Source organism: Bradyrhizobium australiense, assembly GCF_013114825.1.
GTDB lineage: Bacteria > Pseudomonadota > Alphaproteobacteria > Rhizobiales > Xanthobacteraceae > Bradyrhizobium > Bradyrhizobium australiense.
The window spans coordinates 554,236-610,976 of record NZ_JAAVLX010000004.1 but is presented as its reverse complement, the minus strand read 5'-3'; the positions used below and the strand labels follow the sequence as shown (position 1 = coordinate 610,976).

Genomic DNA, 56,741 nt, shown 5'->3' with positions numbered 1-56,741 from the left:
ACGAATGACATATACGACGTACTCGGAGACGGGGCATGCCGCGATGGTTGGAAAGTCCTGATCAATGCATTGCTGTTCGCAGACGGCAGTCTGGGCAACTGGCCTGAGGAAACGCGCGGGAGCTTTCCGGAGGGCATAAAGCTGCGCGAGGCGGTCCGGATGATCGAGGCCAAGCACGCGCCGATCGCGCACCTGTTCGGCACAGGGCTCGGCTACAAGCTGATGCGGCACGAAAGCGATATTCTGATCTCCGTCATCACCAACCTATACAAGACCGGAGTTCCCGCGCTGCCGCTTCACGATGCGGTCTTGGTGCGCCGGTCTGATGTCGAGGCCGCGAAGGTTGCCATGGAATACGAATTGGAGCTCCGGACGGGGCACGGCCGCGGGAGTGTTAAAATTTGATTTTGGGCCCAATTGACGGGCACTTCTTCGCTTACGCCTCTGCTAATGGAGAGTGAGTCTCAGGGGGGAGCCTAAAGCACTGCCGGTGTTGAGGGGCTTCGGTCAAGGTCTGATTGGGGAGGTGGGAACGGTAGTAATCCCCCCATCGTCACCCGGCCTTGTGGGTAATGGAGTAGGATGGTGATCAAGTAGGTCACTCCTTAGACTTAGCCTCGAAGTGACCGGGAAGCAGCTCCTGTCACCGGGCCAACTTCACGTCTCACCATATTGCCGTCTCCACGTCCCACCTTCATGCCCGATGAGGGATTGGTGGTCTAAATCTAACCAAGCGGCAGTGCATGATGGGGGAGGAGACTCAAAGCCTCTACCCAGGGCAGCGTTATGCCTTTCCCTTCTTGCCGGACACTAGCAACCTGTCTGGGGTAGTCTTCAAGGCTTTCGCAATGCGAGCCAAAACGACAATTGTCACGTTTCGCTTCCCGCGCTCCACTTGGGAGATATAGGTCCGATCAACGCCTGCTTCTAACGCCAAGTCCTCCTGGGACAGGCCAGCCGCCTTCCTGGCTCTGCGAACCGTCTCCGCCACCACCCTGATGATGCCAGTCCCATCTTCCATGGTCGGAAGAGGGGCGTGATGGTGACTTTTGGTCTACGGACTTTGAGTCCCATTTTGAGATAGAACGTTGCGGGACTTATAGTCTACATTTGCTTCGCCAACGCTGACGGGGAAAGCAAATGGATAGTTCGAGGAAACCTCAAAGAAGCGCCGGGGAGGAGTGGTGGGACTTGGTCATTCGAGCGGTAGCAGTTTGGGGGACGGCCTTGATGATCGCCGAACTGGCCAACCACGTATTGACTGGATTGCTGCCACACCCCGCGCGGGTGGGTATTTGGCTGATTCTGGTCCTCTTGTTAGTGGGAGGATTCTTCTGGGGCGGCGAAAAGTGGCCGCGCCTCAGAGAGAGCTTCTTTGCCTGGCGATACCCGATAGCAATGCTGCTGGCCGCCTATGTCGGCTACCAGTGGCACGCGCACGACTATGCCCGTTCAGAGGAAGCAAGGCTCAACGAAGCGGCGCGATTGGCCTGCGCAAAGAGCTCATTATGTCGAAAGACGGCCGTAGACTACTTGGCCGGTAAAGAGCTTGACTAGGCCGGGTACACACACAACGTCCGCCTGACAAATGTCCGCTTGCCCCCCAAGAGCGGCGCCAGAACGGACATTCCGTAATCGCCGCTTTGGGCTACAAATGGATCTCCGTAGAGACTAGCCGCATCTCGGTTGAAGCGGTCGAGCTTCGCAAATGATCAGCTTCGCTTGCGACCCGTGACCTAATCCGCCTTGCCAGCTGCCGCTTCAGAAGTTTTGTCATCGACATACATGTTCAGGAAAGGATCGAACCGCCGCCCCTGTCTATCTGTGTAATCCACATGTACATGGTTGGGAACACCTTTGTACTCGTCTGCCTTTGACAGGTCTGCAGCAGTTCCGATTTTGGTTTCTCCGGCTATAACCTTGGCGCCCTTTTTCAACGAAGGATCGAGGTCAACATACAGGATGCGCGACTTCGTGCCGTCGATAGCTTCTATGGTCACCATTGGAAAATTCGTTTCTGTGTGGCCATCAATTCGTGTGACAGTCCCGGTCATCGTTGCGTAAATCTCCGTGCCTGGCTTCACCAAATAGTCCGTAGCAGCATGGAGTCTTCGCGCATTTCCTTTGCCGTATAGGCTGTCCGCATCTTTCGTCAAACCGGATCGTGGAGACGTGAACACGCCGCCTGCGGGATCAGCTGCAGTAGGCACTCGAGGTTTCGCGCTGGGTGATGGATAGGAAAACTGCAGCAGGGCATCAGCCCATTCGTCCGACAACGACTTGAAGGAAACCTTCGGAATTGCGTTCGCCATGCCCTCAGGGCTCGGATAATCTTTCACAGAATAGTACTTTGGATACGTTTTGGTGGGAGCAAGGAGATCTTTGTCTGATCCCTTTGCCGTGTTTTCCGAAGGGCGCGAGGTAGTATCGGTGCTGTTTTGAGGTGGGCCGCCGGATTTCCTATTCTGAGATGGGCCGCCGGATTGGCCGAACTCGTACGCAACTAGCGGAATAGCTACAGCGCCGCCCGACGCACCGACCGTGGCGCCATCGAGTACTATGCCTGCGACAAAAGCGCAGCCGTCGATGCACGCGGCCCAGCCGACAACTACGACGGCGGCTACAACTCCAATCGCTTCCCACGTTTTAGCATCGACTTTATCGATACTTAAAGTGCCGCCCTTACTAAACGGCTTGTCGATGCTGAGAGTGCCCCCCTTATCTAAGGGCTTGTCGATGCTGAGAGTGCCCCCCTTATCTAAGGGCTTGTCGATGCTCAGAGTGCCCCCCGTATCTAAGGGCTTGTCGATGCTCAGAGTGCCCCCCTTATCTAAGGGCTTGTCGATGCTCAGAGTGCCCCCCTTGTCTAAGGGCTTGTCGATGCTCAGAGTGCCCCCCTTATCTAAGGGCTTGTCGATGCTCAGAGCGCCCCCCTTATCGAAGGGCTTGTCGATGCTCAGAGCGCCCCCCCTATCGAACGGTTTATCGAAGAGGCCCCCCGCATAAACCGGGGTGACGGACAGGGCGCCGAGCACAGCCACGCCCACCACAGAGCATTTGCGTGACATCATCATCTCCCCTTCTTGATTTATGTGTCGTGCTATTTCCTTTTATGTGTGCGTCGCTACGCAAGCCGATTGGCAATCACAGAAATTTGTTCCAGAGAAGCTAGCTCACATGCTGCTACGCAAGGCGGCGGGGAACCGGTAAGTTTTTGCCACGGGTGACTACCGCTTTGGGTCCAAAAAGGCGAAGTTTTCGAGGGTATGAGCACACGTCTGCTGCAGCGCCCAGAGCTGACATCTGGTCTTGTGATTGCACCCTTAGAAGCCGGCCATCTGCCGGGCTTTGTGCGTAAAGGTAAGCGGTAGCACCTCGCGCTGTCGCGCCCTCTTGGGCGTTTCTCTCTAGGCCGCTGCCTGGGCTCCATATGACAGCGGCGCGTTCTTAGAGAGAGAAATCACCTGGTGCGGCAGACTCGCACGCGCTTAACAACCCGGCGCCCGTGGTACCCTCGCTTGATCACGGTTCGCGTGGTGCACACTCTGTGCGGACGATAGCGATATTGGACGTTCTCGATTTGGGAGCTCACAGCTGCTCCGAGCGGCTGCTGAGTCCCCCAGCCAATATTTGTAGTCGCTTAAGTGAATCCACCATGAATGACCCCGGGTCCGCCGCTCAGTCAACTTCATCATGCGATTCGGCAGCTCGTAGCGCCGCCTGCCGCAGGGCTTCGCGATGATCAGCCGCCGCGTCGCAAAAGATGGCGATAACCTTGCTCGGTCATCCATCTGGCACGCGAGAGGTGGCTTTCGAACGCTCGCCGCGCCCGATCCGCCTCGGTGTCTGGGTCGATGCGCAACACGATCCGAGAGACATCACGCCAGTCGGCGCCTTGTTGATCAGCATCCAGCACGCGCATGTACGTGATCGTGTGCTTCTCGTCATATTCAGTGAGAGCTGGTCCGGCTGGCGCTACGTCAGCGATATGTGGATCGTGTGGCGGGGTTTTCATAGGCATCTTGCGCGAGGAGAGTGCGGTGAAATTCGACGCTCTGGGTTAAATGTACGGCAATGAAGCCTAATGCCTTGGCTCTAGTACGTCAGTCATCAGAGTTTCGGTCCTAAGCGACCCACGGTGTGGCGTTTTCTAGGAGAGCTATCTATATCTCGGATCCTTGTGGTTACTGCTCTCCGAGAAGGCTATCGTTCCCCGCTCATTGCCCCAAATCTTTTTTCCCGCTCGTTTTGGATGCTCGCGAAAGTACGCATTACGTTCTGAGAAATATCTGTCGATCGCTCGCTTGGCTTCTCCCGCAGATGAATAGTCGCTGTTGTGAAGAATAGCTCGCGCCATTCCGCTGAAGACTGCTTCAACGACATTCAAGAATTGCGCGCCCGCGGGCAACGGTGCAGTTTCGACGCGGGTCGAGCCCGTCACCTCCGCCATGACATTGTTAGATGCGATACGATGCGTGAGCTGTTTGGATATGTGCCACGAAGCCGCATCCCAAGACAGGTACAGCCGCGACAAATGACGATTTTGATCGAGCAGTAAGTCTAGCAGCTTGATTATTTCTGCTGTGTTTTTCTTGTCTGAGTAGAAGTGGGTAACTTGATTAGTGGAGAGTTCTAGGGCGGCGGTGATGATCACAACTCCCTTCGATTTTTGCCACTGAGGCACGGTCGCATTCTCGTTAGGGGCTATGAGCTTGCGTCCACCACGTTTCAAGACCGCGACTGGGCCAAATTCATCAATCGAGAAGAACCCCTCGTCCTCCCTCAAGCCTTGAAGGATGGACTTCACACTATCGAGCTTGGTTCGATATTCGGGGTCTCTGCTTGTTAGGACCTGTTTGGCTTTCATCCATCTATACCCAGCCGCCTTAAAGATGGATTGAATGTCCCGCTTGCTCAGCATGACCCCTGTCGTTTTCAGGGTTTGCTGGAGGTCAGCACGCCTCCATGTTGCTCGATTGAATCCAAAATCGGATGGCGGAGAATGTAATACTTTAAAAAGGGCCTCTTTTGCATGAGATGCTTCAGCTTCTGACTTCTGCCGATTTTTCGGGCCACGTCGTCGCGGGAACAGATCAGTTGCCAGCCCGCTCGCCCGATAGCGGTTATAATACTTTCGGAAGGTCTGCGAGCATGTCCCGTGGTACACATAAAAATCGCGCACACTACGGAATGCTGTGGATCTTCCCCTCTTGACGGCCTCGTACTCTGCAATGAGCGTGCGCCATTGGCGAAGATGATTTCTTTCAACCGTTCGATCGGCTCTCATATGCGCTCCTCATTCAAATCAGAGGAGGAAGCCGAGCCCCGCAGCTTTGCAGATCGTTCGCATAAGACGAGGCTGAGGGCTACAATCGAGGACTACCGCTCCTCATCAGGATGCACCCATTTGTACGGCGTAATCTCCCGCTGCTCGGTCAACTTGATCATCCGAACCGGCGGCTTGTAACGGCGCGTGCCGCAGGACCGGCATCGGAAGGACGGTTCTAGCTTCCAGATCGGCGTATCACGAGCCCTGCGGATAGCATCCAACGGCAAGCTTGCCCTTGTCTTGCATCGGCAGCATTCGATCTCCAGCCAGCCGTAGCCTCCGTTCAGGCATTGGCATATCGTTGGTGACGGCTGGGCCGGGCCGCCGTAGCCTTCCATGCGGACCGACCACGCTTCTGCCTCGGCTCGGTCTGCCGCACGGGCCGCCTTCCTAGCGTTTTGGCGGGCCATTTCGGCGCGCATATCCGCACCCATGATCCGACCGCCCCAGATCACTTCGCGCTTCTTGGTGCTCATCGGTGGCAATTACAGCGCCATCAAAGCCCCTGCGCAATCCACGAGACCTAGCTGCTTATTGGGCCTGTGCCGCTTTAGCTTGGTCAAGCGCTACGCTGCGCTTCTTACCAGCGGTAAATTGGGAGGGCGCACAACACTAGATCGGTGTTGCCTTTGGGTAACCCGTGCTCTGCTCACAAGCGATAAGCTCAGTCGTTTTGGGAGACAGGCATATGGATGTGTATTTGAACACCAGACGTGATCTGCTCGTTGTGAGGAAGGGATCTCCGATACCGTCTATTGCGCTGCCGGGAAAATGGCGCAAGAGCAAGAAACGGGTTATCAAAGTCAGCGAGGAGATTAGGTCATCGCTTCAAAGGCAGGGCTACTACATGCGGAAGCTGAAAGACTTGCATGGTAGCGGAGACTAGCGGAGCGGCGGCTCTCGATAAATGTGCAATCTCTACAGCATCACCACAAACCAGGAAGCCATCCGCGCGCTATTCCGCGTGATGAACCGCTATGTTGGTAATCTGCCGCCGATGCCGGGCGTGTTTCCCGATTATCTTGCACCGGTCGTGCGCAAGGTCGGGGCCGAGCGCGAACTCGTCCTGATGCGCTGGGGCATGCCGCCACCGCCGCGGACGGGCGGACCGCCGGTGACCAATATCCGCAACACCTCCTCGCCGCATTGGAGGGGCTGGCTGAAGCCGGAAAACCGTTGCCTCGTGCCGTTCAACAGCTTCGCGGAGTATGCGCCCGAGCCGAACCCCGAGACTAAGAAAAAGGACGTCGTCTGGTTCGCAATCAATGACGATCGCCCACTAACCTGCTTCGCTGGCATCTGGACCGAGTTCAAGGGCGATCGTGGTACCAAATCGAAGCCGGTCCCCGGTCCGCATAACGTCTACGGATTTCTTACGACATCGCCGAACGCCATTGTCGAACCGATCCATCCGAAAGCTATGCCGGTGATCCTGTTGAGCGTCGAGGAGCGCGACGTCTGGATGCGCGCGTCCTGGGATGAGGCTAAGGCTCTCCAGCGGCCATTGTCCGATGACGCCATTAGGATCGTCGCCCGCGGTGCTGATAAGGAAGACAAGGCCGCCGCATGAATACGCCACGAGCAATTATTTCTAGCGTTGCGGCTCTGGATGATCCTCGCTTGTCTCAAGCACCAACGTTGACGCGTACAGAAGTCAGGTCCGCTTTGGAGGCAATTAACGGACATCTGCCAGACAGTACGGTACGTCGGCTGAGGGCCAGAAGCAGACACGTAACGCTTCGAGCGAGCGGTCAGCGTTCTTCAGTGGCCATGTCGACGACGGCGCCGCCGAAATATCGAAATAAATTGCAAGACGCTTCTGGGAGAAGGGTTGTTAAACTTTAGCGTTTGTTCGAATGAATCTTTGTAGAAATCACTCGCGCAAAACCAATGCATCATTTGATGCGTTTCTATAGATAATCTGTAAACGTTCGGACCGAATTTTTCGCCTGTGCTCCCCACCGATGACTGGACGGCGGAGCTGGATGGGTGCCACTTTTTCCTGACAAGTGTGGTCCGCACACCTTCATCCCAAGACCGGTGGCGAGCGGAATCAAGAGAGGCGTTTGAAGTTGCTGCGTTAGTGTCACGGGGGATCGCGATGATGAGACGAGCAATCCTGGCTTTTGCAGCATTGATTGCGCTCAGCCAGACTGCCACGGCTGGTGTCTCCTGCGCCGTTGTACGTTTCTATGTCGCCATACTCGGAAGCAGCCGCTGAGAAGTGGGCACGAAGTCACGGCGCCAGCGATGCCGAAATCGAAACGGCGCGTCGTTGTCTGCATCCCAGGCCTAACGTGCAGACTGCAAGCTCGGTCGCGAGGTCACAGGTGCCCGCTCCTGTAACCCAGCAGGAGCGCGCCCGGCCCGAACCAGATGAACGCAATCCAGTTCAGGAGGCGTCACACATCGTATCTGTGCAGGATCAGCGCGGCGAACCAGAGAGGGATAGTCATAACAACGAACCACGCGCTGATGGCATCGTCCGCCCGAAGGATATCGAGGATCCCCCCGTCGTGCATGTGAGCCAAGAGGTTAAGGATCTCGTTCCCTCCGTTAGAAAGACCAGCACGTTGCGTCCACGCTATGTGCGCTCTACGCATCGCGCCCACAGTAGGGGAGTGGCGGTCCATTTGGCATGGTTCAAACGACTCTGGGATCACGTAGCTGGGCGGCGCCGATCCAGTATCGCTTTTTTTTCATTACCTCGATCGGGATCGTACAAGTTGCGGCGTCATCTCAGCGGGACCTTACCGGGCCACAGGGCAGGGTGAACTGCATCGCCGGATGTTTCCGGTTCCTCCCTTGACCCAATGCCTTTAAAGTGGACAGGGTCCGTCATTTTCAACGACCTTGGTCGGTGCGGTTGGCATGCCCGCTTCGGGTCAAACTCTGCCCTCGTGTACGCGGATTGCCCCACTTCCGGTGTCCGTCTGACAGCCGACGCTCGAATTGTCGTGCGATTGGACGGCTCAGGGCCAACACCAGACAACAGCTAATTGCGGTGTAAGTGGCTTGATTACCCATCGCGATTAGGTTTTGGACCGGCCATGCGCAAAAGCCGGAAGTTTCAAGGGTTACTTAGCGGCATCACGCCAGGGCGATTGCCGCGGCCCGCTCCGGCTTTTGAGCGCGTGGCCGTGCTTGAACTCAACATGGTCTCCATACAAAGTGTTTGAGGCGTTTTCTCCGTTTATTGCGGATTTCAAATGGACGAACAAAAAATACGGCAAGCCCTTGCAATGTTCCCAGGAGCCCGCCGGGCCGCCGATGGCGTAATTCTTGATGGTGAGGATGGATCTTTTTACATAACCGACTTCGGTCCGAAAGATGAGGACCTCAGTTTTGAAGAAGGACTCTTCGTGCCTTTTTGTTCGAAGACCGAGATTTTGAGGCTGCGAGCACTCAAGAGCGCTAATGATTGTTTGCTTCGCGTTAGAGCAAATGCCATCGCCGATTCAGCGCGCATGACCAGGGTGATGTCTGCACGCCGAAAGCTATTCGAGGCTGGTGGTCGTGAATGGACCCTTACGAGTTACTATCATCGCTTTAATGCACCGGCCAAACGTTACATCCGTTTACTCCCGCGTCGCGACCGCCATATCGCGATGTCGGTCCCATTTGGGTTCGCGCCAGTTGACGAAGCAAACGCCATTTGCGTCAGAACACTCTTAGGTGACGTAATCATCCTGTCAGAAGCACTGAGAGAGTTCTATTATTTCATGACAATTTGCATTCACGGGGAGAAGCATGGCATTGAACTCAGTGATCAGATCCTAGCCGGATGCATTGCAGTTCGCATCATGAACGGAAGCGAGGCGCTCGACTTTGATATCGATCCTCGAGGATTTCTCCCTCCTCGAACGGAAGCTCGTATCCGTCAGTTTGTAGACGCAATGATCGAGTTCACATTCGGCCACGAGCTAGCGCACCTTCTGCTGGGACACCTTGCTTCCAATTCTCCGAGTGCCTCGGTTCAAGATGCAGAGTTTCGGACATATGCTCACGAGGAAGAGTACGCGGCTGACTTACATGCCATCAAGAATGTAACCTCCAAGAAACAACGCGAGGCCCTAGCGGTAGCTGCTTTTAACGTGTTTGCTTATTTACATTTTTTTGAGCTTGTGGGGGCGGCTCGATCTGAGGTCAAGATGTTCTCAGTTTCCAGCACCCATCCGTCCCCTATCAAACGTCTTGAGAATCTCAAGTCTCAGATGCCGACTAGATTGGACACACCTGATCAAGTAACAGACGTACTGACGCAATATCGAGACGTTCTGCTGCAATTTCTCTCACGTAGCGGCCGGCAGGATCTTTTGACGTTTTACGGCTCTCTATACCTCCCTGGTCTGCGCGGCGAGGTAAGACAAGATAGAATAGACTTCTGAGCAGCGGGATCAGGTGCGACACTGTTCGTTGCCGCCAAGCCAAGCTCCGCAACCAATCCGAGAGCCAATGATCCGGTGCAGAAAACGGATCGTGGTCTCTGGGGTCAACGGGTCCGATATGGGTCAAAGGCGAAGTCGTGGGCTGGTCTGCGCCACTTCCGCTGGACATTCAAAAGGCGACATTAATGGCGCGTTGGCGGGGCTTCGATAACTTGACTGATGTCGGGCTCCTCAAGCCCGTCAGCACTGACGCACTCGCACGGCATGCCCGCCCCACACTGGCAACCCAGCTCGTCGCTCCAAGCCCGCTTGGGATGATTTTCGCATACCCATCCCAATCCGAAACAGGTGAGGCAATCAGGATTGATCTTTCCGAGAAAGTCCTTTGAACGAACTGGCACGCAGTAAGCCTTCCGATGTGATGTCTCGGTACTCAACGTCGGCAAAGAATTTCGGTTCTACCCATGTCGCCTTCGGCTTCCTGATCGATCTAGTAAGTTTCGACTTCGGGCTAACCACCGTGTCGAGTTGCTTCCTGATCTGGCTTGATACAGTGCGCGACCAGCCTGTCCCGACCTTGCCAAGGTAAACTAGTTCGTTGCCTTCCTTCTTGCCGAGATAGAGCGCCGCGACGCCGCTAGGGTCTTTGACGAACCCGATGACCGGAAACTTGCCCTTGTGAACCGCCTTGATCTTCAGCCAGTTCTCATTTCGCTCCGACCGATACGGGGCGTCCGCCCGCTTAGAGATAATGCCCTCCCAATTCAGCTTCGCGGCATGCTCAAACATCTTCTGACCGTCTCCGACGAGATGTTCGGAAAACAGTACGGGCAGTTCGATGTCATTTTCGCCGAGCAGGTCTAACAAGAGTTGTTTGCGTTCGATCTGCGGCAGCCCTCGAAGGTCTCCGTTGCGCCAGAGAAGATCGAATGCGTAGAAAACCAGTCGATCCTGTCTGCCTGCGGCCAGTTCGGCTTGAAGTTCGGAAAAGTTGGCGCGGCCCTCGTGGACTACAACCACTTCTCCATCGATGATTGCTTGGCCGGGAATGTCGAGAGCGCCAGCGATTGTGGAGAAGCGCTTAGTCCAGTCCAGCCCGGTGCGGGTGTACACCTTCTTCTGACCGCTGTTTACGTGAACTTGCAAGCGGTAGCCGTCGAACTTGATTTCATGAAGCCATTGGTCGCCCTTTGGCGCCTTGGGCTTCGGGGTGGCAAGCTGGGGCTTAATGAACCCCGGCATCTCGGTCCGCTTTGACACTCGGGAAACTCACAAAATAAAGGCCCGCCGCACCTTGGAGGGCGACGGCGAGCATTTTACTTACTTCCTGAAATTCCCGAACAATCAGGGGACGTGATCACTCATGTCACTACCGCTACTATAAAAATGGCTTCGGAAGGACATCGACCATCCACTCTGGGGGCGTTCTAGCGCACAACCGGTAAGGCTCCGAATCGAGCTTATGATTTCTGCTTCGCGTCCAAAAACCGACATACGCGTCAATGAGTACGCGCCAGTGATCCACGAAGCGAATTGACTCGATTTCTTTCGCTTCCACTAATGCAAGCTCCAGGTCGCCCTAAAGCACTAACCGGTAGAGCCCCGGCTTAGAGTACTGATACAGACGTTGATGCTTCTCCCCACTCATCCTCAATTGCCCAAGGGCGAAGGCTAGGCTGCCAGCAGGGACCACTTGCCCCTAGTGCTCCAAGTGACCTAGAAGCCCGATCACCTCACACCGGATCAACTACAAGGGTTACGCGGGCAAAAGGGCTAGGTCAGGGCTCAATGCCTCACCCTGATCTTTCTTGCCTCACATTAGGGCTCGATGGACCATCGCAAGCATCACCACCATTGCAATCCACAGATACCTCGTGCCGTGGTCTAGCGCTGGCGACCTAGAGGCGAGGGACAGGAAGCAGTAACTTGATGCCCAGCCATCAAGCCCTGTGATGATGTTGGTGGTCGATAACCTGTCCAAGGGTGTTACCTTACAAAGCTCAGGAAGGAACATTTGGCAGGGACAAACCCTCGAAGCCGCCAAAGCCGAGGTCAAATATCGAGGGCCGAACGGGGAAACCTGATCTGGTGTTGGCGCCATGGCTCAATGGCCATTACGGCTCTTCGAGAGAAACGTCTCCATCGAAGGCTAGAGCTAGTCCAATTCCACCCATCTCACTGGACGCGCCATCGTCGCGAGGCCAAGGCTCCGAGCGTCGTTCTGCCACATCGTGACCTTAAGCTGCCGCCACAAGAAGGGCGTACGTCGTCGATCGCCATTCGCGTCAGTAGAAAGCTTTAAGATGTTCAGGGAGTGGCGAAGCCCGCGTCGGAAAGTTTGTATCAATAAAAAGCCCGCATGAAGCGGGCGAGTCGTCAGCATATTGCAAGTGTCTGGTTAAGGCGACCTTCCAAAGTCATACACGCCGATATACCTCGTTGCTGCTGCTACCGAGAGATTCGCACTGGTAAAACATTTTATGCCTTTGGTTTATCCTGCACGACATAATCGTATACTGCATCTGATTTCAGAAACTGTATTAGGGCTTGCCTGGTCAGGCTGTGCGGATGGGGCTCAGGTGTCGCCGGTAAATTCCTAGTGGCGAACTTGTGGATGCGGGTGACAAACCGATTTGCGAAATCTCCAACTTTGCCAGACCATGCCTTAATAACCGCCGGAATCCTTTCGGTGAGAAGGACATAGATCGCGGCAAATACAAACGCGAAGGATATGTAAATTATCCCGGCGAAGAGGCTTTCGACGCTAACCGGTTTGCCCGCAAGCCATGTCGCAAAGGGGGCGGCACTGGAAATCCCGGCGAGGCCAGCAATGAATTTTATCCAGCTCCAAAAAGCGATTTTTCCAGCCAATGAGACGTAGCGGGGCGTCGCGGCTGAGCCGGAGAGGATTCCGAAAACGTAGGTCAGCAGCTGAGGAACGATCGCAAGTGCGAGACCAAAAAGAAGGAGATTGACCTCATCATCGAGACTGATGAGCATCTTGTAGATGTGCTTGCACGTGTCTTCATATGACCCGCATACCTCGGTCAGGCGGACGTTGCTGCTTTCTGCAGCGAAGCCGATGCATACGAAGAAAACGAAGAACAATGTGTTGATGTACCAAATGATCGCGATCTGGTGGGCGTGGTCTCTTGCCAGGACGGCAATGGAGAGCGCCATGAATCCTAGGAAGGAAAACCACTGAAAAGTCTCAACAAAATCTAGATCGAAAGACATAGCCTGCTGCCCTCCACATGGTCTCAGTAAGCCATGAATGGGTCGGAGTGTAAATTTGGTGCTTGCCACCTGATATATACCCCTACCGCCTCAAGCTTCACTCAACCCGCGCGACGTGCGGGATGAACAATTCGAGGAAATCTGGAAGGCGTGTCGGAGCCGTGGTCTGCGACCAACTCAAAGGACCTGGCGAAGCCGATGTCATGAAGCTAGTCGTTGAGCTCGTGCTCTGGCCGAAGCACATGAGAGTCGATTAGCTTTTGTTGGTTGGCTTGAGTCGAATACCCGATCTAAAAGGTCCGCGAGGTGCCGGCGGGGATCTTGGTGGCAACACATCGGGTGCGCCATGAGGCTTTGATGGGGTAGGCGGGGGTGGCTCTTCTTTGTCGACTTCGAATTTCGTCTCTCCTGCGTCGATGCCCTTCCTTGCCTTTTTGTAGGCCCAATCCGGAATCTGCGGACTGTTGGCGTTCAACTTGTCCTTTTCATCGATTAGCGTCCGGAGCCTGGCGGTCAAAAATTCTTCAGACTCCCCTTGCCAGCATACAATCGAGTGAAAGAATCGAGCATCATTGTTGAGCTTGTCGTAGCCGTGGGCGACGGACAGGTGTGCGGCCTCCCGGTCGTTTGGATTTAGGAAGGTCGTGACGCCCGAGAGTATGGCAACGAAGATTGCCAAGGCGCCAGCGAGGTATCCTATCCAAGGCTGCTGCTCTGCCAGCTTAGTGAAAGCTGTGGCGCCAACGAGGCCTGAAATAACGACTGAGGGCAAACCGAGCCAAAGGTGGCCCTTCCTCCACCGGGCTGCTGCGCAGTGGTGACCCTTCATGGAATAGAGGGTGGACTCCTCCAGGCGCTTAGCTTCGTCGATGATCTTGCTATGGGCCAGTGAGGCGGGCCGCTCGCCAGTGGACTCAGCCATAAGCGGGGAAGTGATTGGGCATGATCTTTCTCCACTGGGCAATAGCGCTTATCGGGTCTCCGGCGGCGGCATATTTCTCGGCCTTTACAGCTTGCTTGAAGCCAGTCTGAAGCCGGTCGATGACTTCGTGAACTTTTTCTTGTGAGTTCAAATATCTGCCGATGTCATCGCCGAATCCTGCCGGGTCGAGATTCTGTTCTGTGACCCTGGCCTGCGCTCGGTCGAAGAAGAAACGAATCCCCGAGGGATAATCCGTGATCGTGACGTTTTGGAAGACCTCTAGTGCTAATACCTCGATGTGGAATGAGCGGAGCAAATAGCTGTGGCTCTTATTCCAGCTCTTCAGCATCTTGATGATCGGCACGAGGTTTCCTTTGTGAGCCTTGTTCGCCGTCGCCATTATCTCGACGTGCTTTTTGGGGTCGGTTTCAAGCCACTGGTTGTTATTGGCGTTAGCAATGATGTAGCCGCCGCCAAGACGCTGGAAGCCCACCACCACGTCCACGACGAAGTCGCTGAAGCGAATAGTCACGGCCTGGCCGTTGCGTGAGATGTCTGGCGTGGAAGTGTAGGTCTTGAGGAGCGTGCGCCTCATGTAGTCGAGCAGACCGCGCTGCCCGCCATTTTGTCCGTTGTAGTGCCGATAATAAGAGGGATCGAGCGCGACGAAGATATCCACGTCCGCTTCTTTGAGCGGTGAAATCATCGTGGAGCGGATGTAGGACCCAGTGAGGAAGTCCTCAATGATCTTGAAGCCGTCGGCAATCGTTGCGCGTACACCTTGCTGACGCGTCGAAACCGTCGTCGCCTGGGGGAAGGTTATCTCTAGGTTGGACCGGAGCTTGGCGAAGCTCTCAGGGACCGTAAATGGCATGATGAAACCGGATGATGAACCTCGGAAGTATAGCGTCGGTTGGGGCGCAACCAAGGGCTGAAGAGACTTATCCCGCCTTGACTCAATGTTCCTGATTTGTGCTAACAGCGGCTCACCGTCAGTGGGCCATGGACTTGATCACATCCGCAATGAAATCGAGCACATGCGCGTCCAGTTGGGCCGCCAGCGCAAGCAAATCCTGCAGCGCCAAAAAGCAGGAATCTCAACGACTTCCGCTGAAGCGCTGCTGCAGAGGATGGACAAAATAGACGGTCTAGCACGTCCAGGCCATTACGGTCGCCATCGATCAGTAGGCGCAAATCGCGCTGGGCAACCGCGAATACTTCCTCAACAAGCCGTACAGCATTGGTGGTAGCAGGAAGGATCACGTCCCCTGATTGTGGTCCGCCTCATTTGAGGATCCAATACCGCTTCCGAGTGGCCGGCGCCTCCTCACCTTGAGGGATGCCGCCAGTTACATCGCGAAGCTGCCCGAGGCTGAACATTCCGCGCCGGAATGGCAGGCAGCGATGGAGGCGCTAATCCTCGTTGTTGAAAGCGGCGGCCCGACGATGTTGGCCCGAATCGGCGTAATGCGAGCGTTGAACCGTCACGTCGAACGGGTTTTTAATCCCGATCGCAAAAGTCATCATTGGGGCAAGCGAAAGCTGAAGAGAGACCAATGACTGTTTTTGTCTACGTCAACACTAGCAAGCAGGTTGGCGATGCCGAGCACATCAAGGTGTTCGCAAACCAAGATGCCGCGGAGAAATGGTTCGAGGAGAACGACCCGGAGGGCGTGGCCTTTGAGTACGAGGTTCTGGAATAGCCGCCTCACCTTGGACATTCCCCAGTCCCCTGTGCCACACTACAAGCAAGGGGATTGGGGAATCGAAAATGCACGCTGCAAGATTGCTGTTGCTGGTTCTGGCGGTTGCGCTGACCGGATGCCTTGGTATGTCGGAGGCGGAGATTGCCGCCAAGAAAGCCGAATTCGCAGCCAAGGACGACGAAGTCTGCAAAGGCTACGGCGCGAAGCCTGGAACAGATATCTACATTCAATGCCGCATTGCTCAACAAAAAGCGCGTGACGACTCCGACAACGCAGCGATGATGTCTCGACCGATCGTCGTAGATAACACGATCACTTCGGCCCCCAGCACCCCAATGCTGCAACCTATTGCCCCGCCAACCAGATGCCAATCGATGAACGTTGGCATGGGACGGGTGCACACCTACTGCAACTAATGAACTGCATCGGCCGCCGGGGCTGTGAAATGCTAAAGCAACTTCGGGCTAAGGTCAGGCCCGACATCCGCCAAGCCATAGACGGCTTTGCCGTGTTCTTCGCGATGACCCTTTTCTTCTGCCTGCTCAACTCTGCTTATGACGGCATCGTCAACCGAAACCGCCAGTTTGACCCGCAGCGGTGGTGGTACCCGATCTATCAGCTAATCCACCCGCAAGCGAATTAGAACCGCACCCAAAAGACAGCCCTTGCACCGAGGTCGGTTCAGAGATGGGATGGCCTGCGAGCAGACCGATCGGGAGTAAAGCTCATGGTCAATGCGCTTGTCATCCGCCGCAATACGCAACTGGCAAAGACCCAGAAGGCACTTCGCGCGGCTCAGTACGTTCGAATGTCCACCGACCTGCAGCGCTATTCGATACAGAACCAGGCTGCGGCCATCGCAGCGTACGCTCAGCAACGGAACCTCACCATCGTTCGGACGTACGTCGACGAAGGACGCAGCGGAGTCAGGATCAACGGGCGGGCGGGCCTGATCGAATTGATCGAGGATGTTCAATCAGGAAACACGGATTTTGATCACGTGCTGGTTTACGATGTCAGCCGGTGGGGACGGTTCCAGGATGTTGATGAGAGCGCACATTACGAGTTTATCTGCAAGCGCAACGGCATCAAGGTTGCCTATTGCGCTGAACAGTTCGACAACGATGGAAGCCTGCTGTCGAGCATCGTAAAGAACATCAAGCGTGTCATGGCGGCTGAGTATAGCCGAGAGCTTGGCGTGAAGGTGCACGCCGGTCACTGCCGGATAGCGGGCCTCGGCTATCGCGTGGGTGGCCCGCTCACGTTCGGACTCCACAGGGAGATGGTCGATGAGAAGCAACGTTCGAAAGGTAAGTTGGCGACGGGGGAATGCAAGGCTCTGAAAACGGACCGTGTGCGGCTCCGGCTAGGGTCTGAAGAAGAAGTCGCGGTCGTCAGATGGATCTTTCAGCAATTCGTTGTCGAGCGGAAAACGTACGTTGAGATTGCACGACAGCTCAATCGAGTGAACGTGGCCAATCATCATGGGCGTCCTTGGACCGACATCATGATCCAGGCGATTCTCAAGAACGAGAACTATGTCGGGAATCTGGTCTACAACCGTACATCCCGCCGCCTTGGACAGAAGCTGGTAAACAATCCTCAACACCTGTGGGTTCGGAGCGCGGCGGCGGTTGACCCGATGATCGACCAAGACCTCTTCGCACGTGCCCAAAAAATCATGGCTGAGCAATATATCTCCATCCCAGAAGACGAAATGTTGCGCCGGCTGCGACTTACGCTCGCTCGCAAGGGAAAGCTTAGCGATGGCATCATCCGCAATACGGCCGGACTTCCTTCTCCCCAATGTTACGTCAAGCATTTTGGCTCGATAAGAAAAGCCTATGCGCTCATTGGCTATAAGGCCTCACGGGACTGCGCTTGGTATGATGCGCGGCAGCATTGGGCCGATGTATTGTCAAAACTGGCGGCGCAGGTCGCGGAGGCGCTAAGGACCGAACTTGGACTTCAACTGCATCTTAGAGAGGACGGTCCAAGCCTGGCACTGAACGGAACGCGCAACATCATCTCATTTCGCGTGGCGCGGCAACCGCCAAGGAAGAGCGCAAGCCGCACATCACAATGGCGAGCCCATCTGAGGAAGATGCGATCAGAGCTGTTTATTGTCCCGCGACTGAACGATGCCAACAAGCTAATCCAAGACTATGTGATCGTGCCCAAATCAGACAATGCCAAGCCATATCTGACGCTTTCGGATGCTTCTTTGGCCCGTCACAGGGCGGTTCGCGTCGAGACCTTGGATGAACTGATCGCAGAGGTCAAAGCGAGGTTCATATCGTCCGGCCATGTCGCGCCAGCCAAGCCAACGCCACAGAACAAGCAAAAGAAACCAAGCCAGCTCAAAAAACAAGAACGGTCGCGCACTGCGCTGAAAGACCGGCCCAACTTTAGGGGTCACGTACGCGAGAGCCGAACGGCGCGGGCCTAAAGCCATTGCTCCATGCTTCGCCTCAATCACCATCAACGTCACCTCAAGGCCGAAGCTCAAGCCATGCGCTCAAGGTGGTTACCTGAAGGCTAGAGCCCAGAGCAGCGACTCAAGGCCTTCCGACAAGCAATGTGATGATGTTTAGATGGTTGATAACCTGTCCAGGGGTGCGGCTCGGGCCATCAAGGAGCGGCATCATGCGGTCGCTGATCTTGATCCAACGTCTATATGGGTGCGACTGGTCGTATCCGAGGTACCTGGAGCCTCGCCAGAGCCCCGACTTTAAGCCATTCCCCCAAGCAGTGGTGAGGATTGGTGGTCGATACCTGCAAGCGGAGCTGGCTCGACGAAAGGAGCGCCAAGTTCGCCCTGAGGGCATATCGTGCGCAGTCGGGAACGTGCCCGCATGCGCCTGCGAGTTTGCCGAACTGTTGCATTTTTGCCCTTGTCTGAAGGTTGTCCCCAGGGAAAAATACTACCCGCTGCAGGGGGAAATTTCATGTCGAAGCTTTTTCCAATCGGCCTTTTGGCCGTGAGTGCTATTGCTTTGTCTGCGTGTGCCGGGGTTCCAGAGCTGGACATCCGAAGTCCGGTCACCGTTGCAAACATAATCGATCGCATCCAGTGTGAAGCCTACCGGGGCACACTTCACAATCCTAGGCTTCGCACCGGCCGATGGGTTGGAGCTGCCGATCTCTACCTTCAGGTCGATGATAGTGGTGGCTTCACGCCATCTCTGACGTATGTCGCACCGCTGGCCGAAGCAGGAACCCAGTGGACCATAGGTGCCTCAGGCACGGTGAAGCGCGCACGTCAAAGGGTCTACAATGAATCCATTACGTTCGAGATGGCGAATCTGAATGGGAATTCCTGCGACAAGGTCGTTTCGCAGTATGATCTTGCGGGCGACCTCGGAATTGAGGAGACGCTTTACATAGCTGCCCATTCGTTTGACGGACAAGACCGGGTCAAGTTCGCGGAAAAAGAGGCCGTCGGACAAACTATTCAGTTCGTTCTGACTAAGAACATTTCGGGAGGGCCAACTTGGACTCTTAAGCACTTTATCGGTGCGGGGCCGATTGCCGCCGCCGAGCGTATCGACACTCACAAACTCATTGTATCATTCGCTCCTGGTGCGGTCGTAAACACAGTGGTGACCGAAAAAGGGGAGACTAAAAAGGTAGTCACAGGCGGTGGAGGGTTCGGGGCTGCCCTGGGAAACAATCAGAAGCTATTGCTCCAGTCGCTTCCAGCATTCCAGCCACTCCGCTAACGCACCTTATGCGGTGGCCATTTTTGCTACATGGATTACGTAAGCACGGCGCAACACGCTCCCACTAAGCCGGGCCGCTAAGTAATCTCAATGCACAAGCTCTCTGGGCAACACCATCACGATGTTGATCTCGCGGTCCAAAATCCTTGAAGCAATGAGAGATGAGGATCGATAGTCGAACCCTGCCTACGGTCGAGGTACGCTGTTCGTGGCTTCCGCACGATTGCCATAAGCCCGCCAAACAAGGATATGCCTCGTCGTGCTAAGCAGGCGTCGAAGCAACGCTAGCTCTTGATTCTGCAACTGCAGGAGCAGCAGCTCAGCCCATTGAGCCGCCTGCTAACCGGAATAGGTGTTGAATCTGCCGTGCTTCACGCCGCGAATGTACCCGCGCGAAACCTGCGCTTCCATCTCCCGCTCAAGAAATTCGTTCGCAATCAACAGCCGCCTTCACGGCTTCGCGGGCGTCACCGCCGCAAGCTGCGATTGCTTGATCGGCGGCAGCTTCTAGCGCTTGCGCGTCTGACTGAAGTGTTGGGGCGGCAGCGGCAGGCATCCCTCAATCCCATACACGCAAGAGGCTATGCAAAGTTCTCACTATGTTCTAAACAAGTCAAGGTGAGGGGGAAGCAAAAATGCGCGCTTGGGCGGTCGTCTTTTATATCGGTCTGTGGATGAGCTTCGCGTCGTCGGCCGACGCACTGACGCTCGAAGAGGCCACCGCAGCGGAACGCCGCGACGACTGTCCAACCGCGCTTCGGATATACCGGGAGCTTGCCGCGCAGACCGTTGTGCAGGCATTCTCAAGATTAGGTTACTTCAACAGCATCGGCTATTGCGTAAAACGTGACTGGCTTGAGGCTGCGAATTGGTACGGCAAAGCAGCCGACGCGGGAGATCAAGATGCAGTGGCTTCGCTGAGCCATATTGGCCGAAATTGGCGATTCATGTATCGCGGCCAGCCCCTGGCACCGAATGTGTACGCTCTTGTTGAGAAGGCAGCGAAAAAAGGCAGTGCTGTCGCGCAATTCAGTCTTGGTGTCATGAACTACCCAATTGGTGATGCAACCTTCGACCCGACAGGGCCCAACTCAGGCGTCACCGGTAATTTGCCTGAAGCTATCGCTTGGTTTCAAAGAGGCGCCGATCAAGGCGACTTCGACTCGTTAGTAACGCTAGCGGCGGCCTACACGGATGGCATCGGAGTTCCGCAAGACTACGTTGAAGCACACAAGCTCCTAAACGTCGCTGCCCCACGGGTCAAATACGCGGACATGCGCAACGACATCATAAAGCGACGCGATGAATTGGCCGCAAAGATGACAACGGCGCAAATAGCTGAGGCGCAGAAGCTCGCGCGTGAATGGAAGCCGACACGTTGAGCTTGAGGAATCTCGTGGCTACCCTTGCGCTGATCGCCTCATGCAGCATAAGCCCTTGCGCCGCAATCGACGGACAGGCCAGTATCGTTAACGGCGACACGCTCGAATTTCACGGCACGCGCATTCGGCTATGGGGCATTGACGCGCCTGAAAGCTCGCAGCTCTGCCGGGGTGAGGACAGCTTGCCTTATCGTTGCGGAGCGAACGCGGCGAACGAACTGGACGCCTTCATAGCGGGGAGGGCGGTTAGCTGTGAGGCGGTTGGGCGTGATGTCTATGGGCGCACCGTCGCAACGTGCTCAGTGGAGGCGATCGATTTGGGCGCGTGGCTTGTGCGGAACGGGCTCGCGCTGGACTGGCCTAAATACTCCAAAGGGCAGTACGAAGAGCACAGTGTGAAGCCGAGCACGCCGGGCGTGGCATATGGGCGGCGAGCTACGTCGCGCCTTGGCTGTACCGCGCTTGCATCAATCAAGGCGGAAAGCCTGGTGACTGCTCGGACGATGCGAATGACCATCCACCAAAAGCGCATTGTGGTTAGTTGCGGAGGGAGAGGTGATGCGTGGCTGTCGCGTTATAGAAATCGCGCTGCTTTTGCCAGTATTCGCGTCGACCGCAGTGGCAGATGACTACAAAGTATATGTAGATCGCTGCCAGAGTATCAAAGCGCCGAAAGCAAAAATCGAGCGGTGCTTAGCACTTATGGAGAACGGCAAACTGTCGAAAGCCATTTTTCCTGGCATTTATTCAGAAATTGCGTTCGCATGGTCCGAGCTGGACGACTTTGATCGAGCTGCCGAGTACACTCGCGCGCAAATAAGAATCACGCTCGAGAACATGAAGGCGGAGTTCTCCTCCGGCAAACTCTCAGCGATTGGGCGTCAAGTGTGGCCGAGGCAGATGTCCCATAGCTATAATAGGCTAGGGCAATATCTCTCGTTGGCTAGACTAAAAGAGTCAGATGGCAGCTCAGAGAAGGCGCTCAACTATGCGAAGGCCGAGCTTAGCAGCTACAATGCCGCGATCTCGTACGATCGTGAAAACCACGCGGCTTACTCGGCGCGAGCTGAGGTCCAAAGTCTGCTATGCAACGACTTTCAGGCAACTATGGATATGGAAGCGGCTCTTCGGATTGCCCGCGCCCGTGATGATGATCGCGCCTACAGAGAGAACAAATCAAAGGTGCTCCCGCGATGTGTGCCCGGGTGGCGATCAAGGTGACTCAGGTTGGCGCGCGGGTGGTGAGGCGATTCGACCAGCTAACCAAGGAAGGAACGAAATGATTGACCGTAAATTGGCCCGGACGCTCGAAAAGGCCGTCGCCTACTATCTGTACATAGCCTCTAAGGATGTACCAGACGATGACGCGTGTTTGTATCGTGCGGCCGCGTTGCGCTTGATCAAAAAGCCCGTGGACGAGGCGCTTCTTCGCGAAGCCGCCAAAGGGAAGTCAAATGACGATCCGTTGTACAGCAACACGCTGTGCAGCGCGGACGTTCCAGCGCTCGAAGATGTGTGGGGCGACTTTCACCGAAAGGCAAAGAGCGCGTAAACGCCGGTCACGCCTTGTCGTTGTGGTCGCGCATTCGGTTTGTGCAGGCAGGCATCAATTCTCACGCGGTAGCTCCGCGATGGCCCGACGAAGGCTGATCTCTATGCACCGCTCGCAGATCAGCTCGCCGTGGCCAGCCGGTGGCGCAAGAATGACCAGCTCTTCTGGTGCGAACTCTTCTTCGCAGTGATCGCAGCGGAAGCTTTTGAGCATCCCGCATTTGCGCTGGCACTTGTGGCGGAATTCGGTAATCTCATGAGTTAGATCGCGACGGGATTTGAGACGGGGGAGCCGTAGGCAGTGGTTGAGCGGGTTAGCGGTCGAAAACTGTTTCACCTCACCGAAACAAAACCATACAAGCAAGCGTTGGGGCTCGCCCAGATCACAAGATCGGCGAGGGCTTCACGCCGTTCTTTGGCTTTTACGAGGGCTCGCGCACTTACCCCGTGACGGTCGAAAACGGCAGCACCGTACAAGTCCCCGCGGTGAAGTTCTTGAAACAGGTGCAAGCCGGAAACATCAACTGCCCGACCTTGCCGACGGTCGCAGCCGAAGTCGCTCAGCACTACGTGATGCTTTGCCGTGAGCTAATCATGGAAGAGATCAGGCTGGCAGAGTTCAAGGGCGAACCGCCATCGCGCCAGCGCTGCCTATTTGCCTGCGAAACGGTCGAAGAGGCTCGGTACTGGAAACAGCTTGTCGGGCCTGGCAGTACGATTTGCGAGTTGACCTGCACGGGTACAATTCACCGTGTGGACGCCAGTCTCTTGCTCGGCGACAGCGAACCACTTTCGGTCACGCGGGAACGGGCTCGAAACTACTGGCGGGGCGAGGCGGGCGAGAGCCCGCAATGGGAGACGTTATTCGTGGGCGAGGCCAAAGTAACAGCCATCGGGCTCTGAGGCCCGCCACCCACGTTTTCGAGCACTCTCGTGGAGTGGCGCGTGGAGAATAGCTAGAGCTCTAAAAGTCGTAGTAATTTCAATGCAGATAGGAGGACACCCCTTCCGCTGCAGCATTGAGGTAATTGGAATCGATTTTATCTCGGACGTATTCGGCCCCGGCACCCCTCACTAACTTGCGCCGATTTCTTACGCTTCCACTAATGCAGCTCTAGGTCCGCCCTCAAGCCTTCCTCGAAGAGCAATCGCTGAGTTCGGCTCAGAGGGATAGTGCGGACCTTCTCCATCATCACCCACACCCAATGCCTAAAGGAGTGCCGAGCGTCTCCTGAGCTTTAGTGCTCAAAGTGACCTAGATACCTACCACCACACACCGGGCCAACTTCGAGGGTCACGTAAGCGAGAACCCAACGGCGTGAGCCCAATGTCATGAACCCAATGCCACGGCTCCATGCATGTGCACGAGGGTGAGGGAGAGGGGGCTGTAGACCGAGTGCTCCACCCAATGGTCACGGCTCAATGGCCCAACCTCAATGCGGGGACTTCAAGGACAGTGCCTCAAGGCGGTAACCTCAAGGCTGGTGCAAGCCGCCGGCCTCAATGCTCCTCCCATCAACTCTGTGATGATGGTGGTCGATCAACGGGCAAGTTTATGGAAGGGCATCGCCGCCAGCTAATCGGTCTCTCACGCCAATCAACGCAGAGAAGTTTGCGGAGAACATCCCCGCGCTTTCCACAGCCCATTTGGCACAGCCATACGTCATGAAGCCGTACGGGAACATGAACTTGGACTGATAGCCTGCGCTAATTGAAACTCGCGCCTTAAGCTCCTTAATCCACTTGCCATCATGCACATCAGTCTCATGGTCCCACGCCGGCTTGAAATGCATGAAGGCGTTTCGGAAGCGGACAAGCAGGCTGGCGTTCTGCCATGGAAGGGCTCCTAATGCTGGCGCTTTGTCCAGCAGAAGGGCTAGCTTACGGTACCTCTCCATCGCATTTCCGGAGTAGTCGCCCTTCAAGTCACGCAAGAGAGCCTGATGCCCTGCCGCTAGCGACAGTCGTGCCGATCCATCGAGGATGTCCTGTACTATCTCATTGCAGTTCGCTTCGAGAGCAGCCGCGGCCATCACGATCGCTACAGGAACATGCATCATCATCTGGTCAAACCATGGGCCATGCTGGCTTATATCGTTGAGCTGTTCGACCTCATGAGCACTGCGTGCTTCACGACTAGCCACGCGCAAATGATTGACCGCAAAGTTCGATCTTAAGCTAAGCGTCGCCCGCATTTGCAGCGGTCCCAGAGTTGTCATTCCGTCCCTCCTTCATTGGCGGTCACTTGTGGTACGCGCCACGCCAATCCTGACAAGTCCACCGGAGCCTCTATCTGTGCCGTCGCTTTGGCGAGCGGGCCGAACGCCCGTCCTTGTTGGCCCGGTGTTGAGGATGCTCCTGAGTTCGGGCTTGACTTGGGAAAATCGAGGCACATTTCCAGTTGGAGGGAACGTGGCGTGATAAACATGAATAAGCCAGAGACATTCACGATCGACGCGGTTAGGGAATTGATCGCATCGAAAGATGACAGCCAGCATCGCCAACTTCGTGTGGGGGAAGATGGCCACGTCTACTTGTCCGACGTGATCGGCAACCTTGAACTCGAAGGGGTGCGGTTCGCACTCACAACGTGGCTCCAGGGAAATGACTACGTCGGAGCGCAGGCCGCTCGTGATGAGAAGTGGGTTGGTGACGTGTACAAGGCTATTGACCATCATTGGACGTCAGGCACGAGGGGTGTCACGGACGAGATGTTCTGAACGATAACGGCGACCTAAGCTCTCATCCGATGACGAGGGATCAGATCGCGCGGGCGTTGGGTCAGTCGTTAGGGTCAGCGTTGGGGTACGTCAGTTACCCAGCGCAACAAGTGTAATGATTTCAATGAGTTGAATCTTTCAGGGAAATCTGGCTGGGGAACCTGGATTCGAACCAAGACAAACAGAGTCAGAGTCTGTTGTGCTACCGTTACACCATTCCCCAAGAATTGCTCAATGACATCAACGTGTTACATGAATGTCCGGGCAATCGGCTGGAGCGGGATTGTGCAAATCACCGCTTTCGCTGGTGCGCCGTTCTACTCGCTCGGTCCGGGCCTTGGCAAGCGTGGAAGGAGAGGCATTTTCGGCGAATTGCGGGGTTTGTGCAGCCGGCATTTGCTATGGTCTCCGCCACCTCATGATCCGGCCTCGACATAGGTCGCGACCGCTCCAGCCCGGTCTCGCAGTACGAGGCGCCGTTCGAATTCACCGGGCAGTTGCTGAAGGTGACGGTTGACATCCATGACGACCAAAAGCTGGACGGCGAAGGGGTTGGAGCCGCGGAGGTGGCGCGGCAGTAGTGATGTCGGTGACAGCCCAGTTATTGCGAGCGCAGCGAAGCAATCCATCCCGCCGTCTGGGCGGTATGGATTTCTTCGTCGCTAACGCTCCTCGCAAGGACGGGGCCAAGACCTGAGGTCTGCCTTACTTGATCTTCTCATACGCTGCAGCGAAATCCGCCAGCGGCATCGGAATCGTAATCGTCTCCAGATCACCTTCGGATCTGTGGGTTGCCGTGCAAAATCAAGTCATTCGGCGGCTTGCTTGACTGAGCCGTGAGCGTTCAGGTGCGCGTCATGGTTAGAATTGGACGAACGGCCCCATCGTGCAAACACGTTCGAAAGCCGGTCGAGATAGAGATAGACCACCGGCGTCGTGAACAGCGTCAGCGCCTGACTGACGAGCAGGCCGCCGACCATGGCATAACCGAGCGGCTGGCGAATTTCCGATCCCGTGCCGGTACCGAGCGTCAGCGGCACGCCGCCGAGCAGCGCTGCCATCGTCGTCATCATGATCGGGCGGAATCGCAACAGCGCCGCCTTTCGGATCGCGGCCTCAGGCTCGAGCTGCTCGTCGCGTTCGGCCGTGATCGCGAAATCGACCATCATGATGCCGTTCTTCTTCACGATGCCGATCAAGAGCACGATGCCGATCAGCGCGATCAAGCTGAAATCAAACCCGAACAGCATCAGGATCGCCAGTGCGCCGACGCCGGCGGACGGCAGCGTGGACAGAATCGTGATCGGATGGATGTAGCTTTCGTAGAGAATGCCGAGGATCAGGTACACCACCACGAGCGCTGCGAGGATCAACAGCGGCACGGTGCCGAGCGACTGCTGGAACGCCTGCGCGGTGCCCTGGAAGCTCGAATTGAGCGTCGTCGGCGCGCCGAGATCGACCATCGCCTTTTGCACGGCGTCGGTCGCCTGTCCCAGCGCCACCCCTTGCGCGAGGTTGAAGCTGATCGTGATCGCCGGAAACTGGCCCTGATGGCTGATTGACAATGGCCGCACCGGCACGCTGGTCCAGGTCGCAAAGGTCGATAGCGGCACCTGGTCGCCGGTGGTGGGCGATTTCACATAGATCTTGTTCAGCGTGTCCAGGCTGCCCTGCAACTCCGGCAGTACCTCGAGCACCACCTTGTAGGTATTGAGCTGGGTGAAATACTGGGTCACCTGGCGCTGGCCGAACGCATCATAGAGCGTGTCGTCGATCAGTTGTGGCTGGATGCCGTAGCGCGCGGCGGTGTCGCGGTTGATCTTGAGCTCCAGCGTGGTGCCGTTGGTCTGCTGGTCGGTGGCGACGTCGCGCAGTTCGGACAGGGTCTGCATCTTCGCCAGAATCTTCGGCGCCCATTCGTTCAGCTCGGCGAGATCGGCGTCCTGCAGCGTGAACTCGAACTGGGTTCGCGTCGGCCGGCCGCCGAGCCGCACGTCCTGCGCCGCTTGCATGTAGAGACGCGCGCCTTCGACCTTCTCCAACTGCGGACGTAGGCGCGCGATGATCTGCTGCGCGTTCGCCTTGCGCTCGTCGCGCGGCTTTAACGTGATGTAGAGGCTGCCGTTATTGCCGGCGCGGCCGCTGCCGCCGATCGCCATCGCGACCGAGGCTACGTCCGGGTCGGCCTGCACGATTTTTCCAAGCTCCTCCTGATGCCGCTTCATGTCGGCAAACGAGATGTCCTGGCTGGCCTCTGACGTCGCGGTGATCAGGCCGTTGTCCTGCTGCGGAAAGAAACCTTTCGGGATGATGACGAACAGATAGACCGACAATCCCAAGGTGGCGAAGAAGATCATCAGTGTGGTGAGCTTCCAGCGCAGCGCCAGATCGAGACCGCGCTCGTAGACGCGCAGCATCGCGTCGAAACCGCGCTCGCTCCATTGATAAAGCCGGCCATGCCTGGTTTCGCCGTGCGCGCGAAGGAAGCGCGAGGCCATCATCGGCGTCAGCGTCAACGACACGATCATCGACACGAAGATGGTCATCGCCAGCGTTACCGCGAATTCCCGGAACAGCCGCCCGATGATGCCGCCCATCAGCAGCAACGGGATCAGCACCGCGACCAACGAGATGCTGATCGACACGATGGTGAAGCCGATTTCGCTGGCGCCCTTGAAGGCGGCGGCCATCGGCTTTTCGCCTTCCTCGATGTAGCGCGTGATGTTTTCCAGCATCACGATGGCGTCGTCGACCACGAAACCGACGGCGATGGTCAGCGCCATCAGCGAAAGGTTGTCAAGCGTATAGCCGAACACCCACATCAGTGCGCAGGCGCCGAGCAGCGCCAGCGGCACCGTGACTGCCGGGATTACCGTTGCCCAGAAGCTGCGCAGGAAGATGAAGATCACCATCACGACCAGCGCGATGGTCAGCAGCATGGTGAATTGCACGTCGTCGACTGCGGCGCGGATGGTCTGGGTGCGGTCGCTGATCACCTCGATCTTGATTGCCGGCGGGATGGCGGCGACCAGCCGCGGCAGCGTCGCCTTGATCTTGTCGACGGTCTCGATGACGTTGGCGCCGGGCTGCTTGAATATCACCAGGAACACGCCGCGCTTGCCATTGGCCCAAGCCGCCTGCTTGGCGTCTTCGGGCCCGGTGACGGCCTGGCCGATATCGCGGATTCGCAGCGGGCCGCCGTTGCGATAGGCGATGATGACGTCGTTCCAGTCCTTCGATTCCGGCAACTGGTCGTTGGCGTAAATGGTATAGGCGCGGCGCTCGCCGTCGATATTGCCCTTCGGGTTGTCGACGGTCGTGATCGCGATCTGGCTGCGCACATCTTCGAGCGACAGCCCCTTGGCGACGAGCTTAGCCGGGTCGATCTGGATGCGGATTGCGGGCTTTTGTTGGCCGCCGATGATGACCTGAGCGACGCCGGAAATCTGGCTGATCTGCTGCGCGAGCTGGGCGTCAACGGCGTCGCTCACCGTGGTCAGCGGCAGCGTGTCCGATGTCGCCGACAACAAGAGGATCGGCGAGTCCGCCGGATTGACCTTGCGATAGGTCGGCGGCGAGGGCAGGTTCTTCGGCAACTGGCCGCCGGCGGCATTGATCGCGGCCTGCACGTCGTTGGCCGCTCCGTCGATCGAGCGGTTCAGATCGAACTGAATGGTAACTGCGGCCGTGCCGAGGTAGCTCGTCGAGGTCATCTGCGCGACGCCAGGTATCTGCGCGAACTGGCGCTCCAGCGGCTGCGCAACCGACGAGGCCATAGTTTCGGGGCTGCCGCCCGGCAAACTGGCGGTGACCTGGATAGTCGGGAAGTCGACCTGCGGCAGTGGGGCGACGGGCAACAGCGGAAAGGCGACGAGGCCGACGAACAGGATTCCCGCCATCATCAGCGAGGTCCCGATCGGGTAGCGAATGAAGGGAGCGGAAATTCCCTGGCTCATTCCCGGGCAACCTTCGCCTGATCCGAACTGGCGACCGCCGACGTCACCGATGTGCCCGGCTGAACCTTGAACTGGCCCGCCGTGATCACCCGATCGCCCGGCGACAGTCCCTCATCCACCAAGGAACGCCCGTCGATCGACCGCGTCACCTTGATCTGGCGGAGTTCGGCCTTGTTCTCGGGACTGACCGTGTAGGCGTAAAGACCGTTGGGGCCGTGCTGAACGGCATCATCGGGAATGACGGTTGCGTCCTTCAGTGTCGCAATCAGCAGCCGGGTCGAAACCGACTGGCCCGGCCACAATGCGTGATCCTTGTTGTCAAACACGGCCTTGAGCCTGATGGTGCCGCTCGACGTATCGACCTGGTTGTTGATCAAGGAAAGCGTGCCGGTCGAGAGCACCCGCTTGCCATCGGTGGAGAGCGCAATGGTTTTCGGAGAACCGGCGGCGAGAGCGGCCTTGATATCCGGCAACTGCTCTTCCGGCGCGGTGAAGATCACCGCGATCGGCTCGATCTGGGCGATGGTGACGATGCCGGTCTGTGTTGCGGCATTGACGATATTGCCGACGTCGACGAGGCGAAGTCCCACCACGCCGGAAATCGGTGCCCTGACGGTGGCGTAGTCGAGCTGGGTCTGGGCGTTGGATATTGCCGCCGCATCGGCCTGGATTTGGGCGGTCAGCTGCGCGACCGTCGAGCGCTGCGTATCCGTCTGTTGCCGGGTCGCGAATTCGCCGAGCTTGGTATAGCGCTGCAGGTCGAGGCTGGCATTGGCGAGGTTGGCTTCGTCCTGCGCCTTCTTGGCCTTGGCCTGGTCGAACGCGGCCTGGAACGGCCGTGGATCGATCTCGACCAGCGTGTCGCCTTGCTTGACGAACTGGCCCTCCTGAAACGCGATCCGGTTGATCTGACCGTCAACGCGGGTGCGAACGACGACGGTATTGAAGCCTTGCACGGTGCCGAGGCCGGTCAGATAGACGGGAAAGTCGGTCTTTTCGACCAGGGTCGTTCGCACGGGGACGGCTGCACGGGCAGGCGCGGGCTTCTGGGCTTCAGCTTGCGCCTGACGACCTTCGTTCTGGAATCGCTGCCAGCCAAAATAACCCAGCGAAGCGATCGCTGCGATCAACAGAACCCAGCGGATGGTGCGCGACCTCGACATGGCGGCTCATGGTTTCAGGAAGTTCCCCGCACTACCCGTATAACGTTCGCGCGCTTGCCCTGTACAAACACTAAGGCTTGAGAATCCTAAACAATTGGAAAGGTTTGCTGCAGCGGTCGAAGGGGGCGGCGCTGGTATCAAAATGGCTCGCGATCTCGGGCACATCTTTCGAGCAGGGTTGAATGGACGATTGTTGTCGTTCATATCGCGTGCGCGAAGGTTTGCGAAAATCGGGGGTGCAGGATGGACGAACTGAACGGACGCATGATGGCGTGCCAGATTCTGATCACGGGACTGATTGCGCGCGTCGCGAACGATTCGCCCGACCCCTTGCGATTTCTCACCGACTTTCGCGATGAGATCAAAGCGGTCGTAAGCGGCGTCAACATCGCCGGCATGGACAACACCGATCGCGTCCGCCAGGTCGCGCAATCGACGGTCGATGAATTGTTTTCGCTGATGAAGCCGCCGAGCACGGATTGATGGTCGGGGAAGGCGGCGATGCAAGTAATGCCCGATCTTGCGGCGTTTGTTGCCTCTCTTTAGAACGCTTACAAAGTATTTTTAGAACCATTTCAAACTGCAGATTAGAATCGTTGTGATCTGGACGGATTCAACCGGAGTGTTGCCCCGATCGCGTTGACCCCAAAATTTTCGCTCGGTACCTACCGCGCGGGACCATTCGCCGCATGTCGATTTGTCGCGAATCGAAATTCATCAGGGGCACGTAATGAATCTTGCAAAAGCACCGAGGTCGCTTCGCTTCGAAGCGGCGATCAACTCGGTCGGTCAGACGTTTGAGAACAATTCCGGCAAGAAGGTTTCCGCGGTTGCGGGTCTCATTGCGGTGGCGTCCTTTTCCGGCGCTGAAGCGCAGCAATCCAGCCTCCCGCCGGTGACGGTCGATGCCCCGGTCGCTCGCCCGCGTCCTGCTGTATCAAAACCTTCACCAGACCAGCTCCGCGCCCGCTCGGCGCTGCGCCGTGCCGCCCGCCGATCGCAGCCGGCGCAGGTCGCCGCCGTGCCGTTCCCCAATGCCGGTGGACTAGCCGCCGATCGCAACCCGTACGCGGATGCCGCCGCGCCCTACAAGGTTGATCGCCTGCAATCGTCAGGCAAGTTCCCCGAACCACTGTTGAACACGCCGAAGACGGTTACCGTGCTGAGCAAAGAGGTCTTGGCTGACCAGAACGCCACTACGCTGAAGCAGGCGGTGCTGAACACGGCCGGCGTGACGCTCGGCACCGGCGAGGGTGGTAATGCCTTCGGCGACCGCTTCTTCATCCGCGGCTTCGACGCGCGCAACGACGTCTTCCTCGACGGTATGCGCGATGCCGGGGTCAGCGTCCGCGAAAATTTCTTCACCGAACAGGTCGAAATTCTGCGCGGGCCGGGCTCGTCCTTCGCGGGCCGCGGCACAACTGGCGGCGCGATCAACATCGTGACCAAGCAGGCGTCCACCGAGAAGAGCTTCTACAACATGGACACGACGTTCGGCACCGACCATACCAAGCGGGTGGTGCTCGACGTCAACCAGGTGATCAGCCCAACGCTCGCTGTTCGCGCAGGCGGCCTGTTCCAGGACGCAGGCGTCGCAGGCCGCGACTACATCAAGGACGATCGCGACGGCGGATTTATTGCCGCGAAGTGGACGCCGCTCGACACCGTGAAGCTGTACGCGAACTATATTCACACCAATTTGCACGGTTTGCCTGATTTCGGTGTGCCGTATTACCGGCCGGGGGCGCCACAGCCCGGCAACCGGTTCGCCAACACCTCGGGCGGCCCGTACCCGGACTTTGGCGTCAACCGCAACAATTTTTACGGCTTCGTCAATCGCGACTATTACAGCATCAAGCAGGACATCGGAACCGTCGGGGGCGAGGTCGCGATCACGCCAGACCTGACCTTGAGCAACAAGAGCAGGGTTCAGCGTTCGGTACTCGACTATATCGGAACGCTTCCGGAAGCGCCGAATACGAACACAAACACGCTCAGCGCAAATCCGCAGAGCCGCTATCAAGTGACCGAAAACATCGCCAACCAGACCGAGGCGACGTACAAATTCGGCTTGGCAGGATGGAAGCATACCGCGCTTGGCGGGGTGGAAATCTCTCGCGAGATCGCGAGCATCGATCGCTATGTCGGCCTGAGTTCGGAGCAATTGACGGGCGGAGCCGCCAGCGGGTCGGTAAGCGGCGTCAGCATTTACGCACCTCAATATACCTTTGCGAATTTCGGCGGCAATCCGACCTGGTCTGGACTGCCGACCAAAATCGCGATCGATACCAAGAGCGTCTACCTGATCGACACCGCCAATTACAACGACCTCGTCATCCTGAACGGCGGCATTCGTTACGATGACTACAACATCAAGGCGAGCGGTTTCGGCACAGTGAACAATCGGCCGAACACGTTTAACGCGCAGGAGCAGCAGCACGGCATGCCGAACTTCAACCTCGGCCTGACCCTGAAGCCGCTGCCGAACGGCAGCGTCTATGCTGCCTATGCGACGTCGTCGAACCCGGTAGGCGCCGAATTCGATGGCACCAGCGCACAATATGGTGGCTTGGCGCCCGCGCTGAACGGAAGTCCTAACCAGATTTTCGGGCCCGAGAAAAACAAGGCGATCGAAATCGGCACCAAATGGGAGCTGTTCGACCGGCATTTGCTGGTCACGGCGGCGCTGTTCCAAACCGAAAAGGAAAACGCGCGGGAATCGCAAAATGTTAGCAGCACTGCGGCCGCGGCTGCGATTCCAGGTTGCTCTTATAACCTTCCGGCCGGGTCGGGCAACGTGTCGTGCATCACGGCCGGAGCGGCCTACCGGATCCGTGGTATCGATCTCGGCGTCGGTGGCAAGATCACGGACAAATGGAGCGTGTTCGGCGGCCTGGTGCTCATGCAGTCGGAGGTGACGAAATCACTGGTTCCGTCGCCGCAGCCGCTGCTCTTTCCGACCAATGTCGGCCTTAAGCTCGCCAACGTCGCGCACCAGTCGTTCAGCCTGTTGAGCAAATACCAGCTCACGGATGTCTGGGAGATCGGCGCGCAGGCGGTGTACCGCTCGAAGATGTATGGCGGCACTTTCCTCGCCGCCAACCAGGGGACGGAGCTGCCGAGCTACTGGCGTTTCGACGCCTTCGTGGAAGCTAAGGTCAACAAGAACTGGACCGCCAAGCTGTTCGTCGCCAACATCACCAACAAGCTCTACTACGACGCGTTGTACCAAAGCGCGACCCCGTTCGTGTTCGTCGCGCCGGGCCGTAGCGTGAGCATGGTGCTCTCGGCGCGATTCTAGTAGGCGAGGGAATGCAAGCGGAATGCTGATCTGTGTCCCTGAGGTGCTGAGCAAGGATGATGTGGCGGACTTCCGCCGTATCATGGACGCTTCCGCCTGGGAGGATGGCCGCTCCACCGCGGGGGCACAATCGGCGATGGTCAAGCGCAACGAGCAACTTCCGCCGGACGGCGAGGTCGCGCGCAAACTCGGCCATCGCGTGCTGTCAGCACTGACGGCCAGCCCGAGATTCATCTCGGCAGCGATCCCGCAGCAGATCTTTCCGCCGCTGTTTAACCGCTATGTGGCCTCCGGGGGCCACCATTTCGGCCTCCATGTCGACAACGCGGTGAGGGGAGACCCCCTTACCGGATTGCGGATCCGGACCGATCTGTCGGTCACCCTCTTTCTATCGGAGCCGGACGAATACGACGGCGGCGAACTCGTGGTCGAGGACCTCTACGGTTCCCACGAGATCAAGCTCGCGGCCGGCGACCTCGTGCTTTATCCTGCGTCTAGTTTGCATCTGGTTACGCCGGTCACACGAGGTATGCGTGTGGCATCTTTTTTCTGGCTGCAGAGCATGGTACGGGATGCCCACGCCCGTAGCCTGATCTTCGATCTCGATACCTCGATCCAGGCCCTGGTGGAGCGGCTGGGGCGAGACGACCCTGAAACGGTCAAATTGACCGGTATCTATCACAACCTGATCCGCTACTGGGCCGAAGTATGAAGAACATGTCTCTTTCTCGCGTGACGACATTTGCGGTGATCTCGACGCTGGCGATGCTGTCGCTGGCGGCGCCATCGTCGGCCCAGCAGGGCACAGCCCCTGCGGCGCCTCCTGCACCTGCGGCCCAGCAGGCGCCCGCCGTATCGCAGCCCCCGGCCACGCCGCCCCAAGCAGCGGCTGCGCCGACCGCACCTTCGGATGCGACCGCGCCGGCGGAGCGCGAGGGCAAATTGCTGAAGGCGGCAACCGCCGAACTCAAGGAATTGTCGCCGTGGACGATGTTCAAGTCGGCCGACGTGGTGGTCAAGGCGGTCATGATCGGCCTTGCTTTTGCGTCGCTGGTGACCTGGACCATCTTCATCGCCAAGATGATTGAACTGACGGTCGTTCAGCGCAAGGTACGTTCGGCGCTGGCCAAGATCGCCGACGCGCGGTCGCTGGCGGAAGCGCAATTCGCCCTCGGCGCCAAAGGCAGCGTGCTGGCGTCCTTCCTTGCGGCAGCGATGCGCGAGGCGCGGCTGTCGGCGGGCATATCGAGCGATGGCGGTATCAAGGAGCGCGCCGCGTCGAGCTTTGCGGAAATCCTGCGCGCCGAGGCGCGCCGGATCCGGCTCGGCATGGGGCTGTTGGCGACCATCGGCGCGACGTCGCCTTTCGTCGGACTGTTCGGCACGGTCTGGGGCATCATGAACAGTTTTATCGGCATTTCGAAATCGCAGACCACGAACCTCGCCGTGGTGGCGCCCGGCATCGCCGAAGCGCTGCTTGCCACCGCCATCGGCCTCGTCGCGGCGATCCCGGCCGTCATCATCTACAATCACTTCGCGCGCGTCACCAAGGGCTACCTTGAAATGGTCAGCCGTGCGTCGGGCGCCGCAGGGCGGCTTTTGTCACGCGATCTCGACCGTACCCACGTCAGTTCACACAATGGCTCGCATTCCCGCGCAGCAGCGGAGTAGGCGATGGGCGCGTCAATCGCAGAACACGACCTCGATGACGACAGCGATTTCGCGGAATCGCACGAAATCAACGTCACGCCGTTCATCGACGTCATTCTCGTCCTCCTGATCATCTTCATGGTGGCGGCACCGCTCTCGACAGTCGATTTGCCGATCGATTTACCGACCTCGACCGCAACCCCGCAGAAGAAGCCGGACAAGCCGACCTATGTCAGCATCAAGCCGGATCTCTCGGTTGCGATCGGGGAAAACATGGTCAAGCGCGTCGATCTGGTGCGCTCGCTGGATGCGATGGCCGACGCCAGTAAGGAGCGCTACATCTTCCTGCGCGCCGACCGCGCCGTTCCCTACGGCGAATTGATGGACGTGCTCGAAATCCTGCGCGCCGGCGGCTATTCCAAAATCAAGCTGGTGGCGCTCGAAGGCGTTCCCGAAGCAGCGGCGGCGCAAGCGGCGCCGGCAAAGCCTTGACCGGCCTCGACGAGCAAAAGCCTTCGCGGCGGCTCTGGATTTCTGCCGCGGTGATAGCGCTCGCGCTTCACATCGGCGGCGCGGCGCTGGCGATCGCGCATTTGCAGACCGAAGAAGCCGATGACGCCCTCGGCGCGTCGGCAATCGAGATTGGGCTCGAAATGGCTTCCGTTCACCGCGAGGTGACCGATCTGCCGCCGGGTCCGGATACCGATGCTTCCGCGGCGTCGCCGCAACTCGCCGAGCAGAAGGCCGAGGTCAAGGAAACCGAGCTGCCGCAGGACAAGCCGACCGAGCCCGAAGAGGCCGACCGGGTGGTGACGGAGAACGAGTCGAAGAAGCCGAAAGAGGACGACCCGAAGATCGCGGCGGTGCAGACGCAGGCGTCCACCGAGTCGGTCGCCGCCGAGGCCACCGCGACGCCGAGTTCAGAAGCCATTCCGGAAGGGCAGCGTTCCATCGCACCGGTGATCGGCACCGGCGAGAGCGCACGACGCGTACGCGCGACCTGGCAAAAGGAACTGGTTGCGCATCTCGACAAGCACAAGCGTTACCCGAAGGAACGGCAGCAAAAATCCGCCGAGATCCAGGTTCGCTTCACCCTCGACCGCATGGGCCACGTGCTCTCGACCGATATCGAAAAGGGTTCGGGCGATCCAGCCTTCGACGAGGCGGCGCTGGCGATGGTGCGCCGCTCCGATCCGGTGCCGATGCCGCCGCCTATCATCGCCGACGAAGGCCTGACGTTCACGCTGCCGGTGATCTTCCGCGTCAAGAACAAGAGCTAAGGCTCTCGCGTTCCTGCCATTGCGTTACGTGGCGTGGCTATGATGCCGTTAGCCTCTCCCAAAACGGGAGAGGGTGGACCTGAAGATATTATCAGGTCTTCTTCAGCATCGGGCAGACGCTCCTTTCGAGCGGGATGAAGGCTTCCGCTGCGGGGATCGTTGCGACGAGGTTGTAATAATCCCACGGATATTTTGAATCGGCAGGCTTCTTCACCTCGAACAGATAGGCCGGGTGGATCTTGCGGCCGTCGGCCCGGACCGAGCCCTTGCCGAACAGCGCATCGTCGGTCGGCATTTCCTTCATCTTGGCCACTACGGCGCGGCCGTCATGCGGATTGCCGCCGAGCGCTTCGAGCGCCTTGAAATAGTGGATCAGCGAGGAATAGACGCCGGCCTGCACCATGGTCGGCGGGCCCTTCTTGTGCTTTTCGGTGAAGCGCTTGCTGAACGCGCGGGTCTGGTCGTTCATGTCCCAGTAGAACGTTTCGGTGAAGTTCAGCCCTTGGGCGACCTTCAGTCCGAGCGCATGGACGTCGGTGATGAACATCAGCATGCCCGCGAGCTTCTGCCCGCCGGAGACGATGCCGAACTCCGCCGCCTGCTTGATCGAGTTGGTGGTATCGCCGCCGGCATTGGCGAGCCCGATGATCTTGGCTTTCGAGCTTTGCGCCTGCAGCAGGAACGAGGAGAAGTCCGCATTGTTGAGCGGATGCTTGACGCCGCCGAGCACCTTGCCGCCATTGGCGGTGACGACCGCGGCCGTATCGCGCTCAAGCGCGTGACCGAAGGCATAGTCCGCGGTGAGGAAGAACCAGCTGTCGCCGCCGGATTTCACCAGCGCCTTGCCGGTGCCGTTGGCGAGCATCCAGGTGTCGTAGACCCAATGGATGGTATTCGGCGAGCACTGCGCGCCGGTGAGGTCTGATGACGCCGAGCCGGAGTTCAAATTGACGACATTCTTTTCCTTGGCGAGGTTGGCAATGGCGAGGCCGACACCGGAGCTTGCGAGATCGACGAACACGTCGACCTTTTCGACGTCGATCCACTGCTTGCCGATATTGGTGCCGACGTCGGGCTTGTTCTGGTGATCGGCCGAGATCAGGTCGACCTTCCAGCCCTTGGCGAGAAGCCCGGAATCTTCGATCGCCATCTGCGCGGCGACGACCGAGCCGGGCCCGCCGATATCAGCGTAGAGACCGGACTGGTCCCCGAGACTTCCGATCTTGACGACCTTGTCGAGCGTTTGCGCAAACGCGCCGCCGGCAAACGCCAGGCTCGTGCTCATGACCAGCGCTGCAATGGATCGCTTCATCTATCCTCCAGAAATTTTTTTGAACGTTTGTTGAAATAGCAAGCCATTATGTCCGGCCTTGCTTCAGCCGCCTAGCCGTTGCGACCAACCGTTATCGTTCGCGAATATTCCGCCGCGCGGCGAATTCGCGAGAAGCATTCTCCATGATGTCAGGAAATGCGCGCGTCAGCGCCAGAAGTAGCGAATGCTGACGTAGACGATGGCGAGGCAGATGAAAATCAATGCCACCGGCAGCCGCGGTTTTGTCGCCGGTCCCATTGTTGCCGGCTTCGGCCGGGCAGGCGGACGGCGGAAAGCGGTGACGTTGCCGCTGTCAGCGGTCGGCTCGCTCGCGCGTGAAGGGATCTGCGGCGGCGTACCGCTGCCGCCCATCTCTGCGTAGTACCGCTTGTACATTAGCTGAATGGTGGCCTCGGACGCGTCCGCCTCCGTCATCCTGGCGAGCAACTGCCGGTAGCTTTCAAGAAAGCTCTGCGCTTCGGGGGGCAGGGCGGAAAATCCGTTGAGCTTGGCCAGCATCTTCCAGGTTGCGAAATCTGCCCTCGCGCGGGTATCGGCGCGTCGTGCAATCAACATATCGGCAGCTTTTGTCGCCATGGCCCCGGGTCGGTTCTTCCCTGCGTGTTTTCTATCTCAAATTTAGGCGTTGCCAGTGATGAAGAGAAGCGCGTTGATCACATAACCGATCAGTGTTCGCAGTATCGCCGAAATAACATCAAGATTTAGGCCGAGCTGCGCGCCGATGACGGGAAGCAGGATCAGCAGGCCGAGCAGGATCAGCATCCCGTACGGTTCCAGCCGCGACAGCGGGTAAGACAGCACCTGCGGCAAGAGCCCGACGGCGACCCGGCCGCCGTCCAGCGGCGGGATCGGCATCATGTTGAAAATCGCCAGCACGATATTGATCAGGAAAGCATTTTTGAGGTTGTCCGCCGTCCATTTGGCGGCGTCAGCCGGCACCAAAGGCAGGGCGTGGAAGGCGAAGGCGGTAATCAAGGCCAGCACGATATTGGTGACGGGCCCCGCGAGTGCCACCAAGACCATGTCGAGCCGGGGATGGTTCAGGTTCCGGAAGTTCACCGGGACCGGCTTGGCATAACCGAACAAGAACGGCGAATGCGACAGCAGAAGAAGGCCCGGAAGAATCACGGTCCCAAACGGATCGATATGCTTAAGCGGATTGAAGCTGACCCGGCCGAGCTGCCAGGCGGTGTTGTCCCCAAGCCGGTATGCCACAAACGCGTGGGCTGCCTCGTGGAAGGTGATCGCGATGAGAAGAGGGAGCACCCAGACGGAGATGGCGTACAATGAAATATTCACGAGATACCGCTCAGTTGAAGGCGATCGGAATGGCGTCGCGCGTTGCACGCCGCACCGAAACCTCATCAAGATGGTTTGAGATGGTCGACCGCAAGTGGTCCGCGAGCAGCGCGCCCGCCCGTGACAGATTCGCGGTGCGATGCAGGCAAATGTCCGCGGCCGGCAATCGCGGCATGCCGTCGCGCTCCGACAGGGGGCGCAGCTTCGGCGGAAATGTACCTGCCTTTACGATCGTCACCGCAAGCCCCTGCGCCGCAACTGATTCGACGGCTGCAAGGCTGTGGCTGACGAAAGCCAGCCGCCACGGCCGCTTGGCGGCATCCAGTGCCTCAATCGCCCATTTTCGGAACAGGCAGCCCTGCGGATAGAGCGCGAGCGGCAACGGATTCTGCTGCTCCACGGGGTGAAACGCACCGGTTGCCCAGGCAGCCTGTTCGCGGCGCAGGAATTCACCCTCGCCATGTCCTTCCGGGTGCATCGCAATGACGAGGTCATAGGCCTTGCCGAGGCGCGAGGGCATGGAAGAGGTGAGCCCTATCTCCATCTCGACGTGGACTAGCGGGTAACAGGCGGCAAAGCTCGCCAGCACCGGCGGAACGATCAAGGTCCCATAGTCGTCCATCACGCCCAGGCGCACAACGCCTTCGATCTTGCGCTCCCGAAGCTTGCCCACGGCCTCATCGTTTAGCGTCAGAATGCGCCTTGCGTATCCGAGCAGCCCTTCGCCCGCCGAACTCAAGTCAACGTTGGCCTTGGTGCGGTTGAACAGCTCGACACCGAGGCGTTCCTCCAGGCGCTTGATCTGCATGCTAACGGCGGATTGGGTCCGGTTAAGTTGGCTAGCCGCGCGCGTGAACGAGCGGCTGTCGGCCACCGCCACGAAAGCCTTCAAGAGATCCGGATCTAGGACGGGTATGCTCATAACTAAATGTTATTTCTTCTATAATGAAAATTCCATTTCTTGATTACTAGACTTTCCCTACGGTGCCCGCAAGTAAGGGGAAGTGTATGAGCGAGGCATCGGGTGTGTTGGCGGCGGTCCTATCGAGCGGCCTGGGCGGGACTTCGATCGGGGCAACGCGCTATTTGGTGAACGCAATTGATCCGTTGGCGACCGGTTCGTTTCGCTTCGGCATCGGTTTTCTGCTGTTGCTGCCGGCGGTCCTTCTGCAAGGCGCGCAGTGGCCGCGGCGCCCCGACTGGTTGAACGTCGCAGGCTTGGGCGTGCTGTACTTCGCCCTGTTCCCGATCCTGTTCAATGCGTCTCTGATTTTCACGACAGCGGCGCGTGGCGCCCTTGCCTTGTCGACGCTTCCGTTGCTGACGATGGTAGTGGGAGCCGTGCTCGGCAGCGAGGCTCTTACGGTACGCAAATCGATCGGTGTCGTGATCGCAACGCTTGGAGTCGCCCTGGCGCTTCTGTCGAACCTTGCTTCAGCGCCTCCGGGGGCCTGGCGCGGCGATTTGCTGATGATCGCCGCGGCTCTCTGCATGGCGCTCTACAGCATCTGGTCCAAGCCATTCATTGCTCGCTCCGGGCCAATTTCCTTCACGACCGGTTCCATGGGCGTCGGGGCTGTGTGTCTTGTCCTGATCTCATACTGGCGCGGCAGTTTTGCGCCCGTCGCAGCTTTTGAGGTCCCGCAATGGCTGGCTGCCATTTATCTCGGTGCCTTCGGCAGCGCGCTGACTTTTTATCTATGGGCTTTCGCGCTGGCGCGCACAACGCCGACCCGTGTCGCGATCTCGGTCACCGTCAATCCGATCACCGCGTCGCTGGTGGGCGCGGCATTGCTGGACGAACCGCTCAGCTGGAATCTTGTTGCCGGCATCGTGACAGTCTTCGCGGGCATCTGGATCGCGACGACCTCGGGCCGGCCTCCTGCACCGGCAACGCGATTGTCCCGAGTGCCGATTGACTAGAGCCTTTTCGGTTCTGATTGAATCAGAACCGGGCTCTAGATTCTTGGTTTTGACGCGTTTTCTTGACGCGACCGGTTTCCACTTCGCTTGAAAACGCTCTAGTACGTCGCCCGGCCGCCCGAAATATCGAACACCGCACCCGTCGAGAACGCGCAATCTTCCGACGCCAGCCACGCCACCATTGCCGCGAGTTCTTCCACCAGGACAAAACGCCCCTTCGGAATTTTCGACAGCATGAAATCGATGTGCTGCTGCGTCAGCTGGTCAAAGATCGCGGTTTTCGCCGCCGCGGGTGTCACCGCATTGACCAGGATATCATGCTGCGCGAGTTCCTTGCCGAGCGACTTGGTCAGCGCGATCAGGCCGGCCTTCGAGGCCGAGTAATGCGCGGCGTTGGGATTGCCTTCCTTGCCGGCGATGGAAGCGATGTTGACGATACGGCCGTATTTTTGCTGCAGCATCACAGGCACCACCGCCTTGCAGCAAATGAACGGGCCGTCGAGATTGATGCGCAGGACCTTGCGCCACTCTTCGAGGTCGGTTTCCCACACGGTCGCGTTGACGCCGGCGATACCGGCATTGTTGACGAGGATGTCGATCTTGCCGAGCGCCTTCAGCGTTTCGTCGCGGGTATTCTCGACGGCGGCGAGTTCGGATACGTCAACCTCGAATGCCGAGACCGCCGGGCCGATTTCCTTGGCGGTCTTTTCCGCGAGCGGCAGGTCAAAATCCCAGATCGCGACCTTCGCACCCGACGCGACGAAGCGTTCAGCGATGGCGCGGCCAAAACCCTGCGCTCCGCCGGTGACGACAGCGCAGCGGCCGTTCAAATCGATCTTGTTCATGGATATTTCCTCTCAGTCTAATCTTGCCGCGCCGACGGTCTGCTCCCTCGCCCCGCTCTTCGCGGGGAGAGGGCTGGGGTGAGGGGCTGCTTTCCGCAAATTCGGCAGGCGACATTTGCGCGGAGACGTCCTGCTTTGCCCCTCACCCGGCCAAGTTTCCGACCTCTCCCCGCAAAAGGACGGGGAGAGGTTAAAATCACAGCGTCCAGCCGCCGTCGATGACGTGGGCGACGCCGGTGGTAAACGCGCTTTCGTCGCTGGCGAGATAGACGGCGAGCGAGGCGATCTCCTCGGCGGTGCCGAGCCGTCCCATCGGCTGCCGGGCAATGAACATCTCGCGCCCGTTGGGACCGGCGGCGGCTGCGCGCTCCAGCATCGACGGTGTCTCGATGGTGCCGGGGCAGATGCAGTTGCACCTGATACCCTTGCTGATGAAGTCGGTGGCGACCGAGCGCGTCAGCGCCGCAACGGCAGCCTTGGTCGCGCCATAGACGTAGCGGTTCGGCGCGGCCTTGAACACGCCCGCCGCGGAAGAGATGTTCACGATCGCGCCGCGGCCTGTCTCCAGCATGCCAGGCAGGAACGCGCGGATCGTGCGGTGCATCGACTTGACGTTGAGGTCGAACGAAAAATCAAAGTCTTCATCGGAGCAATCCAGCACGGTGCCGTGGTGCACGAAGCCTGCGGCGTTGAGCAGGATGTCGGTCTTGCCGGCGCGTTTGGCCATGGCGGCGACCACTGCGCTGTCGCGCACGTCGAGCTTCGCCACTTCGGCGATGCCTTCGCTCTTCAGCGCGGCGAGCTTGCTTTCGTCGATGTCGGTGGCGAATACGCTCGCTCCTTCACGCGCAAAAGCCACCGCACAGGCGCGGCCGATTCCCACGGCCGCCGCGGTGACGAATGCGCGCTTGCCCTTCAGGCGATCTGACATTTTTTTCTTCTCCTTGTTCCTCTTTCGTCATTGCGAGGAGCGTAGCGACGAAGCAATCCATGTATTCCCGTGTGGAGGGTGGATTGCTTCCGCCTTCGCCAAGGCTTGGGCGGACAAGTTGCTCCGCTCGCAATTAGGGCGTCTGCTTAATGATTGTCCCGCGCCACGCCGACGGTGCCGGCAATATTCTGATATCGCGTGGCAAGCTCCATGCAGGCGCCGGTGGCCTGCTGTCCCACGGTCGAGCGATACAGTTCCTGCCACGGCGTCTGGTGGGCCGGGTAGGGAAAGCCGCCCTTTGCCTTCAGTTCGGCGCGGCGTTTCTTCAGTTCGTCGCTGGTGATCAGGATGTTGGCATCGCCTTTGTTGAGATCGATGCGAACCTTGTCGCCGGTCTGCAGGATCGCCAGCCCGCCGTCGGCGGCGGCTTCCGGCGAGGCGTTAAGGATCGACGGCGAACCCGAGGTGCCGGACTGCCGTCCGTCGCCGATACAGGGCAGCGACAGGATTCCGCGTTTGATCAGCGCTGCCGGCGGCTGCATGTTGACGACCTCGGCGCCGCCGGGATAGCCGATCGGCCCGGCGCCGCGGATGAACAGCACGCAGTGCTCGTCGATGTTGAGCGCGGGGTCGTCGATCCGGGCGTGATAATCCTCGGGACCCTCGAACACGATCGCCCGTCCCTCGAATGCGTTCGGGTCCTTGGGGTTGTTGAGATAGCGTTCGCGGAACTCCTTGGAGATCACGCTGGTCTTCATGATCGCGGAATCGAACAGGTTGCCGCGCAGCACCAGGAAGCCCGCATCCTTCACCAGCGGCTTGTCGTAGCTCCAGATCACGTCGCCGTCGGGCTTTGGCGCCTCTCGGCAGTTCTCGCCGATGCTGCGGCCATTGACCGTGACGGCGTCCTCATGGATGCGCTTGTGCGCCATCAATTCGCGCACCACCGCCGGCACGCCGCCGGCGCGATGATATTCCTCGCCGAGATAGAAGCCGGCCGGCTGCATGTTCACCAACAGCGGGATGTCGTGGCCATGTTTCTGCCAGTCGTCGATCGAGAGCTCGACCCCGATATGCCGCGCCAGCGCGTTGATATGGATCGGTGCGTTGGTCGAGCCGCCGATCGCCGAATTCACCACGATGCAGTTCTCGAACGCCTTGCGGGTCAGGATGTCGGAGGGCTTGAGATCCTCCCAGACCATTTCGACGATCCGTTTTCCCGTCTCGTAGGCGATCTGGCCGCGCTCGCGGTGCGGCGCCGGGATTGCCGCGCAGCCCGGCAGCGACATGCCGAGCGCTTCCGCCAGCGAATTCATGGTCGAGGCGGTGCCCATGGTGTTGCAGTGGCCGACGGACGGGGTCGAGGACGCCACGATTTCAATGAAAGCGTTGTAATCGATCTCGCCCGCGGCAAGCATCTCCCGCGCTTTCCAGACGATCGTGCCTGAACCAGTACGCTCGCCCTTGAACCAGCCGTTCAGCATCGGACCGCCCGAGAGCACGATGGCGGGCAGATTGACGGTCGCCGCGGCCATCAGACAGGCCGGCGTGGTCTTGTCGCAGCCGGTGGTCAGCACGACGCCGTCGAGGGGATAGCCGAACAGGACTTCGACCAGGCCGAGATAGGCGAGGTTGCGGTCGAGTGCGGCCGTCGGCCGCTTGCCGGTCTCCTGGATCGGATGCGTTGGGAATTCCATGGCGATGCCGCCGGCGGCCCGAATGCCCTCGCGCACGCGATGCGCCAGTTCGAGATGGTGGCGGTTGCACGGGGAGAGGTCGTTGCCGGTCTGGGCGATGCCGATGATCGGCTTGCCGGATTGCAATTCCTCCCGGGTCAGGCCGTAATTGAGGTAGCGCTCGAGATAGAGCGCGGTCATTCCCGGATTATGCGGGTTGTTGAACCACTCGAGGGAACGTAGTTTCCGGCCTTTGCCATTGCTGGCAATCTTGTTGTCGTTCTTTTTCATTGGTTCCTCCCGCACTGCAAACGCGTGGCCGGCTTAAATCACGGCAACGATCCACGATGCCGAAAATTTCACCGGCTGCAACGCGCTTGCCCGTCTTCATTTGAGCAGCACGATCTTAGTTCGGCGGAAAAGATAGCGCTACCATTTTTCTTGTGGCTCGATTCATGCTGGGCGTCGACATCAAACGCTTTGCGGCGTGGAGCTCTCACGGACCATCAACTGAAAACCGAGGTCGAGAATTGGCTCCTGCGGGCGACGCCCCTCGATTGACTCGATCACCATTGTGACGGCGTGCCGGCCCATTTCATAGCGATTGGTTCGCACACTGGAGAGCGAGGGGACCGCGGAGGCCGTGAATTCCAGGTCATTGAAGCCGACAATGGCCAAATCGCCGGGAACCGATATCTGGCGGCGCTGGCATTCGAACAGGACGCCGAGCGCAAGATCGTCGTTGACGCAGAAGACGGCATCGATGTCAGGCGCCTGCGCCAGCAGGTCAGCAAACAGTGTTCCGCCAAGCGTGACGGTCGTCGGCACTGACGTGGTGACGATGAGGTTCGGGTCGAACAGAGAGGCATCCTTCATGGCATCGCGATACCCTTCGAATCGCCGCTGCACGCGAGGGTCCATTCGCGCGCCGAGAAATCCGATGCGGCGGCGCCCCTGTTCGAGGATGTGCGAAATCGCCGCAGAAGCCGCGTCATAATGCGAAAAGCCCACCATCATGTCGACCGGACTATCGCCGATCTCCATGATCTGCGTGACCGGACAATTCATCGATTCCAGGATGGCGCGCGATTCCGCGGTCTGATTGATGCCGGTGACGATCAATCCTGCGGGCTTCTGTGCCCGAAACAGGCGCAGCAGCTTTTCCTCTTGCAGGATGCTGTAGCGCGTATTGGCAAGTTGAATGGTGTAGCGGCTACCTTCGGAAGAATCGTAGATGCCGCGCAACACGTCGGCGAACACGTTGTTGGTAAGAGAAGGAATGACGACGCCGATTACTTCGGTACGGTGCGAGGCGAGGGCGCGCGCGGCGAGATTGGGCACATAACCCAGTTCCTTCACAGCGCTGTCGACGCGTTCCCGCTTGCTCAACGACAGCGCTTCGGGGTTCCTGAAAAAACGCGATGCCGTGATTGGACTGACGCCAGCGAGCTTGGCGACCTCGGTGAGGCGGATTTTGCCAGACTTTGTCTGTTTTCGTCCCATCTTGCGCTCATATCACAACGGATTAGACGTTTGAACAATTATTGACAGCGCTACCATCGGATTGCTAAAAGCCGCCAAACTGCGGATGATAATGACCGTTGAATTCGGCTTCCGGCATTAGAGTCGAAAAGACAGCATGGCGTCGTCGCCCGTCTGTGGCGCCACAAAACAGAACATGAGGGGAGAGAGTTCGATGTCGTCGGTACAGATTCGCGACGTGCGCAAGTCGTTCGGAAACTTTGAAGTTTTGCACGGCGTGTCGATTCCGATCGAGGATGGCGAGTTCGTCGTGCTCGTCGGCCCCTCCGGCTGTGGCAAGTCGACCTTGCTGCGGATGCTCGCAGGCCTCGAAAACATCACCTCCGGCACGATTTCGATCGGCGATCGCGTGGTCAACAATGTCCAGCCCAAAGAGCGCGACATTGCCATGGTGTTCCAGAACTATGCGCTCTATCCGCACATGACGGTCGCCGACAATATGGGCTTCTCGCTCAAACTGCGCGGCGCCAAGCCCGAGGAAATCTCGACCGGCGTCAAGCGCGCCGCAGAAATCCTTGCGCTGACCCCGTTGCTCGACCGCTATCCCCGGCAATTGTCGGGCGGCCAGCGCCAACGCGTCGCTATGGGCCGCGCCATCGTGCGCGACCCGCAAGTGTTCCTGTTCGATGAGCCCTTGTCCAACCTCGACGCCAAGCTGCGCGTGGCAATGCGCACCGAGATCAAGGAACTGCATCAGCGGCTCAAGACCACGACGGTCTATGTTACCCACGACCAGATCGAGGCCATGACGATGGCCGACAAGATCGTGGTGATGCATGACGGCATCGTCGAGCAGATGGGCACCCCGCTCGAACTCTACGACAGTCCGGCGAACCAGTTCGTTGCGGGTTTCATCGGCTCGCCGGCGATGAATTTCCTTAAAGGAAAGGTGAAGTCGAACGGCAGCGCCGGGTTCGAAGGCCCGAACGGGGTCAAGCTGCCGCTAGCGACGGCACCAGCCAATTCCGACGGCCAGCCGGCTGTCTATGGCGTGCGGCCCGAGCATTTCACCATCGCCGATGACGGCGCCGAGGCTGAGATCGTCGTGGTCGAGCCGACGGGATCGGAAACCCAGGTCTTCGCCAAGCTCGGCGGAGAGCAGGTGGTCGCCGTATTCCGCGAGCGGCATCAATTCAGTCCGGGCGACAAGGTCCGGCTCAAGCCGGATCCGTCGCTCGTGCATCTGTTCGACGAGACGACGGGCAAGCGACTGAATGGCTGAGCAATAACTAATGGGCTGAGCAACAACCAAAAAATACTCAAAGGGAGGATGGACCATGCAAGACTTTACCCGCCGCTCTCTGCTTCAAGGCGGCACCGCGCTGGCAGCCGCCGGCGCGCTGACCGGACCGGCACTGCTCGATTTCGCCAAGGCCTGGGCGCAGGCCTCGCCGTGGAAGGCGGAGCAGGGCGCCAAACTCACCGTGATGCGCTGGAAGCGCTTCGTGCCGGCGGAGGACGATGCATTCAACGCAATGGTCGCCGCGTTCAAGGCCGCGACCGGCACCGAAATGAACGTGTTCTCGGAGTCGTTCGAGGACGTGCAGCCGAAGGCGTCCGTTGCCGCCAACACCGGCTCGGGTCTCGACATGGCTTGGGGCCTGCATACGCTGCCGCAGCTCTTCCCGACCAAGGTCCTGAAGATGAACGACGTTGCCGATTATCTCGGCAAGAAGTATGGCGGATGGACCGAAGCGGCCGCAGTTACCTGCAAGCAGGGCAACGACTGGCTCGGCATTCCCGTAGCCACCGTCGGCGGCTACATGACCTATCGCAAGTCGGCGACCGACAAGGCCGGCTTCAAGGAGTTCCCGAAGGACTTCCCGGGATTCCTTGAAATGTGCAAAGCGATGAAGGCCAATAACACCCCGGCCGGCTTCGCGCTTGGCCACGCCTCCGGCGACGCCAATGCGTGGCTGCACTGGATCCTCTGGGGCCACAACGCCTGGACCGTCGACAAGAACGACAAGGTGAGCATCAACTCGCCGGAGACAGTCAAGGCACTGGAATACTGCAAGGCGCTGTCCGAGACCTTCATTCCAGGCGTGGCGTCCTGGAACGACTCCTCGAACAACAAGGCTTTTCTCGCGGGCGAGCTGTTTTGCACGTCCAACGGTATCTCGATCTACGTCGCCGCCAAGGACGACGCGAGCAAGAAGGATATCGCCGAGGACACCTACCACGCGCTGTGGCCGGTCGGTCCGATCGGGAAGCCGACCGAACTGCAGCTCTGCGTTCCGATCCTGGCGTTCAACTTCACCAAATATCCGAACGCGGCGAAGGCCTTTACCGCCTTCATGCTGGAAAAGGAAAACTACGAGAAGTGGCTTTCGGGCGCGCGCGGATATCTGACACACACACTCAACGCCTACGACTCGGCTCCGGTGTGGACCGCGGACCCGAAGAATGCGGTATTTGCCCAAGCGAGCAAACGTGCGCTTCCGGCTTCGGGCATCGGTACGCCCGGCGAAAAGGCGGCGACTGCGATCGCCGACTTCATCGTGGTCGACATGTTCGCCAACTACTGCACCGGTGCCAAGGATGCCAAGACCGCGGTCGCGGAAGCCGAGCGGCAATTGAAGCGTATTTATCGCTGACGAACCGGAGCGGACGACGGTGCCGTCGTCCGCTCCGTCACTACAGGCGTAGTCCGGAAAAGCAGGGGGGCGGCTTTCCGGCAGATACATGCGCAGTGCAAAGACGTAATCGGGACATCAGGCATGGCTGACATCGCAATCGCGCCAAGACGCGCCAAGACGGAAATCCGCGAGGCCAGCGCGTGGGACCAGCTCAAGCACAACCGTAACTGGCTGGGCTTCTGGTTCATGGTGCCGGCGCTGGCGTTCCTGATCTTCTTCCTGGCCTATCCGCTTGGTCTCGGCATCTGGCTTTCGTTCACCGACACCCGGATCGGCCGCGTCGGCCACTATATCGGTACCGAGAATTACGAGTGGCTATGGGACGACGCGATCTTCTGGCTCTCGGTCTTCAACACCCTTCTCTACACATTCGTCGCCAGCGCGATCAAATTCGGCATAGGGCTCTATCTGGCGCTGCTGTTGAACGAGAACATGCCGTTCAAGGCGATGCTGCGCGCGCTGGTGCTGATCCCCTTCATCGTCCCGACCGTGCTGTCGGCGCTGGCGTTCTGGTGGATTTTCGATTCGCAATTCTCGATCATTTCGTGGTCGCTGAAGCACCTCGGCATCATCAGCCAGAACATCAATTTCCTCGGCGATACGACCTGGGCGCGGATCTGCGTGATCTTTGCCAATATCTGGCGCGGTGTGCCGTTTGTCGCGATCACGTTGCTGGCCGGCCTGCAGACCGTGTCGCCGTCGCTCTATGAAGCCGCCACTCTGGACGGCGCCACCCGCTGGCAGGTGTTCCGCCACATTACCTATCCGCTGCTTACGCCGATCATCGCTGTCGTGATGACGTTCTCGGTGCTTTTCACTTTTACCGACTTCCAGCTGATCTGGGCGATGACGCGCGGCGGCCCGGTCAATGCCACCCACCTGATGGCAACCTTGTCCTATCAGCGCGCGATCATCGCGGGGCAGTTGGGCGAGGGCGCTGCGATTTCCAGCGCCATGATCCCGTTCTTGCTCGCGGCCATCATGATTTCGTGGTTCGGATTGCAGCGGCGCAAGTGGCAGCAGGGAGAAAACAATGACTGACCTGCCCACCAGATCCCTCGATATCAAAGGCGTGCTGTCGGGCTCGGCACCGACAGTTGCGAAAGACGATCACAGCGAAGGCATGAGTTATCTGCAGTCGGTACCGCGCCGGCTGGTGACGCTCTATTTGCCGCTCTCGATCATCGTCATCGTCCTGCTTTTTCCGTTCTACTGGATGGCGCTGACGTCGGTGAAGCCTGACGAGCAGTTGCTCGATATGGAAACCTATAGTCCGTTCTGGACCTGGAATCCTACCTTCAAGCATTTCTACAAATTGCTGTTCGAGAGCTATTATCCCTACTGGCTCTGGAACACGATGTATGTCGCGGTTTGCGCCACCATCCTGTCGATCATCGCGAGCGTGCTCGCCGCCTATGCCATCGTCCGGCTCCGTTACAAGGGTGCCAACCTGGTCGGCGGCCTGATCTTCCTGGCCTATCTGGTGCCGCCGTCGATCCTGTTCATTCCGCTGGCGACCGTGGTGTTCCAGTACGGCCTGTTCGATTCGCCGCTGGCGCTGATCCTGACCTATCCGACCATCCTGATCCCGTTCTCGACCTGGCTGTTGATGGGGTACTTTAAAACCATCCCGTTCGAACTGGAGGAATGCGCGTTGATCGACGGCGCCAGCCGCTGGCAGATCCTGATCAAGATCGTGCTGCCGCTGGCGATCCCGGGCCTGATCTCGGCGTTCATCTTCTGCTTCACGCTGTGCTGGAACGAGTTCATCTATGCGCTGACCTTCCTGCAATCGACCTCCAACAAGACGGTGCCGGTCGCGATCGTCAACGAGTTCGTCGACGGCGACATCTACCGCTGGGGCTCGCTGATGGCGGGCGCGCTGGCGGGCTCCTTGCCGCTCGTTATCCTTTACGCCTTCTTCGTCGAGCACTATGTGTCGGCCATGACGGGAGCCGTGAAAGAGTGAGCGCTTTAAGGCCCGGGTCTGATAACAGGGTTCAAAAAGGAGACGGGTCTTGCACATTCTGATTCTCGGCGCCGCCGGCATGGTGGGCCGCAAGCTGACCGAACGGCTGTTGCGCGACGGCCGCCTCGGCAAGCACGACATCACCCGCATGACCCTGCAGGACGTAGTGGTGCCCGCCAAGCCCGCAAACGCGTCGATCCCGATCAGCGTCGTGGCCTCCGACTTTGCCGATCCCGGCGCGGCGGAACCGCTGATCGCGCATCGGCCGGAGGTGATCTTTCACCTCGCCGCGATCGTGTCCGGCGAGGCCGAGGCCGAGTTCGACAAGGGCTACCGGATCAATCTCGACGGTACGCGATACTTGATCGATGCCATCCGCCACGCCGGCGGCGGCTACAAGCCGCGGCTGGTGTTCACGTCCTCGATCGCGGTGTTCGGCGCGCCGTTTCCGGAAAAGATCGGCGACGAATTCTTCCATACACCGCTGACCAGCTATGGCACGCAGAAGTCGATCTGCGAACTCCTGATCAACGACTACACGCGCAAGGGCCTGCTCGACGGCATCTCGATCCGCCTGCCCACGATCTGCGTGCGGCCGGGCAAGCCGAACAAGGCGGCCTCTGGCTTCTTCTCCAACATCATCCGCGAGCCGCTCGCGGGTGAGGAGGCGGTGCTGCCGGTATCCGAGGATGTGCGGCACTGGCACGCCTCGCCGAAATCGGCGGTCGGCTTTCTGATCCACGCCGGCACCATGGACCTCAATGCGATGGGACCGCGGCGTAACCTCAGCATGCCCGGCCTATCGGTAACGGTCGGCGAACAGATCGCAGCGCTCGACCGCGTCGCTGGCAAGAACGTCACGGCGCGCATCAAGCGCGTGCCCGATCCGACCATCATCGGTATTGTCAGCGGCTGGCCGCGCGATTTCGTCACCGACCGGGCGTTGAAGCTCGGCTTCACCACCGCGGAAAAGACGTTCGACGACATCATTCGCATCCACATCGAGGATGAGCTTGGCGGCAAGTTTGCGGCCTGACGTTGTCTCACGCTAAGTCGCGCGGATGCGGTTATGAGCAGAGTAGCCTGCATTGGCGAATGCATGATCGAGCTGAAGCAGGCCCAAGGGACTAAGGCTGGCCTGTATTCGCGCGGCTATGGCGGCGATACCCTTAACACCGCCGTCTATCTCGCCCGCCTCGGTGTCGGCGCCGACTACATCACCGCGCTTGGCGACGATACGCTCAGCGACGAGATGATAGCAGGTTGGGCGGCGGAAGGCGTCGGCACAGCGCGCGTGGCGCGGCTACCGGGCAAGCTGCCCGGTCTCTATATGATCGAGACCGACGACAAAGGTGAACGCCGGTTCTTCCACTGGCGCGACAGCGCCGCCGCGCGCAGCCTGATGGATTTGCCGCAGACGCCGGATGTCCTGAGTTCCCTGTCGAATTACGACACCATCTATCTCTCGGCGATCACGCTGTCGCTTTACGGCGGGGAAGGCCGGGCGCGGCTGTTTGCGGCGCTGAAGCGTGCGCGTGAATTGGGAGCCCGTTTCGCCTTCGACACTAATTTCCGCGCCCGCGGTTGGCCCGATCTCGACGTCGCGCGCTCCGTTTTCCAGGAGGCTTTTGCCGCAGCCGATATCGTGCTGGCGTCCACCGAGGACCTGCTGCCGCTCTATCCCGGCGAAAGCAATGACGCCTTGCTGGCGCGGATTCCGGGCGCGGAGGTGGTGTTGAAGCTTTCGGAGCCGGCGAGCCTTCTTCGTATTCAGGGCACACTTCATCCAGTGAAGGCCGAGCCGCTGAAAGCGCCCGTCGTCGATACCACGGCGGCCGGCGACAGTTTTGCCGCTGCCTACGTTGCCGCGCGCCTTCTGGGCGCGGACCCGATCGAAGCCGCGCGGGCGGGACACCGCCTCGCCGGGGTTGTGGTATGCCATCCTGGGGCGATCATCCCGCGTGCGGCGATGCCGCCCGGTATGGTTCCCGCTACCTCTCACAAGGCATCGCCATGACCGCAGCTTCCCGGCAGGAAAAACTCGCCGCCATCTTCAAGTCCGCGATCGTCATCCCCGTGCTCACGATCGAGCGGTTCGAGGACGCGGTGCCACTTGCGCGCGCGCTGGTTGCGGGTGGGGTGCGTGTGCTGGAGGTCACCCTGCGGACGCCGGTCGCCGCTGACGCCGCCAAGGCCATGATATCAGAGGTGCCGGAAGCAATCGTTGGCATCGGTACGATCCTGAACGCCGACGATCTCGCAAGGGCGAAGGCACTCGGGGCCAAATTCGGCATCAGCCCGGGTGCGACGCCGGAGCTTTTGAAGGCTGCTGCTGGAACCGACCTGCCGTTTGCCCCGGGGGTCGCGACCGCTTCCGAGCTGATGCAGGCGCTGGCGGCCGGCTTCGACATCGTTAAATTCTTCCCAGCGGAACAGTCCGGCGGTATCAAGGCACTTCGGGCGCTGGCGGGGCCGTTTCCGAGTATCAGGGTCTGCCCGACCGGTGGCATCGGAGAGGCCAATGCCGCATCCTGGCTGGCGGAGCCGAATGTCGTGGCGGTGGGCGGCTCCTGGCTGTGCCCGGCGGCCGATATCCGCTCCGGTAACTGGGCCGGCATAACCGCCATGTGCGCGCGGACCATGAAATCGCTGAAACCGGCGTGAAGTCTTTTTCCTGATAGGGTACAAAGGCTTCAGAACCGGAACAGGGAGAACGACCATGACAGCCAGCATCGTCGGATGGGCGCACACGCCGTTCGGCAAGTTCGACGCGGAAACCGTCGAGAGCCTCGTGGTCAAGGTTGCGACCGATGCGCTGACCGACGCCGGCATATCAGCCGAAGACGTCGACGAGATCGTGCTCGGGCATTTCAATGCCGGCTTTTCGCCGCAGGATTTTACCGCCTCGCTGGTGCTGCAGGCCGACCCGAAATTACGCTTTAAGCCGGCCACGCGGGTGGAAAATGCCTGTGCCACCGGTTCGGCGGCGGTACACCAGGGTATCCGTGCGATCGCCTCGGGCGCGGCCAGGATCGTGCTGGTGGTCGGCGTCGAGCAGATGACGCGGACCCCCTCGGCTGATATTGGGCGCTACCTGCTGAAGGCGTCCTATTTGCCCGAGGATGGCGAGACCGTCGGCGGCTTTGCCGGCGTGTTCGGCAAGATCGCGCAAGGTTACTTCCAGAAATACGGCGACCAGTCGGATGCGCTGGCCATGATCGCGGCCAAGAATCACAAGAACGGCGTCGCCAACCCCTATGCGCAGATGCGCAAGGATTTTGGCTTTGAATTCTGCCGCTCCGAGAGCGAGAAGAATCCCTATGTCGCCGGCCCCCTGAAGCGCACCGACTGCTCGCTGGTGTCGGACGGCGCGGCAGCCCTGGTGCTGACGGATTCTGAAACTGCGAAGACGATGGGCAAGGCGGTGAACTTCCGCGCTACCGCGCATGCGCAGGATTTCCTGCCGATGTCAAAGCGCGACATTCTGCAGTTCGAAGGCTGCACGGTGGCCTGGCAGCGCGCGCTGGCGCAGGCCGGCGTTCAGCTCTCCGATCTCTCTTTCGTCGAAACCCATGACTGCTTCACGGTTGCCGAACTGATCGAATATGAAGCGATGGGGCTGACGCCGCGCGGACAGGGTGCCCGCGCCATCAAGGAAGGCTGGACGCAGAAGGACGGCAAGCTGCCGGTCAATCCATCCGGCGGTCTGAAAGCCAAGGGCCACCCGATCGGCGCCACCGGTGTCTCCATGCATGTGATGAGCGCGATGCAGCTCGTCGGCCAGGCGCCCGAGGGCATGCAGCTGAAGAATGCAAAACTTGCCGGCATCTTCAATATGGGCGGCGCGGCGGTGGCGAACTACGTATCCGTGCTGGAGCCCGTGAAGTAACCGCGAAACGTGCTACCGTAGGGTGGGCAAAGGCGCGCTTGCGCCCCCGCCCACCATTAGTGCCGTGAGATGGGCTGGTGGGCACGCTTCGCTTTGCCCACCCTACAGTTTTCCGGAGCGTGCATCATGAGCAACGAAAGTTCGATGTCAGAGGCGGAACTGAACAACCGGATCAGGATTCTGGAAGACAACATCCGCCAGTTAATCGAACAGGCTGCCGCCGCCTCCGGCGAACGGAACGAAGCGCGCATCGCCGATCGCCTCAGCCAGCAGAATGAAGAGCTGGAACGGCTGACCCGGGAACGCGACGCCAGGTCCAAGAAAGAACCATCGAAGAAATAGCCGCTATCGCGCATACGCCCATACGCTGGGCGCGCCTTGATATTCGTAAGCGCCTGCCGTTACTTGGTTCGCAGACAATTATGCGACCGGAGATGGCCGCGTATCGGGAGCAAGGCTAATCCATGGGACCGTTGGCGGGCATCAAGGTCATCGACATGACGACCGTGCTGATGGGGCCCTATGCCACCCAGATGCTCGGCGATTACGGTGCCGACGTGATCAAGATTGAATCGCTGGACGGGGACGTGACGCGGCAGATCGGGCCGACCCGCCATCCCGGCATGGGGCCGGTGTTTCTCAACACCAACCGCAGCAAGCGCTCGATCTGCCTCGATCTGAAGAAGCCGGCGGGGCGTGACGCCGTGCTGCGGCTGATCAAATCCGCCGACGTGCTGGTCTATAATGTGCGCCCGCAGGCGATGGCGCGGCTGAACCTCGGCTACGACGTGGTGTCGGAAGTAAATCCGCGCCTGATCTACGCAGGCGTGTTTGGCTTCGGCCAAGACGGGCCCTATGCCGCAAAACCCGCCTATGACGATCTGATCCAGGGCGCGACCGCACTGCCGGCGCTGATGGCGCAGACTGCTGATGGCGTGCCGCGCTACGTGCCCAATGCGCTGGTCGACCGTATCGTCGGGCTCACCGCGGTGGGCGCGATCTGTGCCAGTCTCGTCGATCGTAACCGTACCGGGCGCGGCCAGCGCGTCGATATTCCGATGTTCGAAACCATGGCCGGTTTCGTGATGGGCGACCACATGGGCGGGCTCACTTATGAGCCGCCGCTCGACAAGGGCGGCTATGCCCGTCATCTGTCGCCGGATCGCCGGCCTTACAAGACTTCCGACGGCTATATCTGCGTGATCGTCTACAACGACAAGCAGTGGCAGAATTTCTTCGATGCCACCGGGCGTGACGATCTTCGCGTCCACCCAAAATTTGCGACCTTCGCTGGCCGCGCCGCCAATATCGACGCTGTTTATGCCGAGCTGGCGCGCATCCTTGAGACCAAGACCACCGCCGAATGGTCTGCCATCCTGGAGAAGGCGGACGTGCCGGTCATGCCGATGCACGATCTCGAAAGCCTGCTCGGCGATCCCCACATTGTCGCGACGAACTTCTTCCCGGTTGTTGATCATCCGACCGAGGGCCGCATCCGCAACATGAGGCCGTCGGCGCGATTTTCCGAAACGCCGGTCGAGACGAAGCGGCTGGCGCCGCGCCTCAGCGAGCACAGCGTCGAAATCCTGCAAGAAGCTGGCTTTACGCCCGACGAGATCGCAAGCCTGGTGCGCGATGGCGTCACCAAGGCCGTGCCAAACACATAGGACGCAGACATGGATTTTGCGCTGTCGGCGAACCAGGAGTCGATCCGCGACGCGGTCGGGAAAATCTGCTCGCGTTTCGACGATGCCTATTGGCTGAAGAAGGACAAGGAGGGCGGCTACCCCGCCGACTTCCACCGCGCGCTGGCGGATGCCGGCTGGCTCGGCATCTGCATCCCCGAGGAATATGGCGGATCGGGGTTAGGCATCACTGACGCTGCGATTATGATGCGGACTATTTCGGAATCGGGCGCCGGGATGTCCGGCGCCTCCGCCGTGCATATGAACGTGTTCGGGCTCAATCCGGTCGTCGTGTTCGGCACCAAGGAGCAATGCACGCGCATGCTGCCGCCGATCATCGACGGCCGGGACAAATCCTGCTTCGCCGTGACTGAACCTAACACCGGACTAAACACCACGCAGTTGAAAACCCGCGCGGTGCGCAAGGGTGACAAATATGTCGTCAACGGCCAGAAGGTCTGGATTTCAACGGCACAAGTCGCCAACAAGATCCTGCTGCTGGCGCGCACCACGCCGCTGGAAGAGGTGAAGAACCCGACCCACGGCTTGAGCCTGTTCTACACGGATTTCGACAAGAAACGCGTCACCGTGCACGAGATCGAAAAGATGGGCCGCAAGCCCGTCGATTCAAACGAGCTGTTTTTCGAGAATTTTGAAATCCCGGTCGAGGATCGCCTGGGCGAAGAGGGCCGCGGCTTCGAAT

54 protein-coding genes and 1 tRNA gene (2 of these 55 only partly in view) are annotated in these 56,741 nt (G+C 59.0%); 34 read left to right on the top strand and 21 right to left on the bottom strand.

Going from position 1 to position 56,741, the window contains the following annotated elements; genetic code table 11:
• Positions 1-405: the 3' portion of a hypothetical protein gene (locus HCN58_RS15040; RefSeq protein ID WP_171580133.1), read on the top strand. 24 nt of this gene lie to the left of the window's left edge; the window shows 405 of its 429 coding nt (coding positions 25-429); the start codon falls outside the window, past its left edge; the stop codon is at positions 403-405.
• Between the two features lie 379 nt (positions 406-784).
• On the opposite strand, the gene HCN58_RS15035 is transcribed toward HCN58_RS15040, so the two are convergent.
• Positions 785-1,021 carry a helix-turn-helix domain-containing protein gene (locus HCN58_RS15035; protein ID WP_171580132.1) on the bottom strand — a complete coding sequence of 79 codons (237 nt, stop codon included), beginning with the start codon at positions 1,019-1,021 and terminating at the stop codon, positions 785-787.
• A gap of 209 nt (positions 1,022-1,230) precedes the next feature.
• On the opposite strand from HCN58_RS15035, the gene HCN58_RS15030 reads away from it, so the two are divergent.
• A complete protein-coding gene (locus tag HCN58_RS15030) occupies positions 1,231-1,557 on the top strand; it encodes a hypothetical protein (protein WP_171580131.1) in 327 nt (108 codons plus the stop codon).
• Between the two features lie 179 nt (positions 1,558-1,736).
• On the opposite strand, the gene HCN58_RS15025 is transcribed toward HCN58_RS15030, so the two are convergent.
• From HCN58_RS15025 to HCN58_RS15010, 4 genes are all read right to left on the bottom strand, one after another.
• Positions 1,737-3,068: a M23 family metallopeptidase gene (locus tag HCN58_RS15025; protein WP_171580130.1), complete on the bottom strand. Its 1,332-nt coding sequence runs from the start codon at positions 3,066-3,068 to the stop codon at positions 1,737-1,739.
• A 674-nt stretch (positions 3,069-3,742) separates the two neighbouring features.
• Positions 3,743-4,015: a DNA -binding domain-containing protein gene (locus tag HCN58_RS15020; RefSeq protein ID WP_171580129.1), complete on the bottom strand. Its 273-nt coding sequence runs from the start codon at positions 4,013-4,015 to the stop codon at positions 3,743-3,745.
• A gap of 144 nt (positions 4,016-4,159) precedes the next feature.
• Positions 4,160-5,287, bottom strand: a complete 1,128-nt coding sequence (locus HCN58_RS15015) for an IS630 family transposase (RefSeq protein WP_171580128.1) — start codon at positions 5,285-5,287, stop codon at positions 4,160-4,162.
• Positions 5,288-5,379: 92 nt separating this feature from the next.
• Complete coding sequence (locus tag HCN58_RS15010; RefSeq protein WP_171580127.1) at positions 5,380-5,805, bottom strand: hypothetical protein; 426 nt, start codon at positions 5,803-5,805, stop codon at positions 5,380-5,382.
• A gap of 431 nt (positions 5,806-6,236) precedes the next feature.
• Between HCN58_RS15010 and HCN58_RS15005 the strand changes: the two genes are divergently transcribed.
• Positions 6,237-6,899 carry an SOS response-associated peptidase gene (locus HCN58_RS15005; protein ID WP_171580126.1) on the top strand — a complete coding sequence of 221 codons (663 nt, stop codon included), beginning with the start codon at positions 6,237-6,239 and terminating at the stop codon, positions 6,897-6,899.
• A gap of 1,639 nt (positions 6,900-8,538) precedes the next feature.
• Positions 8,539-9,717, top strand: a complete 1,179-nt coding sequence (locus HCN58_RS15000; protein ID WP_171580125.1) for a phage exclusion protein Lit family protein — start codon at positions 8,539-8,541, stop codon at positions 9,715-9,717.
• A 357-nt stretch (positions 9,718-10,074) separates the two neighbouring features.
• On the opposite strand, the gene ligD is transcribed toward HCN58_RS15000, so the two are convergent.
• From ligD to HCN58_RS14980, 4 genes are all read right to left on the bottom strand, one after another.
• Complete coding sequence (gene ligD / locus HCN58_RS14995) at positions 10,075-10,959, bottom strand: non-homologous end-joining DNA ligase (RefSeq protein WP_171580124.1); 885 nt, start codon at positions 10,957-10,959, stop codon at positions 10,075-10,077.
• A 1,236-nt stretch (positions 10,960-12,195) separates the two neighbouring features.
• A complete protein-coding gene (locus HCN58_RS14990; protein ID WP_171580123.1) occupies positions 12,196-12,954 on the bottom strand; it encodes a hypothetical protein in 759 nt (252 codons plus the stop codon).
• Between the two features lie 253 nt (positions 12,955-13,207).
• Positions 13,208-13,876 carry an SLATT domain-containing protein gene (locus tag HCN58_RS14985; protein WP_171580122.1) on the bottom strand — a complete coding sequence of 223 codons (669 nt, stop codon included), beginning with the start codon at positions 13,874-13,876 and terminating at the stop codon, positions 13,208-13,210.
• On the bottom strand, positions 13,869-14,750 hold the full coding sequence (locus tag HCN58_RS14980; protein WP_171580121.1) for an SMODS domain-containing nucleotidyltransferase: 882 nt from the start codon (positions 14,748-14,750) through the stop codon (positions 13,869-13,871). Before HCN58_RS14980 ends, HCN58_RS14985 begins: the two co-directional genes overlap by 8 nt.
• 458 nt (positions 14,751-15,208) lie before the next feature.
• Here HCN58_RS14980 and HCN58_RS14975 point away from each other — a divergent pair, with 458 nt between their 5' ends.
• The 11 genes from HCN58_RS14975 (at position 15,209) to HCN58_RS14925 (ending at position 23,140) form a co-directional block, all read left to right on the top strand.
• Positions 15,209-15,436: a hypothetical protein gene (locus HCN58_RS14975; RefSeq protein WP_311966816.1), complete on the top strand. Its 228-nt coding sequence runs from the start codon at positions 15,209-15,211 to the stop codon at positions 15,434-15,436.
• Positions 15,433-15,579, top strand: coding sequence for a hypothetical protein (locus tag HCN58_RS14970; RefSeq protein ID WP_171580119.1), 147 nt, complete (start codon positions 15,433-15,435; stop codon positions 15,577-15,579). The genes HCN58_RS14975 and HCN58_RS14970 overlap by 4 nt, the downstream gene beginning before the upstream one ends.
• 68 nt (positions 15,580-15,647) lie before the next feature.
• Positions 15,648-15,998: a hypothetical protein gene (locus HCN58_RS14965; RefSeq protein WP_171580118.1), complete on the top strand. Its 351-nt coding sequence runs from the start codon at positions 15,648-15,650 to the stop codon at positions 15,996-15,998.
• Between the two features lie 29 nt (positions 15,999-16,027).
• Positions 16,028-16,225, top strand: a complete 198-nt coding sequence (locus HCN58_RS14960) for a hypothetical protein (protein ID WP_171580117.1) — start codon at positions 16,028-16,030, stop codon at positions 16,223-16,225.
• A gap of 84 nt (positions 16,226-16,309) precedes the next feature.
• Entirely contained in the window at positions 16,310-18,031 is a 1,722-nt protein-coding gene (locus tag HCN58_RS14955; RefSeq protein ID WP_171580116.1) for a recombinase family protein, read from the top strand.
• Positions 18,032-18,530: 499 nt separating this feature from the next.
• Positions 18,531-19,304 (top strand): hypothetical protein, encoded by a 774-nt coding sequence (locus HCN58_RS14950; RefSeq protein ID WP_171580115.1) that lies wholly within the window; start codon positions 18,531-18,533, stop codon positions 19,302-19,304.
• Between the two features lie 635 nt (positions 19,305-19,939).
• Positions 19,940-20,686, top strand: a complete 747-nt coding sequence (locus HCN58_RS14945) for a tetratricopeptide repeat protein (RefSeq protein WP_171580114.1) — start codon at positions 19,940-19,942, stop codon at positions 20,684-20,686.
• Complete coding sequence (locus HCN58_RS14940; RefSeq protein WP_311966815.1) at positions 20,668-21,315, top strand: thermonuclease family protein; 648 nt, start codon at positions 20,668-20,670, stop codon at positions 21,313-21,315. The genes HCN58_RS14945 and HCN58_RS14940 overlap by 19 nt, the downstream gene beginning before the upstream one ends.
• Positions 21,245-21,907: a hypothetical protein gene (locus HCN58_RS14935; protein WP_171580113.1), complete on the top strand. Its 663-nt coding sequence runs from the start codon at positions 21,245-21,247 to the stop codon at positions 21,905-21,907. The genes HCN58_RS14940 and HCN58_RS14935 overlap by 71 nt, the downstream gene beginning before the upstream one ends.
• Before the next feature lie 58 nt (positions 21,908-21,965).
• Complete coding sequence (locus HCN58_RS14930; protein ID WP_171580112.1) at positions 21,966-22,238, top strand: hypothetical protein; 273 nt, start codon at positions 21,966-21,968, stop codon at positions 22,236-22,238.
• 446 nt (positions 22,239-22,684) lie between these two features.
• Complete coding sequence (locus HCN58_RS14925; protein WP_171580111.1) at positions 22,685-23,140, top strand: DUF2441 domain-containing protein; 456 nt, start codon at positions 22,685-22,687, stop codon at positions 23,138-23,140.
• Between the two features lie 650 nt (positions 23,141-23,790).
• Here the strand turns inward: HCN58_RS14925 and HCN58_RS14920 are convergent.
• Entirely contained in the window at positions 23,791-24,456 is a 666-nt protein-coding gene (locus HCN58_RS14920) for a hypothetical protein (protein WP_171580110.1), read from the bottom strand.
• A gap of 207 nt (positions 24,457-24,663) precedes the next feature.
• Here HCN58_RS14920 and HCN58_RS14915 point away from each other — a divergent pair, with 207 nt between their 5' ends.
• A complete protein-coding gene (locus HCN58_RS14915; protein WP_171580109.1) occupies positions 24,664-24,957 on the top strand; it encodes a hypothetical protein in 294 nt (97 codons plus the stop codon).
• Between the two features lie 149 nt (positions 24,958-25,106).
• Here HCN58_RS14915 and HCN58_RS14910 read toward each other — a convergent pair.
• From HCN58_RS14910 to HCN58_RS14900, 3 genes are all read right to left on the bottom strand, one after another.
• Positions 25,107-25,180 (bottom strand) — tRNA-Gln (locus HCN58_RS14910).
• A gap of 586 nt (positions 25,181-25,766) precedes the next feature.
• Positions 25,767-28,913, bottom strand: coding sequence for a multidrug efflux RND transporter permease subunit (locus tag HCN58_RS14905; protein WP_171580108.1), 3,147 nt, complete (start codon positions 28,911-28,913; stop codon positions 25,767-25,769).
• Positions 28,910-30,076, bottom strand: a complete 1,167-nt coding sequence (locus HCN58_RS14900; protein WP_171580107.1) for an efflux RND transporter periplasmic adaptor subunit — start codon at positions 30,074-30,076, stop codon at positions 28,910-28,912. Before HCN58_RS14900 ends, HCN58_RS14905 begins: the two co-directional genes overlap by 4 nt.
• A gap of 243 nt (positions 30,077-30,319) precedes the next feature.
• On the opposite strand from HCN58_RS14900, the gene HCN58_RS14895 reads away from it, so the two are divergent.
• The 6 genes from HCN58_RS14895 to HCN58_RS14870 all read left to right on the top strand — a co-directional run bounded on the left by HCN58_RS14895 (position 30,320) and on the right by HCN58_RS14870 (position 36,307).
• Positions 30,320-30,559 (top strand): beta/alpha barrel domain-containing protein, encoded by a 240-nt coding sequence (locus HCN58_RS14895; protein ID WP_171580106.1) that lies wholly within the window; start codon positions 30,320-30,322, stop codon positions 30,557-30,559.
• 247 nt (positions 30,560-30,806) lie between these two features.
• A complete protein-coding gene (locus HCN58_RS14890) occupies positions 30,807-33,377 on the top strand; it encodes a TonB-dependent receptor (protein WP_171580105.1) in 2,571 nt (856 codons plus the stop codon).
• 22 nt (positions 33,378-33,399) lie between these two features.
• Positions 33,400-34,089 (top strand): Fe2+-dependent dioxygenase, encoded by a 690-nt coding sequence (locus HCN58_RS14885; RefSeq protein ID WP_171580104.1) that lies wholly within the window; start codon positions 33,400-33,402, stop codon positions 34,087-34,089.
• On the top strand, positions 34,086-35,048 hold the full coding sequence (gene exbB, locus HCN58_RS14880) for a tonB-system energizer ExbB (protein ID WP_376701175.1): 963 nt from the start codon (positions 34,086-34,088) through the stop codon (positions 35,046-35,048). The genes HCN58_RS14885 and exbB overlap by 4 nt, the downstream gene beginning before the upstream one ends.
• 3 nt (positions 35,049-35,051) lie before the next feature.
• A complete protein-coding gene (gene exbD / locus HCN58_RS14875) occupies positions 35,052-35,519 on the top strand; it encodes a TonB system transport protein ExbD (RefSeq protein ID WP_171580102.1) in 468 nt (155 codons plus the stop codon).
• Complete coding sequence (locus HCN58_RS14870; protein ID WP_171580101.1) at positions 35,516-36,307, top strand: TonB family protein; 792 nt, start codon at positions 35,516-35,518, stop codon at positions 36,305-36,307. Before exbD ends, HCN58_RS14870 begins: the two co-directional genes overlap by 4 nt.
• A 91-nt stretch (positions 36,308-36,398) precedes the next feature.
• Here the strand turns inward: HCN58_RS14870 and HCN58_RS14865 are convergent, their stop codons facing one another.
• The 4 genes from HCN58_RS14865 to HCN58_RS14850 all read right to left on the bottom strand — a co-directional run bounded on the left by HCN58_RS14865 (position 36,399) and on the right by HCN58_RS14850 (position 39,861).
• Positions 36,399-37,619: an ABC transporter substrate-binding protein gene (locus tag HCN58_RS14865; RefSeq protein WP_171580100.1), complete on the bottom strand. Its 1,221-nt coding sequence runs from the start codon at positions 37,617-37,619 to the stop codon at positions 36,399-36,401.
• A gap of 165 nt (positions 37,620-37,784) precedes the next feature.
• Positions 37,785-38,195 (bottom strand): hypothetical protein, encoded by a 411-nt coding sequence (locus HCN58_RS14860; protein WP_171580389.1) that lies wholly within the window; start codon positions 38,193-38,195, stop codon positions 37,785-37,787.
• A 63-nt stretch (positions 38,196-38,258) separates the two neighbouring features.
• The gene (locus tag HCN58_RS14855) at positions 38,259-38,939 is read right to left on the bottom strand and encodes a site-2 protease family protein (RefSeq protein WP_171580388.1); all 681 of its coding nucleotides are present in this window, start codon (positions 38,937-38,939) and stop codon (positions 38,259-38,261) included.
• Positions 38,940-38,949: 10 nt separating this feature from the next.
• Positions 38,950-39,861 (bottom strand): LysR family transcriptional regulator, encoded by a 912-nt coding sequence (locus HCN58_RS14850; RefSeq protein ID WP_171580099.1) that lies wholly within the window; start codon positions 39,859-39,861, stop codon positions 38,950-38,952.
• An 86-nt stretch (positions 39,862-39,947) separates the two neighbouring features.
• Between HCN58_RS14850 and HCN58_RS14845 the strand changes: the two genes are divergently transcribed.
• The gene (locus tag HCN58_RS14845; RefSeq protein ID WP_171580098.1) at positions 39,948-40,862 is read left to right on the top strand and encodes a DMT family transporter; all 915 of its coding nucleotides are present in this window, start codon (positions 39,948-39,950) and stop codon (positions 40,860-40,862) included.
• Positions 40,863-40,960: 98 nt separating this feature from the next.
• Here HCN58_RS14845 and HCN58_RS14840 read toward each other — a convergent pair whose 3' ends face one another.
• From HCN58_RS14840 to gntR, 4 genes are all read right to left on the bottom strand, one after another.
• A complete protein-coding gene (locus HCN58_RS14840) occupies positions 40,961-41,707 on the bottom strand; it encodes an SDR family NAD(P)-dependent oxidoreductase (protein ID WP_171580097.1) in 747 nt (248 codons plus the stop codon).
• A 196-nt stretch (positions 41,708-41,903) separates the two neighbouring features.
• Positions 41,904-42,638: an SDR family oxidoreductase gene (locus HCN58_RS14835; RefSeq protein ID WP_171580096.1), complete on the bottom strand. Its 735-nt coding sequence runs from the start codon at positions 42,636-42,638 to the stop codon at positions 41,904-41,906.
• 146 nt (positions 42,639-42,784) lie between these two features.
• Complete coding sequence (locus HCN58_RS14830) at positions 42,785-44,605, bottom strand: IlvD/Edd family dehydratase (protein ID WP_171580095.1); 1,821 nt, start codon at positions 44,603-44,605, stop codon at positions 42,785-42,787.
• A gap of 180 nt (positions 44,606-44,785) precedes the next feature.
• Positions 44,786-45,817: an HTH-type transcriptional regulator GntR gene (gntR, locus tag HCN58_RS14825; protein WP_171580094.1), complete on the bottom strand. Its 1,032-nt coding sequence runs from the start codon at positions 45,815-45,817 to the stop codon at positions 44,786-44,788.
• Between the two features lie 193 nt (positions 45,818-46,010).
• On the opposite strand from gntR, the gene HCN58_RS14820 reads away from it, so the two are divergent.
• From HCN58_RS14820 to HCN58_RS14770, 11 genes are all read left to right on the top strand, one after another.
• The gene (locus tag HCN58_RS14820) at positions 46,011-47,078 is read left to right on the top strand and encodes an ABC transporter ATP-binding protein (protein WP_171580093.1); all 1,068 of its coding nucleotides are present in this window, start codon (positions 46,011-46,013) and stop codon (positions 47,076-47,078) included.
• A 55-nt stretch (positions 47,079-47,133) separates the two neighbouring features.
• A complete protein-coding gene (locus HCN58_RS14815) occupies positions 47,134-48,453 on the top strand; it encodes an ABC transporter substrate-binding protein (RefSeq protein WP_171580092.1) in 1,320 nt (439 codons plus the stop codon).
• A 123-nt stretch (positions 48,454-48,576) separates the two neighbouring features.
• Positions 48,577-49,536: a carbohydrate ABC transporter permease gene (locus tag HCN58_RS14810; protein WP_171580091.1), complete on the top strand. Its 960-nt coding sequence runs from the start codon at positions 48,577-48,579 to the stop codon at positions 49,534-49,536.
• On the top strand, positions 49,529-50,464 hold the full coding sequence (locus tag HCN58_RS14805) for a carbohydrate ABC transporter permease (RefSeq protein ID WP_171580090.1): 936 nt from the start codon (positions 49,529-49,531) through the stop codon (positions 50,462-50,464). The genes HCN58_RS14810 and HCN58_RS14805 overlap by 8 nt, the downstream gene beginning before the upstream one ends.
• Positions 50,465-50,513: 49 nt before the next feature.
• A complete protein-coding gene (gene denD, locus HCN58_RS14800) occupies positions 50,514-51,500 on the top strand; it encodes a D-erythronate dehydrogenase (protein WP_171580089.1) in 987 nt (328 codons plus the stop codon).
• A gap of 33 nt (positions 51,501-51,533) precedes the next feature.
• A complete protein-coding gene (locus HCN58_RS14795; RefSeq protein WP_171580088.1) occupies positions 51,534-52,481 on the top strand; it encodes a sugar kinase in 948 nt (315 codons plus the stop codon).
• Positions 52,478-53,128, top strand: coding sequence for a bifunctional 4-hydroxy-2-oxoglutarate aldolase/2-dehydro-3-deoxy-phosphogluconate aldolase (eda, locus tag HCN58_RS14790; RefSeq protein WP_171580087.1), 651 nt, complete (start codon positions 52,478-52,480; stop codon positions 53,126-53,128). Before HCN58_RS14795 ends, eda begins: the two co-directional genes overlap by 4 nt.
• A 55-nt stretch (positions 53,129-53,183) precedes the next feature.
• Complete coding sequence (locus tag HCN58_RS14785; RefSeq protein WP_171580086.1) at positions 53,184-54,353, top strand: acetyl-CoA acetyltransferase; 1,170 nt, start codon at positions 53,184-53,186, stop codon at positions 54,351-54,353.
• 126 nt (positions 54,354-54,479) lie between these two features.
• Entirely contained in the window at positions 54,480-54,695 is a 216-nt protein-coding gene (locus HCN58_RS14780; RefSeq protein WP_171580085.1) for a hypothetical protein, read from the top strand.
• A gap of 122 nt (positions 54,696-54,817) precedes the next feature.
• Positions 54,818-56,020 carry a CaiB/BaiF CoA transferase family protein gene (locus HCN58_RS14775; protein WP_171580084.1) on the top strand — a complete coding sequence of 401 codons (1,203 nt, stop codon included), beginning with the start codon at positions 54,818-54,820 and terminating at the stop codon, positions 56,018-56,020.
• A 9-nt stretch (positions 56,021-56,029) separates the two neighbouring features.
• Positions 56,030-56,741: the 5' portion of an acyl-CoA dehydrogenase family protein gene (locus tag HCN58_RS14770; RefSeq protein WP_171580083.1), read on the top strand. It continues 455 nt past the right edge of the window; 712 of the gene's 1,167 nt are visible here — the first part of the coding sequence; the start codon lies at positions 56,030-56,032; the stop codon falls past the right edge of the window.

Excerpts from the sequence above, each read along its gene's own strand:
- HCN58_RS14895 (WP_171580106.1), top strand. The coding sequence starts at position 30,320 with ATGGACGAACTGAACGGACGCATGATGGCGTGCCAGATTCTGATCACG.
- exbB (WP_376701175.1), top strand. The coding sequence starts at position 34,086 with ATGAAGAACATGTCTCTTTCTCGCGTGACGACATTTGCGGTGATCTCG.
- gntR (WP_171580094.1), bottom strand. The coding sequence starts at position 45,817 with ATGGGACGAAAACAGACAAAGTCTGGCAAAATCCGCCTCACCGAGGTC.
- HCN58_RS14785 (WP_171580086.1), top strand. The coding sequence starts at position 53,184 with ATGACAGCCAGCATCGTCGGATGGGCGCACACGCCGTTCGGCAAGTTC.
- HCN58_RS14970 (WP_171580119.1), top strand. The coding sequence starts at position 15,433 with ATGACTGTTTTTGTCTACGTCAACACTAGCAAGCAGGTTGGCGATGCC.
- HCN58_RS15000 (WP_171580125.1), top strand. The coding sequence starts at position 8,539 with ATGGACGAACAAAAAATACGGCAAGCCCTTGCAATGTTCCCAGGAGCC.
- HCN58_RS14915 (WP_171580109.1), top strand. The coding sequence starts at position 24,664 with ATGAATAAGCCAGAGACATTCACGATCGACGCGGTTAGGGAATTGATC.
- HCN58_RS14960 (WP_171580117.1), top strand. The coding sequence starts at position 16,028 with ATGCTAAAGCAACTTCGGGCTAAGGTCAGGCCCGACATCCGCCAAGCC.
- HCN58_RS14885 (WP_171580104.1), top strand. The coding sequence starts at position 33,400 with ATGCTGATCTGTGTCCCTGAGGTGCTGAGCAAGGATGATGTGGCGGAC.
- HCN58_RS14865 (WP_171580100.1), bottom strand. The coding sequence starts at position 37,619 with ATGAAGCGATCCATTGCAGCGCTGGTCATGAGCACGAGCCTGGCGTTT.
- HCN58_RS14850 (WP_171580099.1), bottom strand. The coding sequence starts at position 39,861 with ATGAGCATACCCGTCCTAGATCCGGATCTCTTGAAGGCTTTCGTGGCG.
- HCN58_RS14845 (WP_171580098.1), top strand. The coding sequence starts at position 39,948 with ATGAGCGAGGCATCGGGTGTGTTGGCGGCGGTCCTATCGAGCGGCCTG.
- HCN58_RS15035 (WP_171580132.1), bottom strand. The coding sequence starts at position 1,021 with ATGGAAGATGGGACTGGCATCATCAGGGTGGTGGCGGAGACGGTTCGC.
- HCN58_RS14950 (WP_171580115.1), top strand. The coding sequence starts at position 18,531 with ATGTCGAAGCTTTTTCCAATCGGCCTTTTGGCCGTGAGTGCTATTGCT.
- HCN58_RS14985 (WP_171580122.1), bottom strand. The coding sequence starts at position 13,876 with ATGGCTGAGTCCACTGGCGAGCGGCCCGCCTCACTGGCCCATAGCAAG.
- HCN58_RS15030 (WP_171580131.1), top strand. The coding sequence starts at position 1,231 with ATGATCGCCGAACTGGCCAACCACGTATTGACTGGATTGCTGCCACAC.
- HCN58_RS15015 (WP_171580128.1), bottom strand. The coding sequence starts at position 5,287 with ATGAGAGCCGATCGAACGGTTGAAAGAAATCATCTTCGCCAATGGCGC.
- HCN58_RS14900 (WP_171580107.1), bottom strand. The coding sequence starts at position 30,076 with ATGTCGAGGTCGCGCACCATCCGCTGGGTTCTGTTGATCGCAGCGATC.
- HCN58_RS15020 (WP_171580129.1), bottom strand. The coding sequence starts at position 4,015 with ATGAAAACCCCGCCACACGATCCACATATCGCTGACGTAGCGCCAGCC.
- HCN58_RS15010 (WP_171580127.1), bottom strand. The coding sequence starts at position 5,805 with ATGAGCACCAAGAAGCGCGAAGTGATCTGGGGCGGTCGGATCATGGGT.
- HCN58_RS15025 (WP_171580130.1), bottom strand. The coding sequence starts at position 3,068 with ATGTCACGCAAATGCTCTGTGGTGGGCGTGGCTGTGCTCGGCGCCCTG.
- HCN58_RS15005 (WP_171580126.1), top strand. The coding sequence starts at position 6,237 with ATGTGCAATCTCTACAGCATCACCACAAACCAGGAAGCCATCCGCGCG.
- HCN58_RS14940 (WP_311966815.1), top strand. The coding sequence starts at position 20,668 with ATGGAAGCCGACACGTTGAGCTTGAGGAATCTCGTGGCTACCCTTGCG.
- HCN58_RS14935 (WP_171580113.1), top strand. The coding sequence starts at position 21,245 with ATGCGTGGCTGTCGCGTTATAGAAATCGCGCTGCTTTTGCCAGTATTC.
- HCN58_RS14820 (WP_171580093.1), top strand. The coding sequence starts at position 46,011 with ATGTCGTCGGTACAGATTCGCGACGTGCGCAAGTCGTTCGGAAACTTT.
- HCN58_RS14795 (WP_171580088.1), top strand. The coding sequence starts at position 51,534 with ATGAGCAGAGTAGCCTGCATTGGCGAATGCATGATCGAGCTGAAGCAG.
- HCN58_RS14805 (WP_171580090.1), top strand. The coding sequence starts at position 49,529 with ATGACTGACCTGCCCACCAGATCCCTCGATATCAAAGGCGTGCTGTCG.
- HCN58_RS14810 (WP_171580091.1), top strand. The coding sequence starts at position 48,577 with ATGGCTGACATCGCAATCGCGCCAAGACGCGCCAAGACGGAAATCCGC.
- HCN58_RS14835 (WP_171580096.1), bottom strand. The coding sequence starts at position 42,638 with ATGTCAGATCGCCTGAAGGGCAAGCGCGCATTCGTCACCGCGGCGGCC.
- HCN58_RS14990 (WP_171580123.1), bottom strand. The coding sequence starts at position 12,954 with ATGTCTTTCGATCTAGATTTTGTTGAGACTTTTCAGTGGTTTTCCTTC.
- HCN58_RS14945 (WP_171580114.1), top strand. The coding sequence starts at position 19,940 with ATGCGCGCTTGGGCGGTCGTCTTTTATATCGGTCTGTGGATGAGCTTC.
- HCN58_RS14890 (WP_171580105.1), top strand. The coding sequence starts at position 30,807 with ATGAATCTTGCAAAAGCACCGAGGTCGCTTCGCTTCGAAGCGGCGATC.
- HCN58_RS14815 (WP_171580092.1), top strand. The coding sequence starts at position 47,134 with ATGCAAGACTTTACCCGCCGCTCTCTGCTTCAAGGCGGCACCGCGCTG.
- HCN58_RS14830 (WP_171580095.1), bottom strand. The coding sequence starts at position 44,605 with ATGAAAAAGAACGACAACAAGATTGCCAGCAATGGCAAAGGCCGGAAA.
- HCN58_RS14840 (WP_171580097.1), bottom strand. The coding sequence starts at position 41,707 with ATGAACAAGATCGATTTGAACGGCCGCTGCGCTGTCGTCACCGGCGGA.
- HCN58_RS14905 (WP_171580108.1), bottom strand. The coding sequence starts at position 28,913 with ATGAGCCAGGGAATTTCCGCTCCCTTCATTCGCTACCCGATCGGGACC.
- HCN58_RS14780 (WP_171580085.1), top strand. The coding sequence starts at position 54,480 with ATGAGCAACGAAAGTTCGATGTCAGAGGCGGAACTGAACAACCGGATC.
- HCN58_RS14775 (WP_171580084.1), top strand. The coding sequence starts at position 54,818 with ATGGGACCGTTGGCGGGCATCAAGGTCATCGACATGACGACCGTGCTG.
- HCN58_RS14930 (WP_171580112.1), top strand. The coding sequence starts at position 21,966 with ATGATTGACCGTAAATTGGCCCGGACGCTCGAAAAGGCCGTCGCCTAC.
- exbD (WP_171580102.1), top strand. The coding sequence starts at position 35,052 with ATGGGCGCGTCAATCGCAGAACACGACCTCGATGACGACAGCGATTTC.
- HCN58_RS14955 (WP_171580116.1), top strand. The coding sequence starts at position 16,310 with ATGGTCAATGCGCTTGTCATCCGCCGCAATACGCAACTGGCAAAGACC.
- HCN58_RS14980 (WP_171580121.1), bottom strand. The coding sequence starts at position 14,750 with ATGCCATTTACGGTCCCTGAGAGCTTCGCCAAGCTCCGGTCCAACCTA.
- HCN58_RS14860 (WP_171580389.1), bottom strand. The coding sequence starts at position 38,195 with ATGTTGATTGCACGACGCGCCGATACCCGCGCGAGGGCAGATTTCGCA.
- HCN58_RS14920 (WP_171580110.1), bottom strand. The coding sequence starts at position 24,456 with ATGACAACTCTGGGACCGCTGCAAATGCGGGCGACGCTTAGCTTAAGA.
- eda (WP_171580087.1), top strand. The coding sequence starts at position 52,478 with ATGACCGCAGCTTCCCGGCAGGAAAAACTCGCCGCCATCTTCAAGTCC.
- HCN58_RS14965 (WP_171580118.1), top strand. The coding sequence starts at position 15,648 with ATGCACGCTGCAAGATTGCTGTTGCTGGTTCTGGCGGTTGCGCTGACC.
- ligD (WP_171580124.1), bottom strand. The coding sequence starts at position 10,959 with ATGCCGGGGTTCATTAAGCCCCAGCTTGCCACCCCGAAGCCCAAGGCG.